This window comes from Bradyrhizobium sp. WYCCWR15520 (assembly GCF_056174665.1).
This window is the reverse complement of the sequence record NZ_JBWBWM010000007.1, coordinates 1-54,747: the sequence shown is the minus strand read 5'-3', so window position 1 is coordinate 54,747 and position 54,747 is coordinate 1. Positions and strand designations below refer to the sequence as shown.

At 60.4% G+C, this 54,747-nt stretch carries 64 protein-coding genes and 1 pseudogene (1 of these 65 only partly in view); 42 read left to right on the top strand and 23 right to left on the bottom strand.

The features are described 5' to 3' along the window. From AC0QUY_RS09850 to AC0QUY_RS09830, 5 genes are all read right to left on the bottom strand, one after another. Positions 1-312, bottom strand: partial view of a DNA cytosine methyltransferase gene (locus AC0QUY_RS09850; protein WP_475386695.1) — the 5' portion only. The gene continues 516 nt to the left of window position 1, outside the view; 312 of the gene's 828 nt are visible here — the first part of the coding sequence; it begins with the start codon at positions 310-312; its stop codon lies beyond the left edge, outside the window. Between the two features lie 34 nt (positions 313-346). Continuing rightward, positions 347-574 carry a hypothetical protein gene (locus AC0QUY_RS09845; protein WP_475386694.1) on the bottom strand — a complete coding sequence of 76 codons (228 nt, stop codon included), beginning with the start codon at positions 572-574 and terminating at the stop codon, positions 347-349. Continuing rightward, positions 567-1,307: a hypothetical protein gene (locus AC0QUY_RS09840; protein WP_475386693.1), complete on the bottom strand. Its 741-nt coding sequence runs from the start codon at positions 1,305-1,307 to the stop codon at positions 567-569. Before AC0QUY_RS09840 ends, AC0QUY_RS09845 begins: the two co-directional genes overlap by 8 nt. A 145-nt stretch (positions 1,308-1,452) precedes the next feature. Next, positions 1,453-1,608 carry a hypothetical protein gene (locus AC0QUY_RS09835; RefSeq protein WP_475386692.1) on the bottom strand — a complete coding sequence of 52 codons (156 nt, stop codon included), beginning with the start codon at positions 1,606-1,608 and terminating at the stop codon, positions 1,453-1,455. A gap of 136 nt (positions 1,609-1,744) precedes the next feature. Further along, entirely contained in the window at positions 1,745-1,957 is a 213-nt protein-coding gene (locus AC0QUY_RS09830; protein WP_475386807.1) for an HNH endonuclease, read from the bottom strand. Positions 1,958-2,195: 238 nt separating this feature from the next. Between AC0QUY_RS09830 and terL the strand changes: the two genes are divergently transcribed. The 4 genes from terL (at position 2,196) to AC0QUY_RS09810 (ending at position 6,204) form a co-directional block, all read left to right on the top strand. Beyond that, positions 2,196-3,650, top strand: a complete 1,455-nt coding sequence (gene terL / locus AC0QUY_RS09825; RefSeq protein WP_475386806.1) for a phage terminase large subunit — start codon at positions 2,196-2,198, stop codon at positions 3,648-3,650. Positions 3,651-3,734: 84 nt separating this feature from the next. Then, complete coding sequence (locus AC0QUY_RS09820) at positions 3,735-3,935, top strand: hypothetical protein (RefSeq protein ID WP_475386691.1); 201 nt, start codon at positions 3,735-3,737, stop codon at positions 3,933-3,935. A gap of 58 nt (positions 3,936-3,993) precedes the next feature. Next, complete coding sequence (locus AC0QUY_RS09815; protein WP_475386690.1) at positions 3,994-4,191, top strand: hypothetical protein; 198 nt, start codon at positions 3,994-3,996, stop codon at positions 4,189-4,191. Then, a complete protein-coding gene (locus AC0QUY_RS09810) occupies positions 4,192-6,204 on the top strand; it encodes a portal protein (protein ID WP_475386689.1) in 2,013 nt (670 codons plus the stop codon). On the opposite strand, the gene AC0QUY_RS09805 is transcribed toward AC0QUY_RS09810, so the two are convergent. Continuing rightward, a complete protein-coding gene (locus AC0QUY_RS09805) occupies positions 6,201-6,467 on the bottom strand; it encodes a hypothetical protein (RefSeq protein ID WP_475386688.1) in 267 nt (88 codons plus the stop codon). The genes AC0QUY_RS09810 and AC0QUY_RS09805 overlap by 4 nt on opposite strands. A gap of 149 nt (positions 6,468-6,616) precedes the next feature. On the opposite strand from AC0QUY_RS09805, the gene AC0QUY_RS09800 reads away from it, so the two are divergent. From AC0QUY_RS09800 to AC0QUY_RS09740, 13 genes are all read left to right on the top strand, one after another. Further along, positions 6,617-7,444 carry a hypothetical protein gene (locus AC0QUY_RS09800; protein ID WP_475386687.1) on the top strand — a complete coding sequence of 276 codons (828 nt, stop codon included), beginning with the start codon at positions 6,617-6,619 and terminating at the stop codon, positions 7,442-7,444. 38 nt (positions 7,445-7,482) lie between these two features. After that, complete coding sequence (locus AC0QUY_RS09795) at positions 7,483-8,625, top strand: phage capsid family protein (protein WP_475386686.1); 1,143 nt, start codon at positions 7,483-7,485, stop codon at positions 8,623-8,625. A 15-nt stretch (positions 8,626-8,640) separates the two neighbouring features. Beyond that, entirely contained in the window at positions 8,641-9,006 is a 366-nt protein-coding gene (locus tag AC0QUY_RS09790; protein ID WP_475386685.1) for a hypothetical protein, read from the top strand. A 95-nt stretch (positions 9,007-9,101) separates the two neighbouring features. After that, positions 9,102-9,674 (top strand): hypothetical protein, encoded by a 573-nt coding sequence (locus AC0QUY_RS09785; protein WP_475386684.1) that lies wholly within the window; start codon positions 9,102-9,104, stop codon positions 9,672-9,674. After that, entirely contained in the window at positions 9,674-10,015 is a 342-nt protein-coding gene (locus AC0QUY_RS09780; protein ID WP_475386683.1) for a hypothetical protein, read from the top strand. Before AC0QUY_RS09785 ends, AC0QUY_RS09780 begins: the two co-directional genes overlap by 1 nt. Continuing rightward, entirely contained in the window at positions 10,016-11,434 is a 1,419-nt protein-coding gene (locus AC0QUY_RS09775; protein ID WP_475386682.1) for a hypothetical protein, read from the top strand. Then, on the top strand, positions 11,431-11,625 hold the full coding sequence (locus tag AC0QUY_RS09770) for a hypothetical protein (protein ID WP_475386681.1): 195 nt from the start codon (positions 11,431-11,433) through the stop codon (positions 11,623-11,625). Before AC0QUY_RS09775 ends, AC0QUY_RS09770 begins: the two co-directional genes overlap by 4 nt. A 12-nt stretch (positions 11,626-11,637) precedes the next feature. Then, positions 11,638-12,408: a hypothetical protein gene (locus tag AC0QUY_RS09765; protein WP_475386680.1), complete on the top strand. Its 771-nt coding sequence runs from the start codon at positions 11,638-11,640 to the stop codon at positions 12,406-12,408. 9 nt (positions 12,409-12,417) lie between these two features. Next, a complete protein-coding gene (locus tag AC0QUY_RS09760; protein WP_475386679.1) occupies positions 12,418-13,479 on the top strand; it encodes a hypothetical protein in 1,062 nt (353 codons plus the stop codon). After that, positions 13,479-15,386, top strand: a complete 1,908-nt coding sequence (locus tag AC0QUY_RS09755; protein ID WP_475386678.1) for a hypothetical protein — start codon at positions 13,479-13,481, stop codon at positions 15,384-15,386. The genes AC0QUY_RS09760 and AC0QUY_RS09755 overlap by 1 nt, the downstream gene beginning before the upstream one ends. Before the next feature lie 90 nt (positions 15,387-15,476). After that, positions 15,477-16,436 (top strand): hypothetical protein, encoded by a 960-nt coding sequence (locus tag AC0QUY_RS09750; RefSeq protein WP_475386677.1) that lies wholly within the window; start codon positions 15,477-15,479, stop codon positions 16,434-16,436. Positions 16,437-16,445: 9 nt separating this feature from the next. Continuing rightward, a complete protein-coding gene (locus tag AC0QUY_RS09745; RefSeq protein WP_475386676.1) occupies positions 16,446-16,787 on the top strand; it encodes a hypothetical protein in 342 nt (113 codons plus the stop codon). Further along, complete coding sequence (locus AC0QUY_RS09740; RefSeq protein ID WP_475386675.1) at positions 16,784-19,063, top strand: hypothetical protein; 2,280 nt, start codon at positions 16,784-16,786, stop codon at positions 19,061-19,063. Before AC0QUY_RS09745 ends, AC0QUY_RS09740 begins: the two co-directional genes overlap by 4 nt. On the opposite strand, the gene AC0QUY_RS09735 is transcribed toward AC0QUY_RS09740, so the two are convergent. Beyond that, positions 19,060-19,488, bottom strand: a complete 429-nt coding sequence (locus tag AC0QUY_RS09735) for a hypothetical protein (protein WP_475386674.1) — start codon at positions 19,486-19,488, stop codon at positions 19,060-19,062. The two genes, AC0QUY_RS09740 and AC0QUY_RS09735, sit on opposite strands and share 4 nt — an antisense overlap. A gap of 161 nt (positions 19,489-19,649) precedes the next feature. On the opposite strand from AC0QUY_RS09735, the gene AC0QUY_RS09730 reads away from it, so the two are divergent. The 11 genes from AC0QUY_RS09730 to AC0QUY_RS09680 all read left to right on the top strand — a co-directional run bounded on the left by AC0QUY_RS09730 (position 19,650) and on the right by AC0QUY_RS09680 (position 27,854). Then, positions 19,650-20,207, top strand: a complete 558-nt coding sequence (locus tag AC0QUY_RS09730; protein ID WP_475386673.1) for a lysozyme — start codon at positions 19,650-19,652, stop codon at positions 20,205-20,207. Between the two features lie 2 nt (positions 20,208-20,209). Next, positions 20,210-20,374, top strand: coding sequence for a hypothetical protein (locus AC0QUY_RS09725; protein ID WP_475386672.1), 165 nt, complete (start codon positions 20,210-20,212; stop codon positions 20,372-20,374). Further along, positions 20,374-20,763, top strand: coding sequence for a hypothetical protein (locus tag AC0QUY_RS09720; RefSeq protein ID WP_475386671.1), 390 nt, complete (start codon positions 20,374-20,376; stop codon positions 20,761-20,763). Before AC0QUY_RS09725 ends, AC0QUY_RS09720 begins: the two co-directional genes overlap by 1 nt. Continuing rightward, positions 20,760-20,957 carry a hypothetical protein gene (locus AC0QUY_RS09715; protein ID WP_475386670.1) on the top strand — a complete coding sequence of 66 codons (198 nt, stop codon included), beginning with the start codon at positions 20,760-20,762 and terminating at the stop codon, positions 20,955-20,957. Before AC0QUY_RS09720 ends, AC0QUY_RS09715 begins: the two co-directional genes overlap by 4 nt. Continuing rightward, positions 20,954-21,163, top strand: a complete 210-nt coding sequence (locus AC0QUY_RS09710) for a hypothetical protein (RefSeq protein WP_475386669.1) — start codon at positions 20,954-20,956, stop codon at positions 21,161-21,163. The genes AC0QUY_RS09715 and AC0QUY_RS09710 overlap by 4 nt, the downstream gene beginning before the upstream one ends. A 174-nt stretch (positions 21,164-21,337) precedes the next feature. Then, positions 21,338-21,553 (top strand): hypothetical protein, encoded by a 216-nt coding sequence (locus AC0QUY_RS09705; protein WP_475386668.1) that lies wholly within the window; start codon positions 21,338-21,340, stop codon positions 21,551-21,553. A gap of 32 nt (positions 21,554-21,585) precedes the next feature. Beyond that, positions 21,586-22,530, top strand: a complete 945-nt coding sequence (locus AC0QUY_RS09700) for a metallophosphoesterase (protein ID WP_475386667.1) — start codon at positions 21,586-21,588, stop codon at positions 22,528-22,530. A 368-nt stretch (positions 22,531-22,898) separates the two neighbouring features. Further along, positions 22,899-23,060 carry a hypothetical protein gene (locus AC0QUY_RS09695; protein ID WP_475386666.1) on the top strand — a complete coding sequence of 54 codons (162 nt, stop codon included), beginning with the start codon at positions 22,899-22,901 and terminating at the stop codon, positions 23,058-23,060. A 78-nt stretch (positions 23,061-23,138) separates the two neighbouring features. Then, the gene (locus AC0QUY_RS09690) at positions 23,139-23,972 is read left to right on the top strand and encodes a hypothetical protein (protein WP_475386665.1); all 834 of its coding nucleotides are present in this window, start codon (positions 23,139-23,141) and stop codon (positions 23,970-23,972) included. A 1-nt stretch (position 23,973) separates the two neighbouring features. Further along, positions 23,974-25,305, top strand: a complete 1,332-nt coding sequence (locus AC0QUY_RS09685) for a hypothetical protein (RefSeq protein WP_475386664.1) — start codon at positions 23,974-23,976, stop codon at positions 25,303-25,305. Between the two features lie 59 nt (positions 25,306-25,364). Continuing rightward, positions 25,365-27,854, top strand: a complete 2,490-nt coding sequence (locus AC0QUY_RS09680) for a hypothetical protein (RefSeq protein WP_475386663.1) — start codon at positions 25,365-25,367, stop codon at positions 27,852-27,854. Here AC0QUY_RS09680 and AC0QUY_RS09675 read toward each other — a convergent pair. The 4 genes from AC0QUY_RS09675 to AC0QUY_RS09660 form a co-directional block, all read right to left on the bottom strand. Next, positions 27,851-28,075, bottom strand: coding sequence for a hypothetical protein (locus AC0QUY_RS09675; RefSeq protein ID WP_475386662.1), 225 nt, complete (start codon positions 28,073-28,075; stop codon positions 27,851-27,853). The two genes, AC0QUY_RS09680 and AC0QUY_RS09675, sit on opposite strands and share 4 nt — an antisense overlap. A gap of 325 nt (positions 28,076-28,400) precedes the next feature. After that, on the bottom strand, positions 28,401-28,625 hold the full coding sequence (locus AC0QUY_RS09670; protein ID WP_475386661.1) for a hypothetical protein: 225 nt from the start codon (positions 28,623-28,625) through the stop codon (positions 28,401-28,403). 126 nt (positions 28,626-28,751) lie between these two features. Continuing rightward, positions 28,752-28,955 carry a hypothetical protein gene (locus AC0QUY_RS09665; RefSeq protein WP_475386660.1) on the bottom strand — a complete coding sequence of 68 codons (204 nt, stop codon included), beginning with the start codon at positions 28,953-28,955 and terminating at the stop codon, positions 28,752-28,754. Positions 28,956-29,139: 184 nt separating this feature from the next. Next, entirely contained in the window at positions 29,140-29,676 is a 537-nt protein-coding gene (locus AC0QUY_RS09660) for an HNH endonuclease family protein (RefSeq protein ID WP_475386659.1), read from the bottom strand. Between the two features lie 365 nt (positions 29,677-30,041). Between AC0QUY_RS09660 and AC0QUY_RS09655 the strand changes: the two genes are divergently transcribed. From AC0QUY_RS09655 to AC0QUY_RS09645, 3 genes are all read left to right on the top strand, one after another. Continuing rightward, positions 30,042-31,193 carry a slipin family protein gene (locus AC0QUY_RS09655; protein WP_475386805.1) on the top strand — a complete coding sequence of 384 codons (1,152 nt, stop codon included), beginning with the start codon at positions 30,042-30,044 and terminating at the stop codon, positions 31,191-31,193. 80 nt (positions 31,194-31,273) lie between these two features. Beyond that, entirely contained in the window at positions 31,274-32,632 is a 1,359-nt protein-coding gene (locus AC0QUY_RS09650; protein WP_475386658.1) for an RtcB family protein, read from the top strand. A gap of 356 nt (positions 32,633-32,988) precedes the next feature. Continuing rightward, on the top strand, positions 32,989-33,732 hold the full coding sequence (locus tag AC0QUY_RS09645) for a Crp/Fnr family transcriptional regulator (RefSeq protein WP_161853758.1): 744 nt from the start codon (positions 32,989-32,991) through the stop codon (positions 33,730-33,732). Between the two features lie 85 nt (positions 33,733-33,817). Here AC0QUY_RS09645 and AC0QUY_RS09640 read toward each other — a convergent pair whose 3' ends face one another. From AC0QUY_RS09640 to AC0QUY_RS09620, 5 genes are all read right to left on the bottom strand, one after another. Further along, positions 33,818-34,015, bottom strand: coding sequence for a hypothetical protein (locus tag AC0QUY_RS09640; protein ID WP_161853759.1), 198 nt, complete (start codon positions 34,013-34,015; stop codon positions 33,818-33,820). Positions 34,016-34,058: 43 nt separating this feature from the next. Then, on the bottom strand, positions 34,059-34,271 hold the full coding sequence (locus AC0QUY_RS09635) for a hypothetical protein (protein WP_065754203.1): 213 nt from the start codon (positions 34,269-34,271) through the stop codon (positions 34,059-34,061). A 207-nt stretch (positions 34,272-34,478) separates the two neighbouring features. Beyond that, positions 34,479-34,925: a phasin family protein gene (locus tag AC0QUY_RS09630; RefSeq protein ID WP_475386657.1), complete on the bottom strand. Its 447-nt coding sequence runs from the start codon at positions 34,923-34,925 to the stop codon at positions 34,479-34,481. 401 nt (positions 34,926-35,326) lie between these two features. After that, complete coding sequence (gene groL, locus AC0QUY_RS09625) at positions 35,327-36,970, bottom strand: chaperonin GroEL (protein ID WP_161853761.1); 1,644 nt, start codon at positions 36,968-36,970, stop codon at positions 35,327-35,329. 91 nt (positions 36,971-37,061) lie between these two features. Beyond that, positions 37,062-37,376: a co-chaperone GroES gene (locus AC0QUY_RS09620; RefSeq protein WP_057833773.1), complete on the bottom strand. Its 315-nt coding sequence runs from the start codon at positions 37,374-37,376 to the stop codon at positions 37,062-37,064. Positions 37,377-37,759: 383 nt separating this feature from the next. On the opposite strand from AC0QUY_RS09620, the gene AC0QUY_RS09615 reads away from it, so the two are divergent. Both AC0QUY_RS09615 and AC0QUY_RS09610 read left to right on the top strand, forming a co-directional pair. Then, positions 37,760-38,047, top strand: coding sequence for an usg protein (locus AC0QUY_RS09615; protein WP_057833772.1), 288 nt, complete (start codon positions 37,760-37,762; stop codon positions 38,045-38,047). Between the two features lie 150 nt (positions 38,048-38,197). After that, positions 38,198-38,746: a cupin domain-containing protein gene (locus tag AC0QUY_RS09610; RefSeq protein WP_161853763.1), complete on the top strand. Its 549-nt coding sequence runs from the start codon at positions 38,198-38,200 to the stop codon at positions 38,744-38,746. Positions 38,747-38,883: 137 nt separating this feature from the next. On the opposite strand, the gene AC0QUY_RS09605 is transcribed toward AC0QUY_RS09610, so the two are convergent. Next, positions 38,884-40,134 (bottom strand): NupC/NupG family nucleoside CNT transporter, encoded by a 1,251-nt coding sequence (locus tag AC0QUY_RS09605; protein ID WP_475386656.1) that lies wholly within the window; start codon positions 40,132-40,134, stop codon positions 38,884-38,886. 111 nt (positions 40,135-40,245) lie between these two features. Between AC0QUY_RS09605 and AC0QUY_RS09600 the strand changes: the two genes are divergently transcribed. Further along, complete coding sequence (locus tag AC0QUY_RS09600; protein ID WP_475386655.1) at positions 40,246-41,469, top strand: MFS transporter; 1,224 nt, start codon at positions 40,246-40,248, stop codon at positions 41,467-41,469. 146 nt (positions 41,470-41,615) lie between these two features. Here the strand turns inward: AC0QUY_RS09600 and AC0QUY_RS09595 are convergent, their stop codons facing one another. Continuing rightward, entirely contained in the window at positions 41,616-42,380 is a 765-nt protein-coding gene (locus AC0QUY_RS09595; RefSeq protein ID WP_475386654.1) for an SDR family oxidoreductase, read from the bottom strand. Positions 42,381-42,394: 14 nt separating this feature from the next. Further along, complete coding sequence (locus AC0QUY_RS09590) at positions 42,395-43,153, bottom strand: proteasome-type protease (protein WP_161853767.1); 759 nt, start codon at positions 43,151-43,153, stop codon at positions 42,395-42,397. Between the two features lie 167 nt (positions 43,154-43,320). On the opposite strand from AC0QUY_RS09590, the gene AC0QUY_RS09585 reads away from it, so the two are divergent. Then, positions 43,321-43,473, top strand: a complete 153-nt coding sequence (locus tag AC0QUY_RS09585) for a hypothetical protein (RefSeq protein ID WP_475386653.1) — start codon at positions 43,321-43,323, stop codon at positions 43,471-43,473. Between the two features lie 62 nt (positions 43,474-43,535). After that, on the top strand, positions 43,536-45,143 hold the full coding sequence (locus AC0QUY_RS09580) for an ABC transporter substrate-binding protein (RefSeq protein WP_475386652.1): 1,608 nt from the start codon (positions 43,536-43,538) through the stop codon (positions 45,141-45,143). 153 nt (positions 45,144-45,296) lie between these two features. Here the strand turns inward: AC0QUY_RS09580 and AC0QUY_RS09575 are convergent, their stop codons facing one another. The 3 genes from AC0QUY_RS09575 to AC0QUY_RS09565 all read right to left on the bottom strand — a co-directional run bounded on the left by AC0QUY_RS09575 (position 45,297) and on the right by AC0QUY_RS09565 (position 48,653). Beyond that, positions 45,297-46,139, bottom strand: a complete 843-nt coding sequence (locus AC0QUY_RS09575; protein WP_161853771.1) for a transglutaminase family protein — start codon at positions 46,137-46,139, stop codon at positions 45,297-45,299. Positions 46,140-46,273: 134 nt separating this feature from the next. Then, positions 46,274-47,218: an alpha-E domain-containing protein gene (locus AC0QUY_RS09570; RefSeq protein WP_475386651.1), complete on the bottom strand. Its 945-nt coding sequence runs from the start codon at positions 47,216-47,218 to the stop codon at positions 46,274-46,276. Positions 47,219-47,234: 16 nt separating this feature from the next. Next, entirely contained in the window at positions 47,235-48,653 is a 1,419-nt protein-coding gene (locus AC0QUY_RS09565; RefSeq protein ID WP_161853773.1) for a circularly permuted type 2 ATP-grasp protein, read from the bottom strand. Positions 48,654-48,874: 221 nt separating this feature from the next. On the opposite strand from AC0QUY_RS09565, the gene AC0QUY_RS09560 reads away from it, so the two are divergent. The 3 genes and pseudogenes from AC0QUY_RS09560 to AC0QUY_RS09550 all read left to right on the top strand — a co-directional run. After that, positions 48,875-49,612, top strand: a complete 738-nt coding sequence (locus AC0QUY_RS09560; protein WP_475386650.1) for a competence/damage-inducible protein A — start codon at positions 48,875-48,877, stop codon at positions 49,610-49,612. A gap of 67 nt (positions 49,613-49,679) precedes the next feature. Beyond that, entirely contained in the window at positions 49,680-50,171 is a 492-nt protein-coding gene (gpt, locus tag AC0QUY_RS09555) for a xanthine phosphoribosyltransferase (RefSeq protein ID WP_474416048.1), read from the top strand. Positions 50,172-50,290: 119 nt separating this feature from the next. Then, positions 50,291-50,899, top strand: a pseudogene (locus tag AC0QUY_RS09550) (hypothetical protein); the annotation flags it as partial. A gap of 153 nt (positions 50,900-51,052) precedes the next feature. Here the strand turns inward: AC0QUY_RS09550 and AC0QUY_RS09545 are convergent. Further along, positions 51,053-52,075, bottom strand: a complete 1,023-nt coding sequence (locus tag AC0QUY_RS09545; protein ID WP_475386649.1) for a methionine synthase — start codon at positions 52,073-52,075, stop codon at positions 51,053-51,055. 117 nt (positions 52,076-52,192) lie between these two features. Here AC0QUY_RS09545 and AC0QUY_RS09540 point away from each other — a divergent pair, with 117 nt between their 5' ends. The 3 genes from AC0QUY_RS09540 to AC0QUY_RS09530 all read left to right on the top strand — a co-directional run bounded on the left by AC0QUY_RS09540 (position 52,193) and on the right by AC0QUY_RS09530 (position 54,615). Further along, positions 52,193-52,894, top strand: coding sequence for a glutathione S-transferase N-terminal domain-containing protein (locus AC0QUY_RS09540; RefSeq protein WP_161853778.1), 702 nt, complete (start codon positions 52,193-52,195; stop codon positions 52,892-52,894). A gap of 135 nt (positions 52,895-53,029) precedes the next feature. Continuing rightward, positions 53,030-53,641, top strand: coding sequence for a DsbA family protein (locus tag AC0QUY_RS09535; RefSeq protein ID WP_475386648.1), 612 nt, complete (start codon positions 53,030-53,032; stop codon positions 53,639-53,641). Beyond that, complete coding sequence (locus tag AC0QUY_RS09530; protein ID WP_475386647.1) at positions 53,641-54,615, top strand: NADPH:quinone oxidoreductase family protein; 975 nt, start codon at positions 53,641-53,643, stop codon at positions 54,613-54,615. Before AC0QUY_RS09535 ends, AC0QUY_RS09530 begins: the two co-directional genes overlap by 1 nt. Positions 54,616-54,747 lie beyond the last annotated feature (132 nt).

The following is a 54,747-nucleotide window of genomic DNA, read 5'->3' as shown; positions in this document are numbered from 1 at the left end:
GGCGTACTCGCCCCAGAGGCCAGAGCGGTTTCCAGTAATCCCCACCTTGAGGCCGGCGCTCGAGATGTCCTGACAGGGAAATCCTCCGCAAATAACATCAATTGCGGTGACGAGACTTCCATTAACTCGCCCGATGAGGTGGCTTCCCTTGAGTTTTCGGATGTCGTCAAAGATGGGAACCCCTGGCCAATTCTTCGCGAGCACTCGCTGACAGAACGGATCGATTTCACAGAAAGCAACAGTTCGGAATCCGGCTCGCTCGAGCCCGATTGAAAAGCCTCCGATGCCTGAAAAGAGGTCCAGGACATTCATGGGGCCTCGCGATGTGGGCGCGACAATGCGGTACTCATGCCCGGCTCCATTTCCAATGGTTGCGGGCAAAGACGATCCAGAGCGCAGCATTCATGGGCAATAAACCCCACGCCTGCGCGGAGCAGATCCAGACCAGCCAGAGAAATTGATTGCCCAGCCCAACAAGCCAAGTGTGCTTGGCGCGGCCCCCGGCAAGCCACATGCTATAGATCGTGATGCACGAAAGCAGCCAGGGCAGGTAAATGCGGATCGCATCAGTCATGGGGTGCTCCGTGCGGGGAGGAGATCGGGGGTGAGCATTCCTCGCAAGTGCCAAGCGGATCGCCGCCAGAGCGCAAGCAAGCGCAGGGACTACGCGGCTGTGTCGATGAGAGCGCTGTAGCGATGATCTGCTTTCCGTGGTGCTTACATCCGACATACATGCATTCGCGGTGGCGGTAGCATGAATTAGGATGCTGGCAGCCTGCGGGCCACACGTCAGGCTCTTGCTCTGCTTGGGCAGCACCGCGAGTGCGGTCCTGTTCCTCCAGAACGCTTTCGGCGTGCTCTGCGCGCTCTCGCCAGTGCCTTATCTGAGGGGAATCGGAGTCGCAGTTGTCGCAGCTATTGGGGAAACCAGCCTGGGCGCAGGAGCATTGGGCAGGACCGGTGATATGCGTCACCATCGTGTCTGAGATTTTCAGGAACAGTTCTTCTTCTGTTGCGCCTGGATTTGCCTTGGAAACCGCCGTCATCAGATTGAAGAGGTTGTGCCGCGACCAGACGGCATCAGCGCTGCCTGCGGAAGAGTGGGCAGCATCTTTAGGCGGCGCGGTCATGGCCTTGCGAAGCTGCGTGATCGTCTCATCGTATAGCTTTACGCCGTCCGGGTGCATCTTCTCACGCGACGTGATGAACTTGCGCGCGTGGTCGAGAGTGACAATTGCGTCGCTCAGGATCTCGTACCACGTCACAGCCGGGGCTGGCCCGGTCTCAGGAGAAAATCGCGTTACCATGTCGGCCCCCATATGTTGCACCCAGCGGCGACCCAGCAAATCATGGGAAGGCCGTATTTGATGAAGAGGCCGGCGCCGACGACAAGAACAACGATCGCGAAAAGAACGTCAGCCGCGGCGCCACCCAGATTGAGAAGGTAATTTTTCATCGGTCCCACCAGATCATCCAGAGCCAAGCGATAGTGAAAAGCAGAGGGAACGGCGCGATGGGAGCCACGGCGTTGATGGCCCACGCGAGCAGGATCACGATGGGGGCCAGGCCATAAACGATCCCCTCTTCGAACATGGAAATGCGGGTCATTTGGAGATTTCCTTAAGTTTCGCTCTGGTAGTGGTTCTCATAGGCGCCGCGGTCGAAGTCCAGAAACATGACGCCGCGGAACTTTGCGTTAGCCTTCAAGTCATCAATCGTAATAGACATCAATGCTCTCCCTTCATCACCGCTCACGTCCCGCGTGGACGATTGAGCCGTCAAACTTGCGCCATGACCTGATGGTGCGAGGCTTCTTGATCCCGAGATGCTTCGCGCGAACTCGGGCGGTTACCGACTTCTCGGCAACATCTGCCTTCGTTTTGACCGCATGGCATGGCACGCAAAGCAGTTGCAAATTACTCTCGGCATGCTTTCCGCCGTTGATAAGCGCCTGGATATGATCATAGGCAGGACGCAGCTTGCCGACGATCTGGAGCGTGCATTCCGCGCACTTGCCGCCAGCCTTTTCGAAAACACGGATTTTAACTCGCGCAGGAATAGCTTGATCATCATGTGATGCGATCCACTCCTTCGCGTAAGCGCGGCAAACAGCCTTCTGGATCGTGGTTGGGGCAAGGCTGAAGCCAAGACGGAAATGACCGTTCGCAAGGTATCAGCGAAAGAACTGAGTGACGATGAACTTGCAGCTATCATTGCCGGAAGCGGCGAGAGAGCTGAAGAGCCGGAGATCGATCCGGCGCAGCTTAACTGAGTTTGCCCGGCTTTGCGGGTTTGAGCCTGCAAGACACCATCAGCTTCTAATCTCTGAACTTGAGAAGGTAGCAAGGGGCGAGACGCCAAGGCTGGCAGTGTTCATGCCGCCGGGGTCTGCGAAGTCCACCTATGGCAGCAAGTTGTTTGCGGCCTGGTATATGGCGAACGTCAGCGCCAACGTGCTGGCTGCATCACATACGACCGAGTTGGCCGAGAAGTGGGGCCGCTGGGTTAGAAACTGCATCAACGAGCATTCGCTAACGCTCGGTATTCAGCCGGCGCATGATAGCCAGGCTGCGGGCCGATGGTCGCTGACAAACGGAGCTGAGTATTATGCCGCAGGCGTTGGTACTGGCATCGCTGGCTTCCGCGCTAAGCTCGGGCTTATCGATGACCCTATTCGAAGTCGTCAGGATGCCGACTCCGAGCTTATACGTGATCGTATCTGGGATTGGTATATCAACGATTTCCGCACTCGTCTTGTTCCTGGCGCCGCGCAAATTCTAATCCAGACGCGCTGGCATGAGGACGACCTCGCCGGCCGAGCGCTCCAACACAGTGATTGGAAGGTAATCTCACTCCCGGCCATCGCCGAGGAGAACGACCAGCTAGGCCGCAAGCCCGGCGAGGCGCTTTGGAGTGACGACCAATACGGTTACGGCGCCCAGATTGAAGAGCTAAGGGCTAATACCCCGGCAAGAACATGGTCAGCGCTTTACCAGCAGCGGCCAGCGCCTGAAGAGGGCGACTACTTCAAAGCAGAGTGGTTGAAGCCATATGAAAAAAGGCCCGATCCCAAAACCCTGCGTGTTTACGGTGCTTCGGATTATGCGGTCACGGCCGACGGCGGCGACTTCACTGTGCACGTCGTTGTGGGTATCGATCCTGAAGGGCGAATGTATTTACTGGATCTGTGGCGACGGCAAGCTGCTTCAGATATCTGGGTCGAATCCTTCTGCGACCTAGTTCTAGAGCACAAGCCGCTGGGCTGGGCTGAAGAACAGGGCCAGATCAAATCAGGCGTTGGGCCGTTTCTTGAGCGCAGGCAGAGGGAACGCAAGGCTTATGTATTTCGAGAACAATTTCCTACCCGAGGAGATAAGGCAGTTAGGGCTCAATCTATCCGAGGCAGGATGGCTCTTGAAGGATTATACGTGCCAGTACACGCCCCTTGGTATCCGGAGTTGCGAAGCGAGCTTTTATCGTTCCCCGCAGGAAAGCATGACGATCAGGTTGACGCTCTCGGCCTAGTTGGCCAGTTGCTGGACCAGATGGTGAAGGGCCAGACGCCCAAGAAGCCCGAGAGGAAGCAGGACCAGTCCGGCTACAGCGACAAGCAGGACGACGGCGCCGCAGATGATTGGAAGGTTGTTTAGCATGGTTTGCGAGAGCGGGTTTACCACGGTAGACGCCTTGATCATGGCGGCCATATTTACTGTCCTGGTGGTTTGGATGGTCGCGTGCTGGCGCGTTACCGCATGAACATTGATAACTGGGCGATGCAGCAATTGATCGGCAATCTCCGCGTCAAGGCAGACCCGTTCGGCATCTATGCCCAGCGTCGTGCTCTATCCAGGGCATTGCCTGGCGTTGAAGTCTACCGCGGCGATGAGTGGTGGACGCGAGCGGCGGACAAGATCATTCAGGCAGAGATAGCATGATCCGCACATTCCGGCGCGTCGAGATCGACGGCCAAACCTTCTTCGTGGAAGTCTTTGAATGAGAACTGAAACCGGCCCGCTCAAGCTCGGCGACGATTGGACGGGCTATTTCATGCGCGGCGATGAAGCGCTCGGCCTTGCCAGCCTGTTGCACGGGATGGCCAATTCTCTCGATGGCAATGACCCATATGTCGTGCCCCATATCCCCAAGCGGCTGCGCGCCCTCGCTGCTGAACTAGAGACTGTCAAAGAATAAATGACCTCATCCTCCGGCTACTCAACGTCTGGCACTGCCGCCGGGCCGGTTTCGGCTGCCGGGTCGGAAGAGGGCAAGAGCTATTGGGATATCGGCAAGCTCAAGCGCGCCTATTCCGATTACCTGACCATCAAGCAGCCCGAGATCGAGGAAGCCAAGGAAGCCCGGCGCTATTACCACGGCGCGCAGTGGACTGACGAGCAGATCAAGATCCTCAAGAAGCGCAAGCAGCCGATTGCGACCATTAACCGAATTGGGCGGAAAATCGACGGCGTTGTCGGTCTGTTGGGAAAGATGAGGCAAGACGCCAAGGCTTTCCCCCGCACACCCCAACATGAGCAGGGCGCTGACCTCGCGACCGCAGCCATTCGGTATGCCTTGGATGAAGGCGACTGGAAGGCCAAGGACTCGGAAGCGTCTCGGGATTGCGCCATTGAGGGCATCGGCGGCTTAGAGATCAACCTGATCCCCGGCGACAGCCAAGACCCGAACGACAAGGACGTCGATTTCGATATCGTTGAGCCGGATTCGTTCTTCTACGATCCCCGCTCATACCGGGCTGACTTCACCGACGCCCGCTATATGGGCGTTGGCAAGTGGATGACCTCGGACCAGCTCAAGGAGCTGATCCCGGACGGCGGCGAGAAGATCGAGGGGTCGGTTGACGGCGACGGCTCGGACCTGACCTCGAACCCTGACCGTGACAACAAGTGGTTCTCGTCCGATAAGAAGTACATTCGCGTCGTGGATTGCTGGTATCGCCACAATGGCAAGTGGTGCTGGGCGATCTTCACGGGCTCAACCGTTCTGATGGAGGGCGAAAGCCATCTCCTCGACGAAAAAGAGCAGACCGAATGCAAGTATGTGATGTTTTCCTGCAACGTCGATCACGACGGCGACCGTTACGGCTTTATTCGCAACATGAAGTCGCAGCAGGACGGGATTAACTTCAAGGAAGCCAAGCTCCACCACATTCTGGGCTCTCGCCGGCTGATTATGCGGCAGGGTGCGGTTGACGACATCGAAAAGACCAGGACTGAGTGGGCGCGTCCTGACGGCGTAATCGTCGAGAACATGGAAAACGGCATCAAAGCCGACGACCAGACCTTCGATTTTGCTGGCTGGGACAAACTCCTCCAGTCTGCCAAGGAAGAAATCGAGAACTTTGGCCCTAACCCGGCCGTTATGGGCCAGGGCGTTGAGAAGCAATCGGGACGAGCCATCGCGCTATTGCAGCAGGCCGGCGTTGCCGAGCTTGGCCCCTACATCAATTCCTACCGCGGCTGGAAGATCCGCTTCTATCGGATCATCTTCAATGCTTTGCAGCGGCACTGGACCGGCGAGCGCTGGATTCGGGTGACCGATGATGAGCAGGTGGCTCAGTTCGTCCAGATCAACGGCGTGGGGATCGACCCAAAGACCGGCCATCCGACGATGGTCAACGCGCTCGGCTCGCTTGACGTTGATATCATCATCGATGAGGGCCCGGACTCGATCAACATGGCGGCCGATACTTACGACGCCTTGCTTGCATTGGCCACCAGCGGGGCGCAGGTGCCCCCCGCGGTGCTGATCGAGCTATCGCCCGGTATCGACAGCAAGACCAAGAAGCGCGTTCTGGACATGCTCCAGCAGGCCCAGCAGCCCGGCCCGGCGCAGCAAATTGCGCTGGCGGGTGAAGAGGCCAAGGTCGAGGAAACCAAGTCCAAGACCATGCTAAATCTCGCCAAGGCGGGCGAGGCGCAGCAGCCCGAAATGGGTGCACCACAGCAGCCGCAGCCTGAAGAAGTCCCGATGGACGTTCAGATTGCCGAGATCATGGCTAAGGTTGTTGAGCTTCAGGCCAGCGCCAACCAGAAGAACGCCGCGGCGCACAAGGCCGAGGTTGAGGCATCACTGGCCCCGCAGAAGGCCGCGCATGAGGCTGAATTGGCCCGCGCGAACTTCCAGCAGGGCATCAAGGATCGAGCGGAAGACCGCAAGGTTGCCGCCAAGAGGGCTGTACCAGCCTAAGCGTCAACCTTCTCGCCAAGAGCGGCTTCTATCATCAGGTGCCAAGAATGGTACGGGATGTCGTGTTTGTTACAGTCGTCTAGCCCGCACTGAATGTAGCCGTTGTTTTCGATGATGTCCGTCATCGCCTCGGTCGGCTCTCGCATCGCTTCGATAGCGGCGGCGGCAACGTGATGCACTAGGGGCGCGGGGCATTCTTTGTAGCCGCGCTCCAAGCATTTCGCCTGAATAGCCGCGGCAACTCGCTCGATCATCTCGCTCATGTTGCTCTCCAGTTGATGAGCAAATCATAGCACAGAAATCGTTCGCCTGCACGACAAAGGGCAATCGTTAGAGCCACGAAACGGCACACGGCACGCCCGCCGCATGGGGTGATCTATCGTATTTGCACGACACGCAAAAAGGACGGACTATGGAAAACGACAAGGACATCTGGGACTCTGCACTGACTGACGAGCCGGAAGTGGCGGCGCCCGAGGTTGAAGAAGTTCAACCCGAGGAGCCCGAACAACCGGAAACCATTGCCGTCGCTCGCGACGAGCACGGACGCTTTGCGCCAAAACCCGAAGTCAAGGCCGAACAGGTCAAGACCGAGGAACCCGAACGCGGCCCGCCAGCATGGCGGCTGAAAGAGGAAGCGGACGCAAGGCGAAGCGCTGAACAAAGGGCCGCTCAACTTGAGCAGCAGCTTCAACAGTTCATGCGCCAGCAGGAGCAGCAGAAACCCGCTCCGGATATCTTCGAAAATCCGAGTGCCTTTGTCGATCAGGGTGTACGAACCGCTGTTGATCCCATCAAGCAGGAGATCGGCCAGCTCCGCGAGTTCTACTCGCAGCGCGAAGCCATCAAAGAGCATGGTGCGGACAAGGTGAAGGCTGCATATGACTGGATTGCACAAGGCATGCAGTCCCGCGATCCCGAGCGAATGGCGATCTACAATCGCGCCATGGGCTCGTTCGATCCCTACGGGGACATCGTGCAATCTCATATGAAGCATGAACTGTTTCAGCAGATCGGAACCGACCCCAACGCCTACGTTGAGAAGCAGCTTGAGGAACGCCTGAAAGATCCGGCGTATCAAGCCAAGCTTCTGGAACGCATCCGAGGCGCCACCCAGGCCCGTCCTTCATCGATTACGCAACTGCCCCCATCGCTCGGTCGGGTCTCAAGCGGCGTGCCACGCACGGCCGATGACGACGATGACAGCGAGGCGGGCTTGTACCGACAAGCTACGCGCTAGACCGGTAATACCGGAGAGCGCCCGAAAGGACGCCTTCAATGGCTCTCACTTCACCGCAAGCAAATAACAAGCTTGTTCAGTACCGCAAGGAACTGATCAAGGAATACGTCCGCGAGAACCTGTTCTCCGCGTACATGGGCGATGGCCCGAACTCGATCATCCGCCGGCTCTACGACCCCAAGAAGGGCGGCGAGCAGATCAACATTCCGCTGGTCACCCGTCTTCTGGGCACCGCGAAATCCACCGGCACCCTGGTCAACTCGGAAGAGGCGATCGATAACTACGGCATGCGCGCCTGGGTCGATTGGGCTCGTCACGCGGTTGCCACCAACGACGCTGAAGAGCAGAAGGACTCCGCTGACGTGTTCGGCGAGGTCAAGCCGCTCCTGTCGGATTGGGGCAAGGAATTGCAGCGTGATGAAATCATCGCTGGGTTCATGTCGCTGCCCTCGGAATCGGCGCCCACGGGTCTCGGCTCGGCGGACGGACAGCGCGTCAACGGCATCATGTACGAAGATGCCACGGCGGGCCAGAAGAACACGTTCAATGCGGACAACTCCGACCGCGTTCTGTTCGGCAACCTTGTCAGCAACTACAGCGCTACCCACTCGACCGCGCTGGCCAACGTTGACACGACCAACGACACCTTCGTCAAGGCGTCGGTTCGTCTGCTCAAGATCGTTGCCAAGACCGCCAAGCCGCGTATTCGCCCGTTCAAGATCAAGACGGGTCAGGAATACTTCGTCTGCTTCGCTGGCTCGTACAACTTTGCCCAGCTCAAGGCCGACATGGCAACCATCAACAGCGATGCGCGCCCGCGTGACGTTGAAGCCAACCCGATCTTCCAGGACGGCGATCTCATCTATGACGGTGTGATCATCCGCGAAATCCCGGAGATCGAGGATTTCGTGACCAATACCTGGACTTCGCTGCTGACCGCTGGCGCCGCCAGCAGCCGCGTTGCCCCGGTCTTCTTCTGCGGCCAGAACGCCCTTGCAATGCCTTGGGCGAAGATGCCGACGCCGACCTTCCGCGATGAAACCGACTACCAGTTCATCAAGGGTGCCGGCGTGAAGATGTGCTACGGTGTGGCGAAAATCTTCAAGAAGAACGCGACCAACTCCAAGCTTACCCAGTTTGGCATGGTCACCGGCTTCTTCTCGTCCGCAACCCCGGCCTGATAGGAGATCAATCACATGGGTACTCTTCCCCTCCGCGTTGATACGACCGTTAAAACGTCGGAATCCAACGACCGCGTGGTTACCGTCTCCTCGACGGCGACGCGCCTCACCAACTACGGCAAAACCCTGCTCACGAGCACGGCTGCGGGTACGTACATCCTTGAAGCGCCCATTCCGGGCGTGCGCAAGGTGATCGTGCAGACCACGACCTCGACTGTGATCCGCACCATTAACGGCCCGACGACTACCGTTCTGTTTGCCAACGCTACGGCAGGCAATACGGCTGTTGCCTTCGACCTGCTCGGCGACATGATCGAACTGGAGGGGCGGACCTCGCTCATCTGGGACGTGATTTCGAGCAACGGTGTGTCGCTGTCGTAATGAAAATCGCTCTGATCGGGTCGGCTCCGTCTTCGCGCGACCTTGCACCCTACCATGATCCCGAGTGGGAGATTTGGTCTTGCAGTCCGTCGAATATGGATCTGCCCCGGTCAGACGTTTTCTTTGAGATCCATGCGTGGGATACGATGGCTCGTGACCCCGAGCTAACGTTGTTCCTCGCATGGCTTCGAAAGCATCCAAAAGTCTATCTACAAAAAGAAAACCCGCAATTCCCGAACGCGCTAGCTTATCCAAAGGATGAGATGGTCGCGAAGTACGGGCCTTATTTCTTCACGTCCTCGCTGGCCTATATGTGGGCGCTCGCTCTGGAGCAGAAGCCGACGCATGTAGGTATGTGGGGCGTCGATATGACGGCCACGGAGGAGTACGGCTACCAAAGGGCTGGGTGCCATTACTTCATCCAGAAGGCGAAGGATTTAGGCGTTCAGGTTGTCGTCCCGGTTGAAAGCGACATCATGGCGCCGACGCCGCAATATGGTTTCCGCGAGTCCAATCCGATGTACCGCAAGCTTTTGACCCGCCGCGCTGAAATCATGCGGCGCTATCAGGCTGCGCGGGCTGAAGAAGCCAACCAAAAGGTTTTGGCTGACACGCTGTCGGGCGCCATCGAGGATATCGACTACATGATCAACACCTGGGCGCTCTGATGACGACCAAAACCCGCACCCAGCTTATCCATCGGGCGCTGGCCGCCATCGGTGCGCTTGAGCCGGGCGAGGCGCCATCGACCGAAGACTACAACACGATGGACAACTTGGTTGATCCGTTGATTGCGCAGCTTTCCGCCGACCAGATTTATTACGTGCAGGATGCCGACGAAATCCCGGTAGAGATTTTCATCCCGCTTGCAAACCTCTTGGGAAACATGGCTGGGCCTGACTTCGGTTCGCCTGTGAATGACGACGCCAAGGAGCGGGATGAGCGGACATTGCGCCGTTTGGCCTCGACGCGTCCGACCTACGCCCCGCTGAAGCAGCAGCCGTTCTAAATGCCGCCAGTCGATATTCCCTTCCCCATATCAACGTCTCCGGGGCTAAGGGCATCTGAAGGCGCTGGACGGCTGGTCAATTGCTACGCCGAGCCGATCGGAGAAGGCGGACGGGCCAACGCCACCCGTCATCGCTCTCCGGGTCTGACGAACTTCGGCACTACGGCGCGAACCGGATCACGCGGCTTTATCGAGGTCGGCGGCGTGCTTTATGCGGCCTTCAGCGGTCAGTTGGAAAAGTTCACATCAGCGGGCGGAGCGTCAACGAATGTGGGAACGCTGAATGGCACGAAGAAGGGCTTCTTTGCGCGGAATAACGCGGCAACGCCTGATAAGGTATTTACTGATCCTGATGGGAACGTCTACACCTTCACGCCCAGCGCTACGACCTCCGGCTTCGACGCCGATCTCCCCGCGCCGAACTCGGTAACTGATATCGACGGTTATATCGTCTTCTCCATCGGCGACGGGCGGGCGTTCGCAACCGATCTGAACTCAACCAGCGTCAACGCGCTGTCATTCGGCAAGGCGGAATCCAAGGCTGACGGGCTCACCCGCGCGGTCAGATGGAGTGGCAGGCTTCTGTTTTGCGGCCCGCAGAGTATTGAAATCTGGACGAACCAGGGATTATCGCCTTTCCCATTCGCGCGCTCTGAGGTCATCCCGAGGGGTATTGCCGGGCCTTACTGCATCACGGGGTTTGAGGACAGCTTTTCAAAGGGCGTGTTTGTCATCGCGGACGATAACACGGTTTGCCAGTTGAACGGCTACACGCTCGACAAGATTTCGCCGCCGGATCTGGACGGTTTGATCGAGAGCGTAACCGACAAGACCGAGTTGGAGATGTGTTCTTACATCTCGCGCGGCCATTCGTTCATTGAGATTTCATCCACGACCTGGACGTGGGTTTATAACATCAATAACCAGAAATGGCATGAGCGGAAGAAGTATCTCGGCACCCGCAGCCGGATAAGCAACAGCTATTACGCCTTCTCCAAGTGGCTCTGTGGCGACACTGAGACAGGCAACGTTCAGCAGATCATCAACACGGCGCAACAGGAAATTTCCAATCCCTTGGTTTGCGAGGTCTGGTCGGCGCCGGTCGAGAAATTCCCGGCGCGGATTCGGGTCGCCTCGGCCTGGTTCGATTTCGCGGTTGGTGTGGGTAACGCATCAGGCACAGACCCGATCGCAACAGACCCCACGGTAGAAATCTCGTGGTCCGATGATGGCGGGCAGACGTTCTCGACGCCGCGGCAAAGGAAGCTCGGCCGGCAGTCACGGGGCCTTACTCGTATCCGCGTCAACCAATGCGGCATTAGTGGATCACAAGGCCGCATATGGAAGGTTACTATGTCTGATCCGGTCCACTTCGGTTTGATGGGCGGGCAGATGTCGGCCGAACTGAGGGCGGCATGAGCAGGAAAGTCATTCCTGAAAAAGAGGCCGCGTGGATCGACTCGTATGGGCGTCCGACGCCTGCGTTTCTTGAGTACATCAAGGATTTGGACGCGCGGGCGTTCCGCGAGAAGGTCAGCCCGACTACGCCGACCAACGGTCAAACCATCAAATACGTCTCTTCAACCGGATTGTGGACACCATCCACGTAAGGTAACGACCTAATGGGCATTTTCGATATCTTCACGGGCGCCCCCGCTAAAGAGGCGGCCGAGAAAAATTCTGCGGCGCTTGCGGCCAACAAGACCGAGGGAACGGGCATCCTCAACAATGCTCAGACCTATTCTCTCGGCGCGCTCGACAAGGCCGGCAGTCTGTATGCGCCCGTGGCGCAGAAGTACGGCGCTGGCACAAACCTCTATCTCGACAGCCTTGGCGTCAATGGCATGGCTGGCAATACGCGGGCAACCAATGCGTTCCAGGCTGGTCCCGGCTATCAGTACGCGGTCGAGCAGGCGCTCGACCAGACGCGACGCGCTGCGGCTCGTGATGGCTCTCTGGCTGGCGGCAACACGCTTGCGGCCTTGTCCGATCGCGCCGGCAACATGGCCAATCAGGAATACGGCAACTGGCAGACCCGTCTTGGCGGGCTGATCAATCCAGAGCTGGCAGCGACGACCGGGCAGGCAACCGCGGAAGCGGGCAAGGTGCCGGTGTATCAGGGCACGGCGAACAGCCTTGTTGGATTGGGCACGAACACCACGAACGCGATCAACAACCAGAACACGCAGGCAGCGAACGCTGAAATGGCCGGTTCGGGCAATCTGTGGAATTTCGCCCTTAACGGCCTGACTTCACTGGCATCTGGCGGACTCGGCGGCGGCACCGGACTGTTGGGCGGCGGCGGTTTGGGGTCAACGCTCGGAGGGCTGGGTATCACCTACGGCAAGGCTGGTACATCCGGCAGCAATCTGTTTGGCCCCGTGGCGCCTTGAGGAACAGCAATGGCTGAACTTACCGTCCCGCAAATCAACTTCGCTCCTCTTGGGCAGCTTGGCAAGATCTATAAAGAGTCCGTCAACGAGCAGGGCTTGAAGGACGCTTTTGCGAGCGGGATCGGCAGCGATCCGCAAAGCCTTGCAGCGCTGGCTCAGAAGGTCGCGCCGTATAACCCTCAGTTGGGGATTAATCTGGCGCAGCTCGCGCACACCTATACCCGACAGAGCACGCAGGACGCGCGGCAGCAGGGACTCGACACGTTCAACCAGAACATGGAGCGGGATAAGTTGGCGCTGATGAAGCGGGCGGCTGACCGCGCGGATGAGGGGCCGGAAGAGACTGCCTCCCAGCGTGCGGCGGCGGCAGCCAAGTACGGCATCAAGCCCGAGGACCCGGCGTTCAAGCCGTTTGTTCTGACCGGGAAGCTCCCGGCGGGGGAGGACACCTCGTTCCAGCAAACGATCGAGCAGCGTAAGCAGGCTGCTATTGCAAACGGGCTTGATCCGTCATCGCCCGGGTTCCAGTCGTTTGTTCTGACCGGCAAGATGCCGCGCGAGGACGCGCAGCCGCTTACTGCGACCGACAAGAAGGCCATTCTTGAAGCCGACGAGATGGTGTTGTCAAATCAGGCGGCAATCGATTCGCTCAACCGCGCGAAGGGACTTTCCAAGGAGGCGTTCTCCGGCCCGCTTGCTGGGAAGATCGGTTATGCCACATCCTTCTTGGGCGAGAGCAGCGATTTGGGCAAATCGGGCTCCAAGACGCTGCAATTGGAAAACGAAATCACGAGCAATGCTCTCTCTCAACTGAAGGCAATCTTCGGCGGCGCCCCGACTGAGGGTGAACGAAAGATCCTGCTCGATATCCAGGGTTCCGCCAGCAAGCCGGATAAGGTGCGGCAAGGGATCTACGATCGCGCTATGGCTCTCGCGCAAAAGCGCCTAGAGTTCAACCGCAAGCGCGCCGACGAATTGCGCGGGGGCCAATTCTACAAGACGAAGGCGGCGCAGCCACAGCAGCCGGTGCAATCGGAAACGGCTCTCGCAGACCCGTTGGGTATCCGTTAATGACGACGATCGCGGAGGTGCGCGAGAAATTCCCGCAATACAGCGATATGTCTGATGCGGATTTGGCTAGCGCTCTCCACAAGAAGTTCTATTCGGACCTTCCCCGTGAAGAGTTTGACAAGAAGGTCGGTTTAGCCGCGCCCAAGGCGGACACCCCGAAGAAGGACGACCACGGGCTTGCCGAACGTCAGAAACTCTCGCCGGTAGAAAAGGCCCTAAGCCCGATCACGAGCTACCCCGAAACCTACCAGCGCATGAACAAGGAGGCGCGGGAGCAGATTTCGCAGGGCGCCGACCAACTCACGAACGGCAAGGGAGTTCTGGAGGCCGCAAAGGGCGCCGGCAATGTCGCGCTGGGCACATTGGGATTTGTGGCGTCGCCGATCAATGCGGCGTACCGCTCTGTTATCGGCCAGCCCGTCGAAGACGTAACCGGCATTCCACGCGAGTACACGGAATTTGCGGCGCAACTGGCCACGCCCGGCATCGGCTTTACGGGCCGGGCGCCGGCACCCTCGATTACTTCCGGCGCAACGTTGAAGCCGGGTCAAGAGGTTGTTGCGGCGGCTGACCGTTTATCCCAGACCGGCGCCCCCGTTCAGGTGCCGCGCGCTGCCGCCTCCGACAGTATGGCTGTGCAGCAGGCTGGGGCCGTTACTTCTAACGTTCCATATGCCGGGACGCCGCTTGTTAAGGCTGCCGAACGAACGATCGACCAGCTCGGCACCAAAGCCGATGAAGTGGCGCAGGCTTATGGCGGCGGGTCTCCGGTCTCCCAGTCCGGCGAAACCGCCCGATCCGCCATTAAGGATTGGATTACAGGCGAAAGCGCTGAAACAGCAAAGAAGTTGTACGGCAAAGTTGACACGCTGGTTAACTCCGACGTTAAGACGCCGCTGGACGCCACACGGAACGCGGTAGCGGAGATTGCTGCCAAGCGCGATGCGGCGGCCCTTTCTTCTGGGAAGGCCACGGGCGCCGTTCTGGAGGCCGTGCAGCGCGCGGACGGCCTGACCTACGAGGGTGTGAAAACGCTGCGCACCAACGTCGGCGAGATGCTCAATGGTGGCATTCTGCCCGAGGGCGTCTCTGGCTCGGAATTGAAGAAGATTTACGGGGCGCTATCCAAGGATCTTGAGGCGTCGGTTTCGGCAGCGGGCGGGCCGCAGGCAAAGGCGGCTTTCGACCGCGCAAACCGCTATTACAGCCTGGCAAGCGAGCGCAGGGAATCTCTTGCCAAGATCGTTGGTGCTGATGGCAATGCACCGGCAGAAACGGTCTTCAGCCGCATCGAGGCAATGGCCGGCAGCACCTCGCGGGCGGACGTGTCCAAACTTGCGCAGGCCCGCAAGGCGATCGGCTCTGATGACTGGAACGAAGTCGCGTCAACCGTCATCGGCAGGCTGGGCCGGGATGTAGAAGGCAACTTCAGCCCGCAGCGGTTTATTACCGCCTATGAGAAGCTTTCGGAGGCCGGCAAGAACGTTCTGTTCCGGTCCAGCGAAAAGGCGAACCTAGCCGACCATCTGGACGACATCGCCAAGGTGTCGAGCCGGTTCAAGGAGCTGCAAAAGTTCGCAAACCCAAGCGGGTCTGGCCGGACAGTGATGGGCGGCGGCATCGGGACTGGGCTCTGGATTGATCCCCTGACCACCATCGGGTCAGTGGCTGGCAGCCGGGTTCTGGCTATGGCGCTCGCAAAGCCCGCAAGTGCGGCATCGGTTGCCAAGCTCGCGAAATCGCAACAGGCGCTCGTTGTTAGTCCATCGGCCTCAAAGATCGCTGCGTACACCTTGGCGGCGCGGAACCTGATTAGCACGCTCGACCTGAAGGCCGTTACCCCGGCCGACTTCCTGAAATCGTTGCAGGGCCCAGTACCAGCCCGCGCTCAGGACGAACAGCCCTAGCCCGTAAGGGTACGGCAGCACTAGCCAACAGAACACAAGCCACACCAGCAGCGCCCATCGGGGCGGCTTTTTTTATGGGGTTATCGTTAAATGGCCGGCTCAATATCCCTGAGTCTATCACAGCAATTCGACAGTACGGGAGCCCCTTTAAACGGCGGCACCCTGCAATTTTATGCTGCCGGCACGACGACACCCCAATCGGCCTATCAGGACGTTTCCCTGACCATCCCGTGGCCCAATCCGATCGTTCTGGACTCTGCTGGGCGTATTCCGCCGTTCTACCTGGCAGATGGGCAGATCAAAATCGTCCTCCGGGACGCAAACGGGGTCACTCAGGTCCAGGCGGACAATCTCCTTGTGGTTGGGGCCTCCTCCGGCAGCGGCGGCGCCCCGTCAGTGGACGCTACGACCATCTTCGATACCGGCGATCTGAAGTGCAAATATAGCACTAGTGCTATAACGGGCTGGGTGCGGGCCAACGGCCGAACGATCGGCTCGGCCACCTCGGGCGGCACTGAGCGGGCCAACGCGGACTGCGAAGACCTGTTTTTGTATCTGTGGGCGACGGACTCCAGCCTCTCGGTTTCCACGGGCCGGGGCGCGTCTGCGGCCGCCGACTGGGCCGCCAACAAGAACATTGCGCTCCCTGACTGGCGCGGCCGTGTCATCGCCGGCTTTGATGACATGGGCAACACCGCAGCCAACCGGCTAACCACTACTACGATGAGTGGTTCCGGCATCGGAGGGACGGGCGGCGCGCAAACTCAAACCATTTTGCATGGCAACCTTCCTAACGTCACCCTCACCACGAATATCTCCGATCCAGGCCACACGCATGATGCCTTCGGCAACCATACGGCTCGGGTGTTTGGCAACCTTGGCCCTAGTGGCGCAGGCATTACCGTTCAATTGAATAACGGTGACGACGGAACGATGGTGACCGGCTCATCCTCAACCGGGATCACGGCATCAACCCCGCTCGGGGGGTCTGGAATAGCGATGTCGATTATCCAGCCCACCCAATTCGCAACCATCTATATCAAGCTCTGAGGGCCTGAAATGTACCAAGGCTCCCTCGCACCTATTTCCAATCGCGAACACTGGATAGAATCCAGCCCGTTGATTGATGACGACGGCTCGGAAATCACGCTGACTGACGCCACGCTCGAAATGTGGGTTTGCAAGCAGGGCTGCCCCAATACCCCATTGCTGTCCGGTTCAACCGACGACGGCAAGATTACGCTTCCGACATCAACAACCTTCCAGTGGGAATTCACGCCTGACGATATGTCCGTGTTTTGCGCCGGAACGTATGACGTTTATTTCCGCGCCACTGTTGATGACATCACCTCGCAGATCCTCGCGGCTACCATTCAGATCGTGGAGGGCGGCCCCGTATGAGGCTTAAACTGACGCGGGGCAACGCGCTCAAGCTCAAGACATCGACCCGACTTCCTGCGCAACTCGTTGGCGGAACTGCCACGACCGTTACGAGGGCGAATGGTGTCTACACGATTGATGTGGACACAACCGAAGTTGCGGACCTCCTTGAGCCGACCGTTCTTAACCGCGCGAACCACACTGGCACGCAGCTCGCCTCAACGATCAGCGACTTCTCGGAGGCAACTGACGACAGGGTAAATTCACTCCTCGTTGCTGGTACCAACATAACGCTAACCTACAATGACGCAGCCAACACGCTGACGATCGACGGGCCGGAAAACGAAATCGTATCTGTCCTTGATTACATCCCAGAGGCCGAGCACGCCGCTATAGCGGACGGCACGACCACTTATGATGCCACTACAAACATTCAGACGTGCATCAACGCGAATGGTGGCGTCCGTCCGATCTACTTTCCTTCTGGAACGTATATCGTCACAGACACGCTTAAATATCGCCCTGTACCCGGAGCCGCTGTTTTTGTAAGCGGTATCCAGCTTGTTGGTGATGGCCCTGGCAGCACGATCATCGACAATCGGTCTGCCGTCGATACACACTCCGACACATTCGCAACCACGAACCTCTCGGTAATCGTCACGGTTACCCGCACCGCGCACGGATTGGCCGCAGGCGATACCATTGAAATTGTCGGCACATCCGGTGCCGTTGGCGGGCTGACTTTTGAGGGCCAGTGGTCGATTGCGTCTGTCCCCGATGCAAACACGTTTACGTTCTCTCACACTTCGGGAGCTACGAGCACAGCCAGCGGGAGTGTAACTTACGGCGAAGTCCGTCCGTGTATTGATCTCGGCCTGACGGACACGATCGGCAACTACCAGCAGTTCGCCCGCCTCAGTAATTTCAAGATCACTAACAGCACCTCTCTTGCCAACGCGCTGGGTATCCGTGTCCGCAAGACCTATCACTGCACGATTGATAACGTCTGGGTGCATGGTCAGACCCTCGACGGCATTCAGGTGCCGTGTATCGATGAAACCGCAGGCGACCGAGACGCGTCAAACCAGCTCACGATTGACCATTGTCGCATAGAGAATTGCGCCCGTTGGGCCATCTGGATTATTGGCCGTTCGGAGACTGCTTCCGGCGGCTCAGGCGGCAACAACGAAAATAGCTACGTTCGCATCCAGAACACGTTCATTACGAACTGCGGCGTGGACGCCGCGACCACGCCTCCCGTTAGTGGTGGCATCCGGTGGAAGGGCCAGGTTCTCGTCCTTGAGAACAGCGCTGTGGCTGCAAGCCAGAACGTTGCCCTTTGGATCGAGGGCGGTCCCGGCCTTGCAAATTCGGCTACAGTCACCGGCTTTACCTCGGAGAACGTCACCCGCAAGGGCATTTACATCGATGGTATCCAGGGCGCTTCGTTCCGGGATATCCAGCTTTACAACAACGATAGTTTCATTGCCCAGTATGGGATGCGGATCGACGGCACGAACTACGTCTGCTCCAGCATCTCGGTTGAGGGCGTTATCGTTCGGGCAACCTCGGGCAACAACGCATACACCGCGTTCTCATTGACCGGCGCCAATGCCACAAACTGCAAGGTCAATCCTACCCGAGTGGTCTTCCAAAACTTCGACCACGCTGGCCAGACCCGCTATGGTGGCTTCGGGGTCTTCAAGCCAACTGTACAGAACTTTACGTCCGGCTCTGGTACGTACACGACACCCGCCGGGGTGAGGTACCTTAAAGTCCGCATGGTTGGTGGGGGCGGTGGCGGGGCGGGCTCGGGCACTACACCAGGCAACGGCGGCACGGGTGGCAACACGACCTTCAGCACGTTCACTGCCAATGGTGGCGTCGGCGCTACTACTACGGCTGGCGGCGGTGGCGGCACGGCTACGGGCGGTGATGTCAACCGAACAGGTGCAACGGGTCAGAACGCCACCGGCCTGGCGTCAGCCGCCCCAGGCGGCAATGGCGCCGCCTCACCCTTCGGCGGGAACGGTTGGGGTGGGGCGCCGGGTGCCGGCGCTGGTACTGCTGGTGCCACGAACTCAGGCTCCGGTGGTGGCGGTGGCGGTGTGAACTCGACGGCCAGCGGTGGCGGTGGCGGAGGCGCTGGCGGTTATCTTGAGGGCTTCATTGCGACGCCCGCTGCTACGTACTCATACGCCGTAGGTGCCGCAGGAACGGCGGGCACGACCGGGACAAGTGGAGCTGCGGGCGGTGCTGGCGGCTCGGGCTCAATTATCGTTGAGGAGTTCTACTAGTCGTAGGGGATGACAGCAAAATACTTGCGTCCATTTGTGTTGGGGTCGCTGTTGTCGCTTGATGAAAACACGATGCCGCGCCCTTTCCAATGGGCGTATCTTCCAGAGCCGAGACCGTGGATATCCGCAAAGGTGCTGTGAGCCTGGCCTAGTATTTGTCCATCCTCATAAATGAGAAGGGAGGAGGTCGAATCTCCCTCAATCTTCGGATCATCGGCGAATGCGTCAAATCTATTGGCTTGGTGGGGAGCGGCAACTGTCGCATTGCCCTCCTTATAGAAGGGCCTGATGAGTTGCGTGACGATTTTTCCTTTCGGAACGAAAGGGGTTTCTCGATCGGCGCGTAAAGCCAGCGCAAAGTACACAGCTAATAAACACGCAACACTCAGTAGGACGATTCTGCCCCCGGAAATTTCGGTCTTCATTCGTCCGCTCTACGTGTCCTTCGGGAAAATGTGCCGCAGCACCAGGCGCGCAACAACATAAAGAATCGCCAGAAAAATGGCGGCGTAAATCAAAGGTTCCATTGGCTTCTCCTACCCCCGGAGAGGTCTGTTTCCTACCACGCAACCCACAAGCGAGCAACATGAAACACGCCAAGAAGATCGGCGCAGGTGGCGCCGCGCTTACCATTGCCTGCTACTTCATCCAGCCCTGGGAAGGGCTTTGGACGACAGCAAGGGTCGATACGATCGGAACCGGGCGCCCGATTACGTGGTGTTACGGCGAGACTAAAGGCGGCGCCAAGGTGGGCGACAAGTTCACCCCTGAGCAATGCAGCGAAATGCTGAAAAAGCGTCTGCCGGAATATGCCAATGCAATCGCCCCCTGCATCAAAGTCCCTGTCTCGGACAAGACCCGCGCTGCCTTCATCTCCTTTGCCTACAACGTTGGTTCTGCTGGTTTCTGTCGCTCTTCCGCTGCTAAGCGTCTTAACGCTGGCGACGCTCGCGGCGCATGTGATGCGCTGATGCAGTGGAACATGGCGCAGGGCCGCGTGGTCAAGGGCCTGACCAACCGCCGCGCCGCGGAGCGGAAGCTTTGCCTTGAAGGCATTAACGAGCCGCCGCCGAAGCCGGTTGAGGCGCTGACGCTCTGGCAGAAGATCAAGCTGTTCTTCAAATCCATCTGGAAAGGAAACTAATCATGTCCGGTGCATTCGCAATGGTTGACATTCTCTGGCTCATCGCGGGCGGCGCTGTCGTCTGGTTCGGCCGTGAACCGATCACGCGCTGGTACAAGGGCGCTGAGGACTATGCCGGCGCGCTGAAGGATAAGGCGGAAGCCATCCTGAATGCGGTGAAGAAGTAGTGTTTAAGCTTCTTCTGCCGTTCCTGACTCCGGTCATTTCAGGCGTCATTGAAGCCTACAAGGCCAAGCTCCAGGCTGGTAGCAATCAAGACAAACTCGCTGCTGAACTCGCCGAGAAGGATCTGGAACTTCAGGGCAAGGAACGTGAAGTCAACGCCAAGCTGAACGAACTGGACTCCGGTGGTTTCTGGACTTCCGCACCACGCGCCATCGTTTGCTGGTCCTTCGCCCTGTACATCGCAAAAGTCGTCATCATCGACACTGTTCTTGGCTGGGGCGTTACGCCGCCGCTGAAGGGAATGATCGCCGAATGGGCCGGGACCGTAATTGTGTTCTGGTTCGGTGGTCGCACGTTGGAAAAGGTAGCGCGCATCTGGAGGTCGCGATGAAGACAATAGCAATACTGGTCGCGGCTCTGATGATTGCGGGGTGCGCTCATGCACCCATGAAGCAGCAGCCACAAGTCAACCGCGCAGCCAAGGCTGACAAACTTGTGGTGGCCAAGAAGCCGCCAGAGACGCCGAACCAAGTGGTCAAGAGGCGCTGGTTTCCGAAGTTCAAGGTGCAGTGGCTGCACAAATGACGGACGAAGAGCGCGACCGGCTTACGCGGCTTGAAGTCCAATTTCAGCACCTCTCTAAAGCAATGGACGACACCCACGAGAAGGTGACGGTCATGCATGACCTGCTGATGCAGGCCAAGGGGATGCGCTGGCTTATTGTGGCGATGGCCGCTGCGGCGGGATTCGCGGCATCGTTCGCCGCAAAACTTCTGCCGCTTTATAAATGATCGACATCCGGAGCGGCATCCTCGCCATTACTATCTGCCTTGTGATTGCGGTCTTCGCCGACGTCCCGCCAAAGCCTCTCCCGCAAAACGCTCCGTACTGTGCCCAGCCCGTATGGAATCGGTACGGGCGAGAGACCGGCAGGCGCTACGTGCCGTGCCAGGATTTGGACCGTTATGAATATGCCTAATCTCCATTTCTGGCTCCACTTCGTAACAGCGTTCACCATCGTTGTCGCCGTGCTGATGATCGGCGTGGCGATCCAGGAATACGGGCTCTGGAGGAGGGAATACTTGACGGCTGAGGATAAGATGGCTGGGGCGCTGCGAAAGATCTTGATCTTCGCGGCGATTATAATCATCGCAGTCATAGCGGTAGTTGTGTTTGCGTGAACCACTCTTTTTGCCAACACGGGGGACTTTAGGTGGCTGCTGCTGCGACGACGGACGAAGAGTTCATCGCGTTATTCGATGCATTGGGGCCAATAAAAACAGCCAAGATAATAGGAATTCAAAAGCGAGACGTATACCGGCGGCGCCGGAGACTAGAGGCTCATTACGGGCCGATTTCTGCACCTAGCAAGCCTCGGCCAGAGGCCCCCGGCCGCCACTCACTGGACATTAAAAACGGCACAGTGTTGATCGGGTCCGATTTCCATATCTGGCCCGGCGAGGAATCAACCTGTCTTCGGGCGTTTAAGAAGTTCGTCGCCGACATTAAGCCAAGCGCCGTCATCCTGAATGGCGACGTGATGGACTTCCCGCGGATCAGCCGCCATCCCCAGAACTGGGAAAGCGCGCCAGATCCACAGGAGGAGATTGAGGCGGCGCAGGACCACCTCAACGATATTGTTAATGCCTGCAAGCGCGGCACTCACAAAATCTGGACGCTGGGGAATCACGACGCTCGGTTCGAGCTGATGATTGCTAGTTCTGCCCCGCAGTATCGCGGCATCCGGGGCGTGCACCTCTCTGACCATTTTGCCACCTGGCAGAAGGCTATGTCCTGCTTCATCAACGAAGGAATCGAGGGCGGGGCCACGATGGTCAAGCATCGCTGGAAGGGTGGCATGAATGCGACCAGGGCAAATACCTTGAACGCTGGCGTGTCTATGGTGACGGGGCATTTACATTCGCAAAACGTTAGACCGATTTCTGATTATCGTCGTCATGACCGTTATGGCGTCGATACTGGCTGCGTGGCTGATAAGGAACATCGTGCGTTCAGCTATACGGAAGATTCAGCACTCGATTGGAGGTCGGGCTTCGCGCTCCTGACGTACAGGGGCGGCATTTTGATGCCACCGGAGCTTATCACAAAGATGGACGCCAAAACCGTGTGGTTTAGAGGGGCACTTCATAAAGTGTAGGAAACATGCGGAAGCGTAGGGCACTGGGAATGGCATGATATCCAAGAGCAAGAAAGAACTGCGTTCACGCCGCTTCAGACGCAGACGCCGCTCGCGGCCGTACTTGATCGACATTGACGACTTCGAGACGGTGGAAGAAATAGAAATGGATGACTGGATGTTTGGATCTTCCGGGGGGAATTTGGTGTAATGGCTGGCGAGTTTGATGGCACATATCACTACGTACCAAACGGTTTTGTTTATCTCTGGGAAGAGCTCGGATGGAAGGCGCTGCCAGCATTGGACGGGACCGGGCACGGTCTCTACTCAACGATGATGAAGTGGGAGGGGCAGGGAGAGCCGGTCCGCCCTACGATCGAGGACGCGGCGTGAAGCTTGCGCAAGCCGTCGTCTCTCAAACCCGCGACGGGAAATGGAAGATGTTCATCCAGTCCGATCGGCAAGTAGAAATGTCACTGACCGGCGACCTTGAGGACATAATCAAGGAGCTGAATTTCGCCGCTACCCGCGAATGGGAGCGGCGAAGCTAACCCCACTCACCATCACTGACCTGCACAGGCTCCTTCGGGGGCCTTTTTCTTTGGAGCAAGCATGACGCTTGAAAAGGCATGAGCGACAGGGACACTCTCCTGCGTGCCGGCATTCCGTTCTTTACGATCGTGGATGAGAACGGCGTTTCAACGGATGGCAATTCAGCGACGATCAGCCTAATCCGCAATCGCGGCATGGAGCCGATTTGCGAGGTCAGTGCTGTCGGCGTCGCCACTTCTGGGTCAACGATAGCCACCTTGCGCAACCGCGGCATCCAGTTTTATTGCCCGGTTACCGAGAACGGTGTGACCTCGGGCGCGGTTACGATGGCCACGTTACGCACTCGGGGCATCCCGTTCTTTTGCCCGGTTGGCGTTGACGGCATTGCCACGGACGGAACGGCGACAATTGCCCAATTGGCGGCTAAGGGCATCCCCTACGTCTGCCTCCTCGATTCCCTTGGGGGAGCGGGGGGCTCCCCTGACGTGCCGGCCGCCCCGACACTGACTTGGACCTCCGCCGAAACGGATACGACGCCGACGTTCGATGTCGATTTGCCGTCTGGCCTGGGAGCGCCGGACGACGCCGAAGACGGCGACGTTATCTATCTCGAAATTACGGACAATGCCGAATTCGACACCGAGTCAACCGACACATTAGACGCCGGGGATGTTTCAGGCGATATCGTTGCAATGGAGCAAAGTGCTCCGCTTGCAGACGGCACCTATTACGCTCGGGCCAGGCTCAAGCGCGGGGCTTCATATGGGCCTTACTCCAACACGGAAACCTTAACGATCAGCACGTTCACTGCTCGGGTTCTCGCGGTCGGCGGCCTGACCCCAACATTTATCAACACCACAGCAGCCAGAACCTACGCGACGGCGGACGGCTTCGTAACGGAGACAGCATAAGATGGCGAACGTATATGTGAGGTCCGGCGCTGGCGGGGCTGGCACTGGCGCGGATTGGGCCAACGCTTACACGACGCTGGCGGCAGCGGCAGCGGCAAAGGCGGCGGGCGACGTGTTCTATGTTGCTGCGGACCACGCTGAAACGCAGGCGTCGGCCATGACGATCACGATGCCCGGCACGGTTGGCAGCCCGAACCGGATTATCTGCGTCGATCACACAGGAACCGTTCCTCCCGTATCGGCGGACATCCGAACGACGGCCACCATCAGCACGACCGGCGCGAACTCGATAACGATGGCGGGGTTTTTCTACTGCCATGGTATCTCGTTTCAAGCAAACTCTGCTGGTGCTGCTGGCGGCGGCAACATCATTCTGGCGAACACCGGCTCACAAGTCAGGTTCGATAGCTGCGCCTTCCGGGTTCTTAGTACGGCGAATAGCACTATTCAGGGCGGTGCAGGCGCTTCCATGTACTGGAACAACTGCACGGTTAAGTTCGGTGCGGCGGGCAGTGCGATCACTCTGACGAATACGGGCCTGTTCGAGTGGACGAATACAGCGTCGGCTGTCGATGCTACCGGCACCTTGCCGACGACGCTGATAACCGACCCGGCTCGCGCTTGCAGGATCGTCCTCGATGCCGTCGATCTCAGCGCACTTTCGGCCAAGACGGTCATCGCCTCGACTTCGTTCCCGGTCAAATACCTCCTGCGCAAATGCAAGCTCCCGGCGTCGGTGACGATCACGGCGACACAAGCGGGCGGCCTCGGGCGAGGCGACGTTACTGTCATTGATTGCGACAGCGGAGCGACCAACTATCGCAACGAACGCCATAACTATGCCGGGGATCAGACCACGGAAACCACAGTCGTTCGAACCGGCGGCGCAACGGACGGCACGACCTCAGTGGCCTTCAAGGTCATCACCACGGCCAATAGCCGATGGGCCGACCCCTTCACCTGCCTTCCGATCTCCATCTGGAACAACACATCAGGAAGTGCGGTAACGGCCACGGTGTACGGGACGTGGGCGACCGGCGCCGCCGTCCCGAACAAGGAGGATATCTGGATTGATGTTGAGTATCCAGGATCGGCGTTGACCCCACAGGGCTCATTCATCACCAGCGGCAACGCCGACATTCTGGCTACGGCTGCGAATACTGCGGATGGCTCTACTTGGGGCGGCACTCCCGCTGGGGGCGGCACTCCAACGCCATTCAGAATGGCGGTGACATTCACGCCTCAAATGAAGGGGCCGATCACCGTCTATGTGCGCTGTGCCAGGGCATCGACAAACGCCTTCTATATCGATCCAAAGGTGGTGCTGACCTAATGTCAGTATTGCATGTTACCACTGCCACATTGCAGACGGTAGACCCCGGAAGACGGGCGATGATGAACCTGGGGGGCGGTGAAGCGACATCACCGTTCTTCATCAACGCACTAAAGCCGATGACGATGGGCTTTACTGCCCCGGCGGATATTCTTCTCCTTGATAACAACGGCTACCCGACATCAACGCCCAGCGCGACCATAACGCTGTCAAGCTCTGCCGCGACATGGCCGGGAGTCCAATACAAACTGGCGTGGCCCTCCACGCGCACGTTCCGGATGACCTTTGTAGGGAACTACACATCCGTCTCGTCCAGCAACGCCACCATAACGGGCGGGGCAGGAAGTAACATGACGGTATCGAGCCAGTCCGGCTTGGCTGGTCATGTTGTTTTCACCACGACGGAAACTGCGTTCTCGATCCAAATGCCCGCGACGGGGACATATGCCGCGGGCAGCGGCGAGGTCGCCCTGTATCGCGTCAGCGATGAAGCGGATTATCTCGCCGGCAAATACTTCACGCCCGAGTTCGTTGACGTTTTGCAGGGTTGTGCGCCGCGAGGCATCCGACCGATGGGGTGGGTAAACGGCAGCTCCAACAACTTCAACGGCGAAACGACCTGGAGCCGCAGAGCAACCCCAAGCAGCCTATCGTGGAAGAACCAATTCAGGGCCGGGATCTATGGCGGGGTCATCAGCGGGACTGATGTCTACACGGCGTCGGCTGCCGCGGACACGCCCGGATCATGGACCCACGGCGAGCAGTATCAGGGCGTCTTCACCAACCGGGCGACCAGCATTCAGGTCACCGGAGCGGCCAACAACGGAAGCGGGCTTGTCAGGCTGACCGTAAGTTCTACCGCGACCATGACCACCGGCCAGACGGTCTGGATCGTTGCCGTCGGCGGCACGACGGAAGCGAACGGGCGCCCTACGATTACCGTCATCGACGGCACACACATCGATCTACAGGGCGTGAACTTCGTTAATGCCTATACCAGCGGCGGCACTGTCGGCGCCCACACCATCAACATTGGCGGCCGTGGCGCAAAATTCCTTGCGAACAATAGCGCCAACCCGCTGTTTTCGATCACGTCATCTGATGGACCAAACGCAAGCAACACCCTGGGAACGCTGACTTACGATTCGGTTCTCGATATCGTCATGTATAACGCGGGTGGTATCGCGGCCTCGATCCCGATAGAGGCGCAGGTCGCTCTTGCGAACGAAGTTGAGTGTCATCTTTGGGGGACGATTCCAGCTTGGGCGAGCGACGACTATGTGACCAGCATGGCCACCGTCGTCCGGGATAACCTCGGCGCAGGTCTGAAGTTCTACCCGGAATATTCGAACGAGATCTGGAACAATCAATTCCCGCAAACGAGGTGGTCCGCTGAGCGATCGACAAAATTTGGATTTACGTCGAGCTTTAGCTGGTACGCCCTTCGGGTGCGGGAGTTGATGGGCGATGTCATCCCGGCTGTGTTCTCCGGTCAGATGTCGCGGCTGCGCCGGGTCATGGCGTACCAGGGCGGCGGCAGCAGCGGCGCCAACATCAACCCCCGATTCAAGGGGTCGGAGTTGGTTCCTGGCGACGCTGATTATAACGCCTATACCGGGAGTGCCAATTACTCCGCTTCGCCTGACAGACCGATCGATGTCTGCGAAGTCATCGCCTATGCGCCATATGCCGGCGGCACGCATCTCTGCTATGGCGCCGACAATAATCTGAGCTACACCCCAACCTCGCAAAACACTGCTTACTATCAGGCGATCGTTGACGCTTGGGACGGCGCTGATTCGGCAACCGCTATTGCGCTGGTTGACGCCGACATTCGCGAAGGGCGAATGGGCATCCAGACCGTCACAGCGTCCGGCACCACCTTCACCACGCCGGTTGCTCACGGTTGGTCCGTTGGCCATCGCATCTGGTTTAGCGTGAGCGGCGGCACGATCTATAGCGGCGTGTCGGCTTACAAGATGTACTCGATCGCCACTGTTCCGACCTCCACGACATTCACCATGCAGGAGTTCGTCGGCAACAACGCCAGCGGTTCGGCGATTAACGGCGGGTCGGCCGGCACGGGAACGATGAGCGTTGGCCGAACGCTTGTCACGCTGGTTGACGTGACCAAGATGCACCTGTTTGCGGAATCGATCGCAGAGACCTTTGTCGGTGATCGGCCGGTTGGGATGAGCAATCTCTCGATCGAGCAATACGAGGGCGCCCTTGAACCGCAGGGGCCGTCTGCTGCTCAGTGTACCTCATTGGGTCTCACGGGAAGCGACCCCGCAGCGTCGATTGCCGCGGCTATCGTGGCATGGAAAAACGATCCTGCGGCTGCGGCTACCATCCAGCTTTACTACGATCAGGCGCTCGGGCTTGATCCAGCAATGCCCAACACCTACGGCCTGATGACGTATCAGGCGGCTACATCACAACTCGTTCTTGCGGGGGCAGGTCTCTATGGGGTGCTGTCGGGGAATTACCCGAATTCGACGCCGTATCAGACCTATACAGGCTTTGCCCAGTACAACGGCGTGCCCTAGTCCTTAAACGGATCTTCGAAGCTGAAGGCGCGGGCAGCCAGCGAGTATATGATTAGACCGGCGGCGATCGTGAGCCCTTTTGCGAGGCCAACCCGATTGCTACGATCGATCCGGAAAAGGCGAGAACGCCGGCCGTTACGGATTTCATTATCGCCCACATCATGAGCGAATCGATCGCCGCCATCGCGACCATCGCGGCTATTACGAATTTCATTGTTCATCTCGTCGGCGCTCCGGCGCAGGGCCAGCCAAAATTGCTTTGATAGAAAGATATACCCCGAAGGGGAAAAGTAGCATTGCTAAAAATTGCTCTAGGACGCTCATTCCGCTGTTCTACCCCACCTCTCCACATCAGCCAATCCCCCTTGGGACGGTTAATGTCTCAGGGAGAGCGTGGAGGTGCTAGGCTGGCCTCCAGTGCGTTTATGGCCTGTTCCATGCGAGGGCTTGCCCAACCTTCTGGCGCTGGACCTCGGTCTTGGAAGGACCCATATTCTAGAATAAATTCCAGAGCCCACCGAGGCACTTCAACCTTTTCCTCAGAGTTCATAGCTTACCCACTCCTTGGCCAAGTGCGCGGATTGCGTCAACGGCAGCCATCCCAAGCGCCTTAGCCTCGTCCTCGTAGAGCGGAAACGGGACTTCGCCGCATTCGTCCCAAGCCTTCTTGATGGCTGCCGTGGCAGCGTCGCAGGCGAGGTCGTATTCGGACGGCTTGCCCTGGTCGAATCCGGGGGAAGAAAAGCCGCGGCGCAAATTAACTGTGGTCATGGGTGTAATGCTCCTCGCTTAGCACCAGCGGTGCAAATTGATGATAGCCGCCCAGATGACGGCCATGACGGCATTCCCGCCTACAAACGCTATCCATTCTCTATTGGTCAGCATGGCGATTCCTGTTTAGCTGCGCGAGACCGCCCGCAGGCGGTCTAATTCGTCTTGCTGAAGCGTTCCGGTGATGCCGTCAGTCAGGTCATGGATGACCATCTGCGCCGTGTTCAGTTCAGTCCGGAGCCGCTCGATCTCATCGGCCGCGTCCTCCATTAGCCCCTCGTCTGCCGGCCGATGGCGCAGAAGGTCTACTATATCGACTTCTTTGGGCACGTCAGAACTCCCTGCTCAAGAGTGTGGATACCGTTCCCAGCGGTACGCTGCCCATAATTGGTGGCAGGCTAGATTCCGGCTATCGACCATCGCCCAACTGAGCAGCGTCCGCCAATTGTACGGCGGGATGTTGAATAGCCACTTATAAATGAACCGCTTCATGGAGGTCCTCCTCGGTGTTCGGTCAGGACAGGGCGGCCCGGAGCCGGGCCAGATCATCCATCTGACGGTCTGGCCATAGCGGATCGCCCGCCAAGTGGTGGCCGCACATAGCGCAATAGACCCACCATTCATCGATCGGGTCGGCGCAGGCCGAGCACTTCTTATCGATGTGCGCGTGGCGGACATTGACGCGGGTCGTGGTGACCTGAAGATTGGCGCGGCGATTGTCTAGACCGTCGCCGTTTCGATGGTGAACGACCAAATCTGGGTCTGGCTTCATCAATAGGCGGTGCATGGAAATGATCTTGCCCGCTCCGGTTCCCCTGCGCTTGCCCCTCAAACGAGCATAGGCATAGGCGGTGTTCCCCATCTTCCGGCCGTGCCAGTTGTACTGGGTCAGCAGGTCGTAATCGGCGGTGTCGGCCAGAACCGTAAAGCCGTTGCTAGTATAAATTCGCAGGAACGCACCGAGAACTGGCTGTGTCAGCCCGGTGCCAGAATCCGATCCCGTTCCCACATTGTTCGCTGAACTTTGTTCTGGTTTGTTGGCCTCGGTCATTCCAGCCTCCTTTGAATCCTTGAGCTTTTCGGCCCTGTTCTCGTTTAGCCTAGTTCCTCTGAAGGGGACCGGACGCGCGCTTCAGTCGCGGTCCGGCCGTCTTGCCGAAAGGCTTTTCGTCCGAACTCAGACACTGTGAGACCGGCTTTGCGCCGCGGTGGATACTGCTTGCGCTGATGCCGGGTGGCTACGTGCGAACGCTCGACTTGCGTCGAGCGATCGCGCGCGTGCGCCCGTCGTCGCGCAGGCTCAAGCCCGGCCCGCCGATTTTTCAGGAAGCGTCGTCCGCGTCCTCACGTCCTTTGCAAAACGAAACCCGCTTTCCGACCCCGCGAGGGCCGGAGGGCAAACCATGGAGGCGTCCCATGACCTGGCATTTGCTGATGAAGACGCTGACGGTGAAGGATGGCGAGCGCGCCTTGCTGACGCGTAACGGCAGGCTTGAGCGCGTGCTCGAACCCGGTCGTCACCGGCTGATCGATCTGCGGCGTCAGTTGACGGCGGAGATCTTCAACGTCGTTCGCACCGAATTTCCCGCCGAGCGTTACGCGGTGCTGAAGGCCGCGCGGCCTGATCTCGCGGCGGAATTGTTCGAGGCGGTGGAGACGAAGGCGAACGAGATCGCCATCGTCAGCCTCGACGGCCGTCCCGTGCACCTGATGACGCCCTGGCAGGCGCGCGTCTACTGGAAGGTCGCAACCTCAATCGATGTCGAGCGCATCGATGTGGAGAACGATCCCCGCGTGACCGCGCGTCACCTGGCGATGATCGAGCGCAACCGTCCCACCATCGTGACGGAAGCGGTGGTTGAGAACCACGAGGCCGGTCTGCTCTACGTCGAGGGCCGGCTGGTGGAGCGGCTCGCGCCCGGCCGGCACGCGTTCTGGATCGCCGGCCGCAAGATCGAGGTCAAGCGCCTCGATCTGCGTCCCCAGGCGGTCGAGATCACCGCGCAGGAAATGCTGACGAAGGATCGCATCGCCCTGCGTGTGACCTTGACGGCATTCCGCCGGATCGTCGACCCCGAGCGCGTGGTCGCGGCCGTGCCCGACGTGGATGCGTGGCTGTACCGCCTGGTGCAGTTCGCGATCCGCGAGGCGGTGGCAGGCCGCACGCTCGACGAGGTGCTCTCGGCGAAGGCTGCGCTGGACGCGGAGCTGCGGGACTATGTCCGCGACCGTGTCGTGGACAGCGGTGTCGAGGTCACGGAGCTCGGTGTGAAGGATGTGATCCTGCCCGGCGAGATCCGCGAACTCGTCAACAAGGTCGTGGAGGCGGAGCGGGTCGCGAAGGCGAACCTGATCCGCCGGCAGGAAGAGACCGCGGCAACGCGCTCGCTCCTGAACACCGCCCGGTTGATGGAGGAGAACCCTCTGCTGCTGCGGCTCAAGGAGCTGGAGTCGCTGGAGCGGCTCGTTGAGAAGGTCGGCCGGATCGACCTGCATGCAGGCGACGGGCAGGGCCTCGACGCGCTGCTGAGCAAGCTGGTCCGCATCAAGTCCGCGGAGAACGCGTAAGAAGAAGGGTCGCCCATGGGCGGCCCTTCACTGAATGAACGGAATGCGACAAGGAACGATAAGTTCGTCGGGGCCAAAACATGAGGGTATCTCAGACCATTGACGGCAACACCCTGATCGCCTGGGGCTTTCGACCCGGGCGCTGGTTCAAGGATGCCTTGGAGACCGCCAGCATCATGCGTGCCGGGGGCGCGGATGACGATGCGATCTTTGTCGCGCTGCAGGCCATGCAGCCGATCGAAACACTGATGCGGACCAACGGCCTCCAATTCTCGATGCTGATCGATGCCGAGAACGAGTTGGAACGTGACAACATCGCAGCGGTGGCCCAGCACATGGATGCGTTGATGCGAGTCCCGACGATCGTGGCCGGCGCCGTGATACCCGATGCCTGCCCGTCCGGCACGGCGATCGGCACGATCCCGGTCGGCGGAGTCGTGGCATGCGACGATGCGATCCATCCTGGATTCCATTCGTCGGACATTTGCTGCTCGGTCGCCATTACCGTGTTTGCTCGCAAGGATGATCCCAAGCGCATTCTTGATGCCGTTCAGGATGTCACCCATTTCGGTCCGGGGGGCCGAGACGGCATTCACATGCCGCCCGACGAGATTATGTCGAAGTTTGCCGGCAATCCGTTCTTGAGGGGACTCGAGAGGTTCGCGATCGGTCACTACGCCACGCAAGGCGACGGCAATCACTTTGCCTATGTCGGTCACCTCAAATCGACGGGTCATGCCGCATTGGTGACGCACCATGGCTCTCGCGGCCTTGGTGCCCAGGTTTACAAGCGCGGAATGGCTGTCGCCAGAAAGCACACGGCGATTCACGCGCCGAAGACCCCCGACCACAATGCCTGGATCAAGGCGTCAAGCGATGACGGCCGTGCGTATTGGGAAGCTTTGCAGATCGTGCGACTCTGGACCAAGGCCAACCACCATGCGATCCACGACCTTACCGCCACGAAGATCGGAAATGGTGTCGCCGATCGCTTCTGGAACGAACACAACTTCGTCTTCAGAAAGAAAGATGGCCTGTTCTATCACGGCAAGGGCGCTACCCCGAACTGGGCCGGTTTCTCGGATGATGATGACGGGCGCACCATCGTTCCGCTCAACATGGCCGAGCCGGTCCTGCTTCTGAAGCACAAGGACAACAAGGACTCACTTGGCTTCGCTCCGCACGGCGCCGGGCGCAACGTCGGACGCAAGGCTTTCCTGCGCGAGAACAAGCCTCGGCTGCCGACCGGCATCGATGCCCGCTTCTATTGCGGTAAGCCCGACCTGTCGGAACTGCCAGAGGCTTATAAGAACGCCGCATCGGTACGATCGCAGATCACGAAATACGGCCTCGGCGAGGTGACCGATGAGGTGATCCCGTACGGCTCGATCATGGCCGGCGATTGGGAAGCCGATGCGCCATGGCGGAAGGCCAGATGAGCGTCTGCGGTCCAGCATCGCTGGCGCCGTAAAACTGTTGCAGAAAAAGGACTGATCACCCGCAAGACCGACATTGTCCGGAAATGGAACTTTGCTCACTGTTACCCTGCTACCCGTATTGTTACCGTATTACCCATGCGTATTTTGCGGTTGCGTCCGCCGGCTCATTTGCATCTAACTTCTTAAGGTCGCTGCGAGCAGACGGTCCGCCTTGCGGCCGCATGTTTGGAGTTTGTTACTTTGAGTGATGGTGTTGTTGTGAGTACGCGTTGAGAGAGCAGCTTTAGTCTATGTTGAAACGGCCGTTTCGCGACACTCCAAGTGCGGGGTTCTCCGGAGTGAAACCTGGCGACGCCATGAGCAATCGCCTTCTTGCAGCATTGCCTGCACCGGATCTCCATCTGCTGGAACCCGAACTGGAGATGATCGCGCTCGATCAGGACGCGGTCATTTCGCGGGCGGGTGACGATATTGAATACGTTGTCTTTCCTCATAGCGGCGCTATCGCGTTGATGATCGACATGGCGGACGGACACACGGTTGCTACCGCGGCAGTTGGGCGTGAGGGAGCTGTCGGCATGCTGTCGGTGCTCGGGCCATCACCTTCGACGACGACGGCTATCGTTCGTGCGGCCGGCACCGCCTCTCGGATTCCTGCATCGCGATTTTTCAGCGCTTTTAGCCGAAGCCCGGCGATCCGACGCATGGTTCAAACTCATGTCAGGGCGATGTTGGTACAGTTCCAGCTCGGTTTGGCCTGCAATGCGCTGCACCCGGTCGAAGCCCGCATGGCTCGCTGGCTGCTTCGCCTGCGCGACTGCGTCGACCATGATGCGCTCCCAATCACGCAGCATGCCCTCTCGCAAATGCTCGGCGTGCGACGTACGACCGTGACGCTCGTAATGCGTAACCTGCGAACGCGTGGAGCAATCAGGTCCGATCGACGAGGCCTGATCGAGATCGACCGGGCGCGGCTCGCGGCGGCAGCGTGCGAATGCCACAACGCCATGTGTCTCGAAGTCGAGGAAATCTTCGCGACGAATTCGACCGAATCCCGGATGGCGGCTCTGCCCGAGATCAAATCGCGCGATGCGATGTGAGCGCGTTTCGCGCGACCGTTTGAGCTACCACGTCGCGACTTGCCGCGAGCGCATTACAGGACGGCCCGTCAAGCAGCTGATGCAATCAGGTTTTCGGCCGCCGATCACGTTCAGGCGCCGACCCGGATGCTGCCTCGAGCCTCGCAATTTCCCGCAACACCTTCGCCGTCTGGAGCAGCTCCTTGCGCTCGGGACCCGGCTTCAGCCGCCGTGCTTCATCAAGAATGTCCTTGGCCTGCAGCAGCCAGGTGGATGTTTCATTTGAGATCTGCATCCGTGGCATGGCGTCCCCTCTATCGCGATCGTTACCCGATCCTTGTCAGCGATTACGCCGGGGCGCCCGCGCGGCGATGCCGCACCCGGATGCTCGGCTCGTCGACCCAGGCTTCGCGGGCAAACCACGGATGATCGGTGTGACAGATCACGCAACGCGTACGCGAAAAAAATACCGGGCGACGGCCGAAGCTTTCGCGATCGGTCTTGATGCCGGTGGGAATAGCCAATCCGGTTTGCGGACATTTGACCATAACCATACCCATGTCGCTCTCCCCTGCGATTGTCTTGATCGTTTGGTGCAAAAGCACCGGCCGGTTGGAATGCGCCCTGTTATCGGTGCGGGTTACTTGGGGGGCATCGCGCACCTTGTTTGGTCGAGCACGGGCAGTGGGGACTGCATGCTCGCCGGGCTCGTTTCCAACCGGCCGGATCTCCTCCAAATTCCTTGGGCGTGAACTGAGCGGGCCTTGTTAGCCCGCCTGGTGGAATACCTTGGTGAAGTGCTTCCTGATCGGCTCACCGGTTTCGGTCGCAAGCTTCTGGGCAAGGATCCACAATTCCTTGTTCTGGTCGGAAGCGGCGTCGAATGCCTTGCGCGTTTGCGCCGCGGACAACGTGAAAACGTCGGTCGCCGACTTGCTGCCGCAGAGATGGATCAGGAAGTCGAGCGCAGAGGCGGCATTGGCGTTTGAGATTTCAAACACCTTCAGCCCGTAGTCGGTCGCGCCTCTCGCATTGCTGGAATAGCTCTCGCGCAGCGCTTCCGTCATTTGCTCCGAAGCGGCCTTGATCTTCTCGAAGCCTTCCCGTGCGCGGGCCACGACCTGGTCGTTGGCTCCGATGCCAGGCAAGGCGATCTTCGAGAAATCCGGCAGCGGCGTCCCGAATACATTGGTTCCATTTGGTGTCACTTTCATTTCGCTTTCACTCACGCAACATTACTCCTTCTCAAGCGAAAGCATTCTCCGCGACGCTCGCATGCGTCACGAGAGCTCACGCTCCGTGTTCGACCAGATTTTGGATGAGCTTTGATTTAGCCCCGACCCGATACAACTTTGCGTCAGGAGAAGCGGAACGTCGGTTCGAATTCCGACTCTCGCGAAAATTTTTTTGAGAATTGTCAACCTAAACGATCGTATATTTACGGGAGGGTGTGCATAACAGGGATATCGCCGAGAACGGGGAGCCTTTTATTCAGCGTAGCGTTGCACGCGACCCTTCACCTGCTGTGGCGGCTAGCTACGTTATTCGCCAAACAAAAACCCCGGCATCGCTGCCGGGGTTTTGCATTTTTCCTAACCGCTTTGGGTGACCGGACTTAGAAGTCCATGCCGCCCATGCCGCCGCCGGGGGGCATGCCGCCGCCGGCCGGAGCGTTCTTCTTCGGCAGTTCGGCGATCATGGCTTCGGTGGTGATCAGGAGAGCCGCGACCGAGGCCGCGTTCTGGATTGCCGCACGAACCACCTTGGTCGGGTCGATGATGCCCTTGGAGACCAGATTGCCGTATTCGCCGTTCTGCGAGTCGAAGCCGTAGGAGTACTGCTCCTTCTCGAGGATCTTGCCGACGATGACGGACCCGTCTTCACCCGCGTTGATCGCGATCTGGCGGGCCGGCGCGGAGAGCGCCTTGCGCACAATCTCGACGCCGGTCTTCTGGTCGTCGTTCTGGGTCCGGATGCGCTTCAGCTGCTCGGAGGCGCGGAGCAGGGCGACGCCGCCGCCCGGCACGATGCCTTCTTCAACCGCCGCGCGGGTCGCATGCATCGCGTCATCCACGCGATCCTTGCGCTCCTTCACCTCGACTTCGGTCGCGCCGCCGACGCGGATCACCGCGACGCCGCCCGCGAGCTTGGCCAGACGCTCCTGCAGCTTCTCACGGTCGTAGTCCGAGGTGGTTTCCTCGATCTGCGCCTTGATCTGCTGAACGCGGGCCTCGATGTCGGCCTTCTTGCCGGCGCCGTTGACGATCGTGGTGTTTTCCTTGTCGATCATCACCTTCTTGGCGCGGCCGAGCATCTGCAGCGTGACGTTCTCGAGCTTGATGCCGAGATCTTCCGAGATCGCCTGACCGCCGGTCAGAACCGCGATGTCCTGCAGCATGGCCTTGCGGCGATCGCCGAAGCCCGGAGCCTTTACGGCCGCGACCTTCAGACCGCCACGCAGGCGGTTGACGACGAGGGTGGCGAGAGCTTCGCCTTCGACGTCTTCCGCGACGATGACCAGCGGCTTGCCGGTCTGCACCACGGCTTCGAGCAGCGGCAGCAGCTCGTTCAGCGAGGAGAGCTTCTTCTCGTTGATCAGGATGTAGGCGTCGTCCATTTCAACGCGCATTTTGTCGGCGTTGGTGACGAAGTAGGGCGAGATGTAGCCGCGGTCGAACTGCATGCCCTCGACGACGTCGAGTTCGGTGTCGAGCGACTTGGCTTCCTCGACCGTGATGACGCCTTCGTTGCCGACCTTGGCCATCGCCTTGGCGAGGAAGTCGCCGATCTCCTTGTCGCCGTTGGCGGAGATGGTGCCAACCTGGGCGATTTCCTCGTTCGAGGTGACCTTCTTGGAGTTCTTGGCGAGGTCGGCGACCACGGCTTCAACAGCCAGATCAATACCGCGCTTCAGGTCCATCGGGTTCATGCCGGCGGCAACCGACTTGGCGCCTTCACGGACGATCGCAGCCGCCAGAACGGTCGCGGTGGTGGTGCCGTCGCCGGCAGCATCCGCCGACTTCGAAGCGACTTCGCGCACCATCTGCGCGCCCATGTTCTCGAACTTGTCGTCGAGCTCGATCTCCTTGGCGACGGTGACGCCGTCCTTGGTGATGCGGGGAGCGCCGAACGACTTGTCGAGCACGACGTTGCGGCCCTTCGGACCGAGCGTGACCTTCACGGCGTTGGCGAGAATGTCGACGCCGCGCAGCATGCGGTCGCGGGCATCGACGCCGAATTTGACTTCTTTGGCTGACATATTTGGTTTCCCTGAGTTGATCTTTGTTTCTCACCCTGTCGGGGAGGCGCCTTGCGGGCGCTCCTCAGGGTGAGCGTGGCAGGCGAAGGGCTTAAGCGGCCTTCTTCTTGGAGGCGGGGACGTCGAGCACGCCCATGACGTCGGACTCCTTCATGATCAGGAGATCTTCACCGTCGATCTTGACCTCGGTGCCCGACCACTTGCCGAACAGGACGCGGTCGCCAACCTTGAGGTCGATCGGGATCAGTTTGCCGGCCTCGTCACGGCCACCCGGGCCGACGGCGACGACTTCGCCCTGGGAAGGCTTTTCCTTGGCACTGTCCGGAATGATGATGCCGCCAGCGGTCTTCTCTTCGGCGTCGATGCGCTTGACCACGACGCGGTCGTGAAGCGGACGGAATTTCATGCAGTCCTCCTAAGTTTCTGAAGATGTTATCAGAATTGGAAATTTTGGCAGTCCGAGCCAGCGAGTGCTAACTCGGCTGCGGCTGATTTAGGCCAGTCTTGTTCGGGGGACAAGGGTGTCTAGCAGAAAAATTGGCACTCAAATATGACGCCTGCCAATTTCATTAATCATGATTAATCGGGGCGCGGAATCCCGGGGCCCCCGTATTAGCAGATGCGGTAAGCTGCTGCTAACGCGTGAATTTTCAACAGTTCGTTAAACATTTAGACTTGTGATGGGTTGGTATCGTGCGTCACATTTCTCTCATGTGAGCGCATCTCCGCCGGGGTGGCTCGGTGTGTGGCCACCCACGTGAAATGCGCTTCCAGCAATGGAGGTTTGGCATGGTCTCGCGGGTTGGAGTTGCTTCCGACGACTTCCGGAAGCAGGTGCTGGGTTACGGGCTGACGACGGCGCAAATTCTGTATCGAATGCCGGATCACCCCTCATTGCTGCAGACCTATGTCTGGCAAAACTACGATCTGTTTCCGAAATTCCCCGCGCTCAAGGATTTCCTCGCCTTCTGGCAGGAAAAGCTTGATGGCCCGCTGTTTTCCGTCACGGTTGCGCATTCCAGACTGATCAAGCCGGCCGAGCTGCGCGCGGTCGATGGCGTGTTCAGGCTGCATTGATTGAGGTGCCGCAGGGTGGGCAAAGGCGCTTGCGCCGTGCCCACCATCTGACACTCAGCTCGCGATGGTGGGCACGCTGCGCTTTGCCCATCCTACGAAATCCGATTTGTGTTAGCCTCCCGCCACAAACAAACAAAAAGGGAGGCACCGATGGCCAAGAAGAAAGTCGCCTCACGCGCCGCGGCGCAGTCCGCCGTAAGGAAGAAATGGTCAGGCCACAAGACGGCGGCCAAGTCCTCGGCTCGCAAGACGATCAAGTCGAAGGCGAGGGGCGCGTCTGCCGCAAAGGCAAAGCCAGTCAAGAAGGCGCGGCCGAAGCAAACCATCGCCATCAGCCATCACCGCGAAGAAGATTTCAAGGCTGACGGCCTGCGCACCTACGCAAAATACCGCGACCTCGGAATTGCGGACGCTACCCACGGTCTGGCGCAGGCGCATGTGATCCGCTTGCAGGGTCCTTGTAATCCGGCGGAAGTTTCAAAACTGCACTACCACGACGTCGAATTCCAGATGGTCTACGTGCTCAAGGGCTGGGTGAAGACCTACATGGAAGGCCAGGGCGAGACGCTGATGCAAGCGGGCAGCGCCTGGACCCAGCCGCCGCGCATCAAGCATCTGATCATGGATTATTCCGACGACGTCGAACTGCTGGAAGTGATCTTGCCGGCGGAGTTCAAGACGGTGGAATTGGCGAGTTGATTCCGTAGCCCGGATGGAGCCAACGGGTCGCGCGAATGCGCGCCCGATGACAGGCTCCGCGAAATCCGGGAACGTTGCGAGTGTTGAACACGTGTCCGGATTGCGCTGCGCTTCATCCGGGCTACGGGCTGATGTACCTACGTCAACACCCCCACCATCGCGCCCATCAGGCACGTCGTCAGCGTACCTGACACAATCGACTTCAAGCCCAGCGCATTGATCTCCTCGCGACGCTCCGGGGCCATCGTCCCGAGGCCGCCGATCATGATGCCGAGGCTGGCGAAGTTGGCAAAGCCGCACATCGCATAGAGCATGATCAGCCGCGAGCGCGGATCTAGCGCATCAGCGTCGAGCTTCGACAGTTCGACATAGGCGATCAGTTCGTTGAGGATGGTCTTGATGCCCATCAGGCTTCCGGCCGTGACGGCTTGCGGCCAGGGCAGGCCCATCAGCCAGCACACCGGCGCCATCAGGTAGCCGAGCAACCGCTGCAGCGAGATTTTGGCGCCGCCAATCTCGGGCAACAGTCCCAAAATCGCGTTGGCGAGATAGACCAGCGCCACCAGCACCAGCAGCATGGCGACGATGTTGAGCAACAGCTCGAGCCCGGCCGTGGTGCCCTTGACGATCGCATCCATGGTGCTTGAGACGTGCATATCAGGATCTTCCAATGATCCTCCGGTGCGCTTGTCCGACGTCTCCGGCACCATGATCAGACTGATCAGGATCGCGGCCGGCGCGCCGAGCACCGATGCAATGACAAAATGCGCCGCCGCATCCGGGATCAACGGCGCAAGGAACGTGGCGTAGAGCACCAGCACCGTGCCGGCGATACCGGCCATGCCGCCGGTCATCACCAGAAACAATTCGCTGCGGGTGAGCTGCGCCAGATAGGGGCGGATGAACAAAGGCGCCTCGACCATGCCGAGAAAGATATTCGCCGCGGCGGACAGCCCCACCGCACCGCCGACGCCGAGCGTGCGCTCCAATAGCCACGCCATACCGCGCACGACCGGCGGCAGCACCCGCCAGTAGAACAGAAGCGTCGTCAGAACGCTCATGACCAGCACGATCGGCAACGCCTGAAAGGCCAGGATGAAATCCGCGCCCGGCGCCTTGAGATCGAAGGGAAGGGCGCCGCCGCCTAGATAGCCGAACACGAAGGAAGTGCCGGCGCGGGTAGCCGCCGAGATCGTGTTGACGGCGTCGTTGATGGCGCCGAACGCCTTGGCCACCGGCGGCAGCTTGAGCAGTACCAGCGCGGTGACGATGGTGACGGCCAGGCCAACCGCGATTTGCCGGATCGAAACCGCGCGGCGGTTCTCGCTGAGCGACCATGCGATTGCCAGCAATGCCAGCACGCCAAACGCCGATTGCAGTTGCAGCATGAATCCCCCGAAACCCCGGCAGCGATTATGCCAGCGCCGCAGGGCCGCGCAATGCCGTGTTGCGGGGCTGCCCGTTGACATCTGCATCGCGCTCGGCCACCCCGTCTGCCCATGTCCTCGACGATGCCGGTGGGCGCCCGCGAACTGCTCAGGCACGCCCCGTTCCTTTATTTCCTGCTGTCCCGCAGCCTGTCGCGCTTCGCCAGCCAGATCGCGGCGGTCGCGATCGGCTGGCAGATCTACGATCTCACCGGCAGCGCCTTCCTGCTCGGCATGGTCGGGCTGGTGCAATTCCTGCCGACGGCGCTTTTGGTTTTCGTGGCCGGCCATGCCGCCGACCGGTTCGAGCGCAAGCGGGTGGTGCAGCTTTGCCAGCTCGCGGAAGCGGCGACCGCGCTGTTCCTGGCGGTCTCGACCTTTGCCGGGTGGCTCAATGAGGTGCAGATCTTCATCGCCACCTTCGTGATCGGCATCGCCGGCGCCTTCGAGAGCCCGGCAACGGCGGCGCTGCTGCCGCTGATCGCGCCCAGAGGCTCGCTGCAGCGCGCGACCGCGATTTCCTCCGGCGCCGCCCAGGTCGCGACCATCACCGGCCCCGCGCTCGGCGGTCTCGCCTACGTCTTCGCGCCGAGCCTGCCGTATCTTGTCATCGTCATCTTCTGGCTGATCGGCGCAGTTCTCACCGGCTTCATCCGCGCAGAAAAGCAGGACGTTTCGAACGAGGATACGACAGCGGATGATGTGTTTGCCGGCGTCCGCTTCATCCGCAACAATCCGGCGATCCTCGGCACCATCTCACTCGATCTGTTCGCCGTTCTGCTCGGGGGCGTAACGGCGCTGCTGCCGATCTATGCTCGCGACATCCTGCAGACCGGCCCGCTTGGCCTCGGCGTCCTGCGCGCAGCGCCCGCGGTCGGTGCGCTCCTGATGACCGCCTATCTCGCGCGTCACACCATCAATCGCCATGTGGGATTGCGGATGTTCCAGGCCGTGATCGTGTTCGGCGCGGCGACGGTGGTGTTTGCGCTGTCGCAATGGATGTGGCTGTCGGTACTGGCGCTGGCGATGCTGGGCGCGGCCGACACGATCAGCGTGGTGATCCGCTTCTCGCTGGTGCAGCTCGCAACGCCCGACGAGATGCGCGGCCGGGTCGGCGCGGTGAACTTTCTCTTCATTAACGCCTCCAACCAGCTCGGCCAGTTCGAGAGCGGCGTCACCGCGGCGCTGTTCGGCACCGTGCCGGCCGCCGTGCTCGGCGGCGTCGGGACGATTGCGATTGCGCTGTTGTGGATGAAACTGTTCCCGGCGCTGCGGAAGGTGGAGAGGCTGGAGTAGGGCGCTCGCGTCCCTCAGTCGTCATTGCGAGCGAAGCGAAGCAATCCATTGCGCCACCACGTGCGGAGGCGTGGATTGCTTCGTCGCTTCAGCGCAAAATTGCTTTGCAATTTTGTCGCGAGCTCCTCGCAATGACGGCTGTGGAATCAGCCCCGTCCCACGAACGGCATCTTGGTCGCCATGACAGTCATGAACAGCACGTTGGCATCGAGCGGCAGGCCCGCCATGTAGGCCACCGCATCGCCGACCGCCTTCGCGTCCATGCGCGGTTCGTGCTTCATCGTGCCGTCGGGTTGCATGACGCCGGGGCCGGCGACCATGCGGTCGGTCATCGGCGTTGCGGCATTGCCGATGTCGACCTGGCCGACCGCGATATCATACATGCGGCCGTCGAGATTGCTCGCCTTGGTCAGGCCGGTGATCGCGTGCTTGGTCGACGTATAGGCGGCGGAGAACGGCCGCGGCGCATGTGCCGAGATCGAGCCGTTGTTGATGATGCGGCCGCCGCGCGGGTTCTGGTCCTTCATGATGCGGAAGGCGTGCTGGGTGCACAGGAAGGGGCCGGTGAGATTAGTGTTCACCACCGCCTGCCACTGCTCCAGGCTGAGGTCCTCGAAATTGACCGGCGGCGCGCCCATGCCGGCGTTGTTGAAGAGCACGTCGAGCCGGCCATAGGTGTCCTTCACCTTGGCGAACAGCGCCGCGATCGAATCCGGCTTGGTCATATCGGCGGAAACGCACATGCTCTTGCCGACATTGTCGCCGAGCTTCTGGGTTTCCTCCAGCATCTCCATGCGGCGCCCGGCCAGCACCACGGTGTAGCCAGCGTTCATCAGCGCCAGCGATGCCGCGCGTCCGACGCCGGTGCCTGCACCGGTAACGAGCGCGATCTTGTTGGTTGTGTCGGCCATGTTTTTCCTCGCCTTTACTTCTTTGCTTCTGTTTCGGATTTGTAGGGTGGTCTGGGAATATTCTGGTGTGCCGCGCGCAGCGCCGCCGACCAGCGGGAGCGCAGATCGTGGAAATAGGGCTCGCCCGCCTCGATGCGGTGGTTGAGATCGGCCTCGCAGGCATCCGTGCGCACCACCAGCACGTCGATCGGCAGGCCGACGCCGAGGTTGGAGCGCATGGTCGAATCCATCGAGATCAGGCCGGTCTTCAGCGCCTCATACAGTTCGACGTCGTAATGCATCGCGCGGTCGAGCACCGGCTTGCCGTATTTGTGCTCGCCGATCTGCAAATAGGGCGTGTCGGTGGTGCATTCGATGAAATTGCCGGCGGTATAGACCATGAACAGCCGCATCCGCGAGCCCTTGATCTGCCCGCCGAACAGGAAGGAGACGTCGAAGGAGACGTCTTCGGATCGCAGCGCCGGGCCTTCGGTGGCGTGGACCTGGCGGATCGCGCGCCCGATGCGCTGCGCCGCCTGGAACATGGTCGGCGCGTTCATCAGCGTCTCGACCTCGCCGGTGGTGGCGTCCTCGATGCCCTCGGTCAGGGTCGACAGCACCGACTGGCTGATCGCCAGATTGCCGGCGCTGGCAATCGCCATGATGCGCTCGCCGGGCTTTGAGAAAATATGCAGCTTGCGGAAGGTCGAGACGTTGTCGAGGCCGGCATTGGTGCGGGTATCCGCAATCATGACGAGACCGTCTCGCACCAGAATTCCGCAGCAATAGGTCATCCAAGTCCCCGACGCATCGTTTTTTTTCGGCGGCCAAACTAGTAGCCAATTTCGAGGGGGCATCCAACCCCAATTCCCGTGGCGCGGCATCCGCCGGCGGGTCAAATCTCCCAGGCAAGGGTGAGGAACGCATGCGGAAACAGGCTCTGATCGGCTAGATCGCGGCCATGTGGTTGCTAGGGAGCGCCCATGCGCCGGCGGGTCCGACGGCATGGTGGCCTACAACCCGCGGCGACTATGTGCCGGCGATCCGGCTGTTCCGTCCGCTGGCGGAAGCGGCAATCTGCGAGGCCTCGAACTACCGGAGCTGCGAGTATTGATTACTCCGGCCGCCTCCGGCAGTCTGGTTGTTCAACAAGAACAAAAAGATTGGGAGGCCACCATGCGCGCCACGCGGTCGTTGCTCAAACCCGTCGCATCCATCGCGCTGCTTTGCATCGCATTGGCAGGCCCCGCCGCAGCGCAGAAAAAGGGCGGCACGCTGCGGCTCTATCACAATGACAATCCGCCCTCGACTTCGCTGCATGAGGAAGCGACGATCGCCTCGGTGACGCCATTCGCGGCGATCTTCAACAATCTCGTGGTGTTCGATCCAGCCAAGGTGCACGAGAGCATCGACACCGTCATTCCCGACCTCGCCGAAAGCTGGTCGTGGGATTCCACCAACACCAAGCTGACGTTCAAGCTCCGACAGGGCGCGAAATGGCACGACGGCCAGCCGTTCACGGCCAAGGACGTGCAGTGCACCTGGCGGATGCTGATCGGAAAGGGTGGCGAGACCCAGGACTTCAAGCGCAATCCGAGAAAAGTCTGGTACACGAAGCTGCAGGACATCTCCATCAACGGCGATCATGAGGCGACGTTCGAGTTGAGTGAGCCACAGCCGAGCCTGCCGGTATTGCTGGCGAGCGCGTTTTCACCTGTTTATCCCTGCCACGTGCCGCAGCAGGTGATGCGCACCAAGCCGGTCGGCACCGGGCCGTTCAAATTCGTCGAGTTCAAGCGCGGCGAGTCGGTTCGCCTGGTGCGCAATCCCGACTACTGGAAGAAGGACCGCCCGTATCTCGACGAGATCACGTTCCGGATGATCGACAGCCGCGCGACGCGGATGCTGGCCTTTGCCACCGGCGAGTACGACATCACTTTTCCCTCCGACGTCAGCATTCCCCTGATGAAGGACGTGAAGGCGCGTGCGCCGCATGCGATCTGCGAGATGACGACGACGGGAACGCAGATCAATCTGATGGTCAACCGCGTCAATCCGCCGTTCGACAATCCGGATATCCGGAAAGCGATGTCGCTGGCGCTCGACCGCAAACCCTTCAACACGATCCTGATGGAAGGATTGGCGCGGATGGGCGGGGCCATGCTGGCCAAGCCCGAGGGCGAGTGGGGCATGCCGCCGGACATGGTGTCGTCGCTGACTGGCTATGGTCCCAACGCCGAGAAGAACATCGCCGAGGCGCAGGCGATCATGCAGAAGCTCGGCTATAGCGACGCAAAACCGCTGCAGATCAAGATCCAGACAAGGAACCTGCCGACCTATCGCGATCCCGCCGTGATCTTGACCGACCAGCTCAAGAAGATCTACATCACGAGCGAACTCGACATTCTCGATACGCCACGTTGGTACGCGCGGCTCGCGAAGAAGGACTATACGATCGGGCTGAACGTGACCGGCGTCAGCGTCGACGATCCCGACGGCAACATCGTCGAGAATTACTCCTGCAAGTCGGAGCGCAACTACACCCAGTACTGCAACGCCGAGGTCGACCGGCTGCTGGCGGCGCAATCGAGCGAGCTCGACCGCGATAAACGGAAGAAGATGGTCTGGGAGATCGAGCGGCTACTGGTCGAGGATGCGGCGCGGCCGATCATCCTGCACTCGTCGGCCGCCAATTGCTGGCAGCCTTACGTAAAGAACTTCCAGCCGCACGCCAACAGCCAGTACAACAATCTGCGGTTCGAGGATGTCTGGCTGGATAAGTGATGGCGATTCCGCCGTCATTGCGAGCGAGGCGAAGCAAAGCAATCCATCTATCCCCGTGCTGAAGCGTGGATTGTTTCGCGGAGCCTGTCATCGGGCGCGCATTCGCGCGACCCGTTGCCTCGCAATGACGGGGATAGGCCTGTAAATTAATACTTATGACTGCGATTGGCTCTGCCACTGTCCCGGTCGCCCGGCCTGTTCGACCTTGACCGCGACCGTCAACGTCTCTGTGCCGCCGCCATAGCGGGTGCCGCGCACCGGCGCGGCGCCGAGGTAATCGAGCCCGGTCGCGACGCGGGCATGGGCGTCGGTGGTGCAGATGCCGTTGGCGGCATCGAATCCGACCCAGCCCAGATCAGGTACATATGCCTCCGCCCACGCATGGCCGGCCTGCTGGTGCACGGTGCCGTCGGAGCGCAGGAAATGCCCGGAGACGAAGCGCGCCGGCACGCCGCCGGAGCGCGCGCAGGCGATGAAGATGTGCGCATAGTCTTGGCAGACGCCGCGCTTGAGCGCGAAGGCTTCCGCCGCCGAGGTGCCCGAGTTGGTCGGGTCTTCGTCGAAGATCATGTGCTCGTTGATCTGCACCATCAGCGCATGCAGGAAGCCGAGCACGTCGCCGTCGGACTCCGAACGCATCTCGCGGGCGAACGTCGCCATCGCCGGGTTGACTTCGGTCAGCGCGGTCGAGCGCAGGAACAGGCTCGGCGGAAAGCGCTCGTCGGTGCCGCGCAGCACGCCGCCGGTGTCGTGGGTCTCGATCAGCCCCTCGACCTGGATGGTGAGGTCGGCGATCGGACCATGCGTCAACACATGGGTGACGTTGCCGAACGCATCCTGATGCGTGTCGAGCCGGGAATCGGTCGAGACGTCGATCTGCCATTCGGCGACGTACTGCCCGTCATGGCTGCCGGGCGTCATGCGCAGGATCTGGATCACGCCCGAGGCCGGGGGCTCGTAGCGATAGCTCGTGGTATGGGCAATTCGCAGGCGCATTGGCAGAACCAGGGGCGGATCGTCATGCCCGGGCTTGTCCCGGGCATCCACGTCCTTTGATGGGCATAGCAAGACGTGGATGGCCGGGACAAGCCCGGCCATGACGGCGTCTGGCTACGTTCGTTCAAAATTCACTAAATCAAATACTGCCTGGTGATGATCTCACCCAGCCTTGAATTGTCCGCGATGAATTCCTGGATGAATTCATGCACGCCGTGCTGGAAGATATCGTCCATATGGCTGTGTTCAAGGCGGTTTCGCACCCCGCGGGCATGCCGCTGGGAGGCGCCCTGGCGGCCATAGGCGACGCCGATCTGGTCAAGATTGCGCACCAGATTGCTGTAGCAGCTCGCCAGCGAGCGCGGCAGCGTGTCGTTGAGGATCAGGAGGTCGGCGATCAGCCAGGGTTTCAGCGTCTCGCGATAGACCCAGTGATAGGCCGTCAGCGCCGACACCGAGCGCAGGATCGAGGTCCACTGGTAGTAATCCAGCGGTCCCCCGACATGTTCTTCCTCGGGCAGCAGTACGTGATACTTCACGTCGAGAATGCGGGCGGTGTTGTCGGCGCGCTCCAGATGTAGGCCCAGCCGCGAGAACCAGTAGGCGTCGTTGCGCAGCATGGTCCGGTAGGCCGAACCGTCGAACCGCAGTGAAGTCTCCTGCACGAAACGGAGAAACCGCGCCAGTTCCTCGCGGCTGGACGTGCCTTTGCCCCAGACTTCCTGCAATTCGATCCAGGCCGAATTGATGGTGTCCCACATCTCCGATGTCAGTGCGGTGCGGACCGAGCGCGAATTGAGCCGCGCTGCCTCGATGCAGTTCTTGATCGAGGAGGGATTGGCGGGCGAGAACGCCAGATACTCGACGACGTTCTGCTCGTTGGCCTCCTGATAGGTCCCGTAGAAGCTGGTGCTGACACCGGCGGTCAGGAGCGCCGATTCCCACTCATTGGTCTTGCCGATATAGGCGGCGGGCAGGGCGGTGACACGCAGCGTCGCGTCGATGGTGCGCGCGATATATTCGGCGCGTTCGACATAGCGGGCCAGCCAGTAGAGGTTTTCGGCAGTGCGCGACAGCATACGTGAAATTCGCTCTCTATTCGTCCAATATCCAGGTGTCCTTGGTGCCGCCGCCCTGGCTCGAATTGACCACCAGCGAGCCTTCCTTCAGCGCCACCCGCGTCAACCCTCCGGGCACGATGGTGACGTGCTTGCTGCCGGTCAGCACGAATGGCCTGAGATCGACATGGCGCGGCGCGAGACCGGCCGCGGTGCAGGTCGGGCAGGTCGACAGCGCCAGTGTCGGCTGGGCGATAAACCCCTCCGGCTCACGCTTGAGCTTGTCGCGGAACGCCTCGATCGTCGCCTTGGTGGCGGCGGGGCCGATCAGCATGCCGTAGCCGCCGGAGCCGTGGACTTCCTTCACCACCAGCTCGCTCAAATTGTCGAGCACGTAGGCGAGGTCCTTCGGCTCGCGGCAGCGCCAGGTCGGCACATTCTTCAGGATCGGCTCCTCGCCGAGATAGAATTTCACAATCTCCGGCATGTAGGAATAGATCGCCTTGTCGTCGGCGATCCCGGTGCCGACCGCGTTCGCCAGCGTGACATTGCCGGCTGCATAGGCCGACATCAGGCCGGGCACGCCGAGCGCCGAGTCCGGGCGGAAGGTCAGGGGGTCGAGGAAATCGTCGTCGACGCGGCGGTAGATCACGTCGACGCGCTTCAGTCCCTCGGTGGTGCGCATGAACACCTCGTCGTTCTTGACGATGAGGTCGCGCCCTTCGACGAGCTCAATGCCGAGCTTGTCGGCAAGGAACGAGTGTTCGTAATAGGCGGAGTTATAGACGCCGGGCGTCATCAGCGCGACCGTCGGCTCCGCCGAGGCAGACAACGGCGCGACCGAGCGCAGCGCTGACAGCAGTTCGTCCGGATAGCGTTCGACCGGAGCGATGCGGTGGCGGGCAAACAGGTCCGGAAACAGCCGCATCATGATTTCGCGGTTTTCCAGCATGTAGGAGACGCCGGAGGGCGTGCGCGCATTGTCCTCCAGCACGATGAAATTGTCGGCGTCGGTCCGGACGATGTCGATGCCGGCGATGTGCACGTAGACGTCGTGCGGCACGCTCTGGCCGTTCATCTCGGGGCGGAAGACCGGGTTCTGGAAGATCAGATCGTCGGGAATGAGGTTGGCGCGCAGGATGTCGCGGCCGTGATAGATGTCGCGCAGGAACATGTTGAGCGCGCGGACCCGCTGCTTCAGGCCCTTTTCAAGAACTGTCCATTCCTTGGCCGACATGATCCGGGGGATGACGTCGAAGGGGATCAGGCGTTCCTGGGCTTCGGCGTCACCATAGACGGCGAAGGTGATGCCGATCCGGCGGAACAGGAGTTCCGCCTCCTGCCGGCGATATTCCAGGGCGTCCGGAGGCGTCTCCTTCAGCCAGCGGGAGAGCTCCCGATAGGCCGGGCGCAGGTCGCCGCCGGGCCCGTTCATTTCATCAAAGGCAACTGCCATAGATCCTGACTATCTCTCGAAGCCCATGCGGCACAGTGCATGACTTCACGGGATGGTAGCAAGGCTCGGGCCAGCGCGATATGCATTGGCTCGCGGCATTTCGTGTGGGCGGCCGGCCGCGCTGCCCTAAAAAAAGGCTGCCGGGTGCTTATTTCGGCAGCAAAGCCCCGTGACTTCAAAGCGTTGCTTGCGCAAAGTACGGGGACAGGTGAGGGGAAGTCATGAGCGAGATCGTCACGGCGGGTATTCTGGTCATTGGCGACGAGATCCTGTCCGGCCGGACCAAGGACAAGAACATCGGCTTCATCGCCGAATACCTGACCAATATCGGCATCGACCTCAAGGAGGTCCGCGTCGTCGCCGATGACGAGGCCGACATCATCGCCGCCATTGATGCACTGCGGAATCGCTACACCTATGTCTTCACCACCGGCGGCATCGGACCGACCCATGACGACATTACAGCCGACAGCGTCGCCAAGGCGTTCGGCGTCGGCATCGATCATCATCCGGAGGTCGTGGCGCGCTTTCGCGAGCGTTGGAGCGAGCAGGATCTGAACGAGGCCCGGCTGCGCATGGCCCGCGTGCCCGACGGCGCCGAACTGATCCAGAGCGCCACCATCCTCGCGCCCGGCTTCAAGCTCGGCAACGTCATCGTGATGGCCGGCATTCCCTCGATCATGCAGGCGATGATGGATATCGTCGCGCCCAAGCTGAAATCGGGCGTGCGGATGCTGTCGGACTCGGTGCGGGCCAACGCGCGGGAAGGCGATATCGGCGGGCCGCTGCGGGACATCGCCAATGCCCATCCCGACACCATCATCGGCAGCTATCCGTTCATGGACGAGGACAAGAAGCCGAACACCAATCTTGTGGTCCGCTCCCGCGATCCCGAAAAGCTCAACGCCGCGATGACTGCGGTGAAGGAGATGCTGGCGGGATTGAACGTGCCGCGGTAGCGACGCGAGTGATCCGGTTTCGAAAGCTACGGAGAACAACAGTGACAAATCGTTCTGGAGCGCGCTCGTGACGGCGCCGCCGGAGAGAGCTTTTCCGGTTTCCTGGGACCAGTTTCACCGGGATTGCCGGGCGCTGACCTGGCGACTCAACGAGGTCGGGCCGTTTCATGCCATCATCGCGATTACCCGCGGTGGGCTGGTGCCGGCGGCCATCGTGGCGCGCGAACTCGGCATTCGCATCATCGATACCGTCTGCATTGCCAGCTATGACCACACCAGGCAGGGCGACCTGCAGGCGCTCAAGGGCATTTCGGCCGACGTGGCAAAGCTCGGCGGCGGGACCGGCAAAGGCCTGTTGATCGTCGACGACCTCGTCGACACCGGCAAGACCGGGCGGCTGGTGCGTTCGATGATGCCGGATGCGCATTTCGCGGCCGTCTATGCCAAGCCACAGGGCAAGCCACTGGTTGATACGTTCATTACCGAGGTGTCGCAGGATACCTGGATCCACTTTCCTTGGGATACCGCGCTGTCGTTCCAGCCGCCGATCCGTCCGTGACGGCAGGGATGTGATCTAGCCGTCATCGCGAGCGAAGCAATCCATGCCGCCGCGGAAAGATGGATTGCTCGTCGCTTCGCACCTCGCATTGACGGTGGCGCCAATAGTTTGAGCCTTTCATGCCCCTGCAAAACCGCGTCACACCCACGGGCGACATCATCGCCACCCCGCATCGCGGCCTGTTCACCGGCAATCGCGGCATCATCCACGATCCCGCGACAAAGACGTTATTGAAAAAACGCTGGTCGAGCCCCGCCTGGATTACCTGCCTCTGCGAGTTCAGGGGCTGGCGGCGGCCGGTGATGGGCCGGCGGAGCTGGACCGAGCTGTTCTTTCTCGACGAAGCGACAGCGTTCGCCGCCGGCCATCGTCCATGCTTCTTCTGCCGCCGCGACGACGCCAACCGCTTCCGCGCGGCGTGGGAGGCGGGTAATGGCGTTTCGGATATTCGTGCGCGGGAGATGGACGCCGTGCTGCATCGGGATCGATTGGAGCGCGGCAAGAAGCGGCTGCACCCACTGCCCATGCCGCTAGAGAAGCTGCCAGACGGAGCGATGGTGCAGCAGGGGGCGGAGAGTTTTCTGATGGTGCAGGGCAGGGCGCTGCAATGGTCGATGGCGGGTTATAGCGGAATAGATGGCGCGATCGAGAGCGCGCTGTTGCTGACGCCGCCATCGACGCTCCGCGCGCTCAGTGCCGGATATCGTCCGGTGCTACATCCGAGCGCGAGTTTGTTAGAAGGCGATGCCGCTTGCGCGGTCGCCCTCTCCCCCGCAAGCGGGGGGGGGGGAGCTGGAGTAGGGGCTCTCTCCGCGAGTAGCGCGCGTGGAGAGAGCCCCCACCCTAACCCTCCCCCGCAAGCGGGAGAGGGAATGGAAGCATCACCCGAGCCGCTGCCTTGCCAGTTTCGCGCCCGCGCCCAGCGCCGCAAGCTTCGCTTCCGCGATGTCCCGCCGCATCGGGGCCATGCCGCAATTGGTTGTCGCGACGATGTTGCTGAGCGGCACGAATTTCGAGACGGCCTCAATCACCTTGACCACATCCTCCGACGTCTCCACCGTGTCGCTGGCGACGTCGATCACGCCGGCTTGGATCACCTTGCCGGGGAGCAGCGCCAGCAGATCCAGCGGCACCTTCGAATTGCGACACTCGATCGCGACCTGCTGGATCGGGCTTTTGGCGATCGCCGGAAAAATATCCTCGTATTGCCGCCACTCGCTGCCCAGCGTCTGCTTCCAGTCGGTATTGGCCTTGATGCCGTAGCCGTAGCAGATATGGACGGCGGTGGTGCAGGTCAGGCCTTCGGCGGCGCGCTCGAGCGCCTTGATGCCCCAGTCGGAGACTTCGTCCATGAAGACGTTGAAGGCGGGCTCGTCGAATTGGATCACGTCGACGCCGTCTGCCTGCAGCGCCTTGGCCTCGTTGTTGAGCAGTTCGGCAAAGGCGAAGGCCATCTTGACCTTGTCGCCGTAATACCGGTCGGCGACGGTGTCGGCGATAGTCATCGGGCCGGGCAGGGTGAATTTCAGCTTGCGGGTGGTATGGGTGCGGGCGACGCGGGCCTCATCCGCATGGACGCGGCCCTTCAGCATCAGCGGCGCTGTCACCTGCGGTACCATCGCCTTGTAGCGGTCCTTGCGGATGCCCATCTCGACCTTGTGGGCGAAATCGATGCCCTCGACCTTCTCCAGGAAGCCGTGGACGAAATGCTGGCGCGCTTGCTCGCCCTCGGTGACGATATCGACGCCGGCATCCTCCTGCAGCTTCACCGCCAGTATGGTGGCGTCGCGCTTGGCGCGGGCGAGTTCGTCGCCTTTCGAGCGCCAGGGGGCCCACAGTGTGTTGGGCTCGGCCAGCCATTCCGGCTTCGGTAAAGAGCCTGCGATCGTGGTTGGAAACAGCATAGGGGCCTCCCGCTCAGTTCTGATTGAGCGCCTGTCTGCCATGTCTTAAGATAGAGGTACAGAACAACAAAAGTCGCCTTCACGGGGAATATCCCGCAATCGGCAGCCAGGGGAGCCATGATCGACCTGCATTACGCGCCAACGCCGAATGGCTGGAAAATCTCGATCATGCTTGAGGAACTCGGGCTTCCCTATCGGGTCATTCCGGTCAACATCCGCGCCGGCGACCAGTTCAGGCCGGAGTTTCTGGCGATCAGCCCGAATAACCGGATCCCGGCTATCGTGGACCACGAGCCCATCGACGGGCAGGGGCCGTTTTCGGTGTTCGAGACCGGCGCGATCCTGATCTATCTCGCCGACAAGACCGGGCGTTTTCTGCCCACGGAGACGCGGGCGCGGTCCCAGGTGATGCAATGGCTGATGTGGCAGATGAGTGGGCTGGGGCCCATGCTCGGCCAGCACGGCCATTTCGCGCTCTATGCGGCGGAGAAGATTCCGTACGCGATCGAGCGTTACCGCGACGAGGCGGCGCGGCTCTACCGCGTGCTCGATGTCCAACTCGGCAAGACCGGCGCCTACGTCGCCGGCGACTACTCGATCGCCGACATCGCCTGCTTTCCCTGGACCATGACCCACAAGGCGCAGGGCTTCACGCTCGACGACTACCCGAACGTCAAGCGCTGGTACGCGGAAGTGCGCGCACGGCCGCAGGTGCAGGCAGGGCTAGCGATCGGCAAGTTCGTGAAGGAGCCGTTCGACGAGGAGGCGCGACGGAATATGTTCGGAGCCCGCGCGAAGGAATTGGCGGGGAAAGGGTAGGCCGTCGCGACGCCGTCATTGCGAGCGAAGCGAAGCAATCCATGCAACCGCGCGGAAGGTATGGATTGCTTCGTCGCTTCGCTCCTCGCAATGACGGTGGACATAACAGTGATCTCAAATAACAAGGGAAATCCCATGCTCGAGTTCTTCTTCGACTGTTCCAGCCCCTGGACCTATCTCGCCTTTCACAACATCCAGCCGCTCGCCAAAGAGCTCGGCGTCGAGATCAATTGGCGGCCGATCCTGGTCGGCGGCATCTTCAACACCGTCAATCCGAGCGTCTACGCGCAGCGCGAGACGCCGGTGCCGTTGAAGGCGCGCTACATGAAGAAGGATCTCGCCGACTGGGCGCGTTCGGCGGGCCTTGCGATCAAGATGCCGCCGACGGTGTTTCCGGTGAATAGCGTCAAGGCGATGCGCGGCTGCATCTGGCTGGGCAACAAGGACATGGTGCCGTTCGCCACTGCCGTGTTCGAGACATATTGGGGCGCCGACAAGGACATCTCGCAGAACTCGGTGCTGACCGAAATCTGCAAGAAGGTGGGCGTGGATCATGCAAAATTCTTCGAGGGCATCGGCCAGCAGGCGATCAAGGATCAGCTCAAGGCCAACACGGATGAGGTGATGGCGCGCGGCGGCTTTGGCTCGCCGACGATCTTTGTCGACAAGACCGACATGTATTTCGGCAATGACCGGATGCCGCTGATCCGCGAAGCGCTGGAGCGCGTGAAAGCGCGGGCCGCCTGATGCCGAGGGCTGTGATCTGCCGCGAGCTCGGTCCGCCCGAGAGCCTGCGTCTGGAAACCTTTGCCGCGGTGCCGCTGGAGCCCGGGCAGGCGCGCGTCGCCATTCGCGCCGCCGGGTTGAATTTCCCTGACGTTCTGATGGCCGCAGGCGAATACCAGCTCAAGCCGGCGCTGCCGTTCACGCCGGGTATGGAAGCCGCCGGCGATGTCGTCGAGGTCAACGGAGCCGAAGGCGTCGCGGTTGGCGACAAGGTGATCGTCAAGATGCGCCATGGCGCCTATTCCGATGAAGCCGTCGCCACGCCGTCGCAGCTCGTCAAACTGCCGTCGACGTTCGACTATGCCGAGGGCGCGACCTTTCTGGCCGGCCATGGCACGGCCTATCACGCGTTGATCGATCGCGGCCGGCTTCAGCCGGGCGAGGTGCTGCTGGTGCACGGTGCCGGTGGCGGCGTCGGGCTCGCCGCTGTCGAGATCGGCAAGATGTTAGGGGCCACCGTGATCGCGACGGCGTCAAGCGACGAGAAGCTCGAGATTGCGAAAGCGAGGGGCGCCGATCATCTCGTCCGCTACGACCGCGAGCCGTTCCGTGACGCTGTCAAGCGTCTCACCGACGGGCAGGGCGCCGACGTGGTGTTCGATCCCGTCGGCGGCGAGGTGTTCGAGAACTCGATGCGCTGCATTAACTGGGGCGCGCGGCTCTTGATCATCGGCTTCACCGGCGGCATCGGTCTCGCGAAGACCAATCTGTTGATGATCAAGGGCGCCAGCGTGCTTGGCGTCCGTGCCGGCGAAGCAGTGCGGAGAGATCCCATGCTCGGCGAGGTCAGGATCAAGGCGCTGACCGAATGGGCGGAAGCTGGAAAGGTCCGTCCCAACGTCTCGCACCGCCTGCCGCTGGAGGATTATGCGAAGGCGATGCGGCTATTGATCGATCGCAAGGCGATCGGGCGGGTGGCGCTGGTGATGGGGTAGGAATCGTAGATGGGGTAACGGGCCCCGGTCCACCCTCCAGGCAAGCCGCGCTTGCTACGGCGGTGTTGGGTGGCGCGCTTCGCGCGACCTGCCTGGAAGGCGGGCGGTCGTCCCTCACATTGATGGTGTTAC

Coding starts and splice junctions, on each gene's coding strand:
- AC0QUY_RS09845 (WP_475386694.1), bottom strand. CDS start 574: ATGACTGATGCGATCCGCATTTACCTGCCCTGGCTGCTTTCGTGCATC.
- AC0QUY_RS09840 (WP_475386693.1), bottom strand. CDS start 1,307: ATGGTAACGCGATTTTCTCCTGAGACCGGGCCAGCCCCGGCTGTGACG.
- AC0QUY_RS09835 (WP_475386692.1), bottom strand. CDS start 1,608: ATGACCCGCATTTCCATGTTCGAAGAGGGGATCGTTTATGGCCTGGCC.
- terL (WP_475386806.1), top strand. CDS start 2,196: ATGAACTTGCAGCTATCATTGCCGGAAGCGGCGAGAGAGCTGAAGAGC.
- AC0QUY_RS09815 (WP_475386690.1), top strand. CDS start 3,994: ATGAGAACTGAAACCGGCCCGCTCAAGCTCGGCGACGATTGGACGGGC.
- AC0QUY_RS09810 (WP_475386689.1), top strand. CDS start 4,192: ATGACCTCATCCTCCGGCTACTCAACGTCTGGCACTGCCGCCGGGCCG.
- AC0QUY_RS09805 (WP_475386688.1), bottom strand. CDS start 6,467: ATGAGCGAGATGATCGAGCGAGTTGCCGCGGCTATTCAGGCGAAATGC.
- AC0QUY_RS09800 (WP_475386687.1), top strand. CDS start 6,617: ATGGAAAACGACAAGGACATCTGGGACTCTGCACTGACTGACGAGCCG.
- AC0QUY_RS09795 (WP_475386686.1), top strand. CDS start 7,483: ATGGCTCTCACTTCACCGCAAGCAAATAACAAGCTTGTTCAGTACCGC.
- AC0QUY_RS09790 (WP_475386685.1), top strand. CDS start 8,641: ATGGGTACTCTTCCCCTCCGCGTTGATACGACCGTTAAAACGTCGGAA.
- AC0QUY_RS09785 (WP_475386684.1), top strand. CDS start 9,102: ATGGATCTGCCCCGGTCAGACGTTTTCTTTGAGATCCATGCGTGGGAT.
- AC0QUY_RS09780 (WP_475386683.1), top strand. CDS start 9,674: ATGACGACCAAAACCCGCACCCAGCTTATCCATCGGGCGCTGGCCGCC.
- AC0QUY_RS09775 (WP_475386682.1), top strand. CDS start 10,016: ATGCCGCCAGTCGATATTCCCTTCCCCATATCAACGTCTCCGGGGCTA.
- AC0QUY_RS09770 (WP_475386681.1), top strand. CDS start 11,431: ATGAGCAGGAAAGTCATTCCTGAAAAAGAGGCCGCGTGGATCGACTCG.
- AC0QUY_RS09765 (WP_475386680.1), top strand. CDS start 11,638: ATGGGCATTTTCGATATCTTCACGGGCGCCCCCGCTAAAGAGGCGGCC.
- AC0QUY_RS09760 (WP_475386679.1), top strand. CDS start 12,418: ATGGCTGAACTTACCGTCCCGCAAATCAACTTCGCTCCTCTTGGGCAG.
- AC0QUY_RS09755 (WP_475386678.1), top strand. CDS start 13,479: ATGACGACGATCGCGGAGGTGCGCGAGAAATTCCCGCAATACAGCGAT.
- AC0QUY_RS09750 (WP_475386677.1), top strand. CDS start 15,477: ATGGCCGGCTCAATATCCCTGAGTCTATCACAGCAATTCGACAGTACG.
- AC0QUY_RS09745 (WP_475386676.1), top strand. CDS start 16,446: ATGTACCAAGGCTCCCTCGCACCTATTTCCAATCGCGAACACTGGATA.
- AC0QUY_RS09740 (WP_475386675.1), top strand. CDS start 16,784: ATGAGGCTTAAACTGACGCGGGGCAACGCGCTCAAGCTCAAGACATCG.
- AC0QUY_RS09735 (WP_475386674.1), bottom strand. CDS start 19,488: ATGAAGACCGAAATTTCCGGGGGCAGAATCGTCCTACTGAGTGTTGCG.
- AC0QUY_RS09730 (WP_475386673.1), top strand. CDS start 19,650: ATGAAACACGCCAAGAAGATCGGCGCAGGTGGCGCCGCGCTTACCATT.
- AC0QUY_RS09725 (WP_475386672.1), top strand. CDS start 20,210: ATGTCCGGTGCATTCGCAATGGTTGACATTCTCTGGCTCATCGCGGGC.
- AC0QUY_RS09715 (WP_475386670.1), top strand. CDS start 20,760: ATGAAGACAATAGCAATACTGGTCGCGGCTCTGATGATTGCGGGGTGC.
- AC0QUY_RS09710 (WP_475386669.1), top strand. CDS start 20,954: ATGACGGACGAAGAGCGCGACCGGCTTACGCGGCTTGAAGTCCAATTT.
- AC0QUY_RS09705 (WP_475386668.1), top strand. CDS start 21,338: ATGAATATGCCTAATCTCCATTTCTGGCTCCACTTCGTAACAGCGTTC.
- AC0QUY_RS09690 (WP_475386665.1), top strand. CDS start 23,139: ATGAGCGACAGGGACACTCTCCTGCGTGCCGGCATTCCGTTCTTTACG.
- AC0QUY_RS09685 (WP_475386664.1), top strand. CDS start 23,974: ATGGCGAACGTATATGTGAGGTCCGGCGCTGGCGGGGCTGGCACTGGC.
- AC0QUY_RS09680 (WP_475386663.1), top strand. CDS start 25,365: ATGATGAACCTGGGGGGCGGTGAAGCGACATCACCGTTCTTCATCAAC.
- AC0QUY_RS09675 (WP_475386662.1), bottom strand. CDS start 28,075: ATGAACAATGAAATTCGTAATAGCCGCGATGGTCGCGATGGCGGCGAT.
- AC0QUY_RS09670 (WP_475386661.1), bottom strand. CDS start 28,625: ATGACCACAGTTAATTTGCGCCGCGGCTTTTCTTCCCCCGGATTCGAC.
- AC0QUY_RS09660 (WP_475386659.1), bottom strand. CDS start 29,676: ATGACCGAGGCCAACAAACCAGAACAAAGTTCAGCGAACAATGTGGGA.
- AC0QUY_RS09655 (WP_475386805.1), top strand. CDS start 30,042: ATGACCTGGCATTTGCTGATGAAGACGCTGACGGTGAAGGATGGCGAG.
- AC0QUY_RS09650 (WP_475386658.1), top strand. CDS start 31,274: ATGAGGGTATCTCAGACCATTGACGGCAACACCCTGATCGCCTGGGGC.
- AC0QUY_RS09645 (WP_161853758.1), top strand. CDS start 32,989: ATGAGCAATCGCCTTCTTGCAGCATTGCCTGCACCGGATCTCCATCTG.
- AC0QUY_RS09640 (WP_161853759.1), bottom strand. CDS start 34,015: ATGCCACGGATGCAGATCTCAAATGAAACATCCACCTGGCTGCTGCAG.
- AC0QUY_RS09635 (WP_065754203.1), bottom strand. CDS start 34,271: ATGGGTATGGTTATGGTCAAATGTCCGCAAACCGGATTGGCTATTCCC.
- AC0QUY_RS09630 (WP_475386657.1), bottom strand. CDS start 34,925: ATGAAAGTGACACCAAATGGAACCAATGTATTCGGGACGCCGCTGCCG.
- groL (WP_161853761.1), bottom strand. CDS start 36,970: ATGTCAGCCAAAGAAGTCAAATTCGGCGTCGATGCCCGCGACCGCATG.
- AC0QUY_RS09620 (WP_057833773.1), bottom strand. CDS start 37,376: ATGAAATTCCGTCCGCTTCACGACCGCGTCGTGGTCAAGCGCATCGAC.
- AC0QUY_RS09615 (WP_057833772.1), top strand. CDS start 37,760: ATGGTCTCGCGGGTTGGAGTTGCTTCCGACGACTTCCGGAAGCAGGTG.
- AC0QUY_RS09610 (WP_161853763.1), top strand. CDS start 38,198: ATGGCCAAGAAGAAAGTCGCCTCACGCGCCGCGGCGCAGTCCGCCGTA.
- AC0QUY_RS09605 (WP_475386656.1), bottom strand. CDS start 40,134: ATGCTGCAACTGCAATCGGCGTTTGGCGTGCTGGCATTGCTGGCAATC.
- AC0QUY_RS09600 (WP_475386655.1), top strand. CDS start 40,246: ATGTCCTCGACGATGCCGGTGGGCGCCCGCGAACTGCTCAGGCACGCC.
- AC0QUY_RS09595 (WP_475386654.1), bottom strand. CDS start 42,380: ATGGCCGACACAACCAACAAGATCGCGCTCGTTACCGGTGCAGGCACC.
- AC0QUY_RS09590 (WP_161853767.1), bottom strand. CDS start 43,153: ATGACCTATTGCTGCGGAATTCTGGTGCGAGACGGTCTCGTCATGATT.
- AC0QUY_RS09585 (WP_475386653.1), top strand. CDS start 43,321: ATGTGGTTGCTAGGGAGCGCCCATGCGCCGGCGGGTCCGACGGCATGG.
- AC0QUY_RS09580 (WP_475386652.1), top strand. CDS start 43,536: ATGCGCGCCACGCGGTCGTTGCTCAAACCCGTCGCATCCATCGCGCTG.
- AC0QUY_RS09575 (WP_161853771.1), bottom strand. CDS start 46,139: ATGCGCCTGCGAATTGCCCATACCACGAGCTATCGCTACGAGCCCCCG.
- AC0QUY_RS09570 (WP_475386651.1), bottom strand. CDS start 47,218: ATGCTGTCGCGCACTGCCGAAAACCTCTACTGGCTGGCCCGCTATGTC.
- AC0QUY_RS09565 (WP_161853773.1), bottom strand. CDS start 48,653: ATGGCAGTTGCCTTTGATGAAATGAACGGGCCCGGCGGCGACCTGCGC.
- AC0QUY_RS09560 (WP_475386650.1), top strand. CDS start 48,875: ATGAGCGAGATCGTCACGGCGGGTATTCTGGTCATTGGCGACGAGATC.
- AC0QUY_RS09545 (WP_475386649.1), bottom strand. CDS start 52,075: ATGCTGTTTCCAACCACGATCGCAGGCTCTTTACCGAAGCCGGAATGG.
- AC0QUY_RS09540 (WP_161853778.1), top strand. CDS start 52,193: ATGATCGACCTGCATTACGCGCCAACGCCGAATGGCTGGAAAATCTCG.
- AC0QUY_RS09535 (WP_475386648.1), top strand. CDS start 53,030: ATGCTCGAGTTCTTCTTCGACTGTTCCAGCCCCTGGACCTATCTCGCC.
- AC0QUY_RS09530 (WP_475386647.1), top strand. CDS start 53,641: ATGCCGAGGGCTGTGATCTGCCGCGAGCTCGGTCCGCCCGAGAGCCTG.